The sequence below is a fragment of the Providencia sp. genome, from assembly GCF_040396775.1.
Classification (GTDB): domain Bacteria; phylum Pseudomonadota; class Gammaproteobacteria; order Enterobacterales; family Enterobacteriaceae; genus Providencia.
In genome coordinates, this window is sequence record NZ_JBEBNT010000017.1 from 1 (window position 1) to 57,671 (window position 57,671).

59 protein-coding genes and 2 tRNA genes (1 of these 61 running past the window's edge) are annotated in these 57,671 nt (G+C 44.5%); 25 read left to right on the forward strand and 36 right to left on the reverse strand.

What is annotated here, in order from left to right:
• The first annotated feature begins 202 nt into the window (after positions 1-202).
• The 3 genes from ABWP91_RS15640 (at position 203) to ABWP91_RS15650 (ending at position 4,223) form a co-directional block, all read left to right on the forward strand.
• Positions 203-652, forward strand: a complete 450-nt coding sequence (locus tag ABWP91_RS15640; RefSeq protein ID WP_353244032.1) for a DNA polymerase III subunit chi — start codon at positions 203-205, stop codon at positions 650-652.
• 35 nt (positions 653-687) lie between these two features.
• Positions 688-3,558, forward strand: a complete 2,871-nt coding sequence (locus ABWP91_RS15645) for a valine--tRNA ligase (RefSeq protein ID WP_353244094.1) — start codon at positions 688-690, stop codon at positions 3,556-3,558.
• A gap of 170 nt (positions 3,559-3,728) precedes the next feature.
• Positions 3,729-4,223: a GNAT family N-acetyltransferase gene (locus tag ABWP91_RS15650; protein ID WP_353244033.1), complete on the forward strand. Its 495-nt coding sequence runs from the start codon at positions 3,729-3,731 to the stop codon at positions 4,221-4,223.
• 68 nt (positions 4,224-4,291) lie between these two features.
• Here the strand turns inward: ABWP91_RS15650 and rraB are convergent, their stop codons facing one another.
• Positions 4,292-4,705: a ribonuclease E inhibitor RraB gene (rraB, locus tag ABWP91_RS15655; protein WP_353244034.1), complete on the reverse strand. Its 414-nt coding sequence runs from the start codon at positions 4,703-4,705 to the stop codon at positions 4,292-4,294.
• A 162-nt stretch (positions 4,706-4,867) separates the two neighbouring features.
• Here rraB and argF point away from each other — a divergent pair, with 162 nt between their 5' ends.
• Positions 4,868-5,893 (forward strand): ornithine carbamoyltransferase, encoded by a 1,026-nt coding sequence (gene argF / locus ABWP91_RS15660; RefSeq protein WP_353244035.1) that lies wholly within the window; start codon positions 4,868-4,870, stop codon positions 5,891-5,893.
• A gap of 48 nt (positions 5,894-5,941) precedes the next feature.
• Here argF and phnX read toward each other — a convergent pair whose 3' ends face one another.
• Both phnX and phnW read right to left on the reverse strand, forming a co-directional pair.
• Entirely contained in the window at positions 5,942-6,751 is an 810-nt protein-coding gene (gene phnX, locus ABWP91_RS15665; protein ID WP_353244036.1) for a phosphonoacetaldehyde hydrolase, read from the reverse strand.
• A gap of 9 nt (positions 6,752-6,760) precedes the next feature.
• On the reverse strand, positions 6,761-7,864 hold the full coding sequence (gene phnW / locus ABWP91_RS15670; protein ID WP_353244037.1) for a 2-aminoethylphosphonate--pyruvate transaminase: 1,104 nt from the start codon (positions 7,862-7,864) through the stop codon (positions 6,761-6,763).
• A 138-nt stretch (positions 7,865-8,002) separates the two neighbouring features.
• Here phnW and phnR point away from each other — a divergent pair, with 138 nt between their 5' ends.
• The 5 genes from phnR (at position 8,003) to phnV (ending at position 12,630) form a co-directional block, all read left to right on the forward strand.
• Positions 8,003-8,722 (forward strand): phosphonate utilization transcriptional regulator PhnR, encoded by a 720-nt coding sequence (gene phnR / locus ABWP91_RS15675; RefSeq protein ID WP_353244038.1) that lies wholly within the window; start codon positions 8,003-8,005, stop codon positions 8,720-8,722.
• A 122-nt stretch (positions 8,723-8,844) separates the two neighbouring features.
• On the forward strand, positions 8,845-9,858 hold the full coding sequence (gene phnS, locus ABWP91_RS15680) for a 2-aminoethylphosphonate ABC transporter substrate-binding protein (RefSeq protein WP_353244039.1): 1,014 nt from the start codon (positions 8,845-8,847) through the stop codon (positions 9,856-9,858).
• Positions 9,859-9,864: 6 nt separating this feature from the next.
• A complete protein-coding gene (gene phnT, locus ABWP91_RS15685) occupies positions 9,865-10,974 on the forward strand; it encodes a 2-aminoethylphosphonate ABC transport system ATP-binding subunit PhnT (protein ID WP_353244040.1) in 1,110 nt (369 codons plus the stop codon).
• Between the two features lies 1 nt (position 10,975).
• The gene (phnU, locus tag ABWP91_RS15690; RefSeq protein WP_353244041.1) at positions 10,976-11,836 is read left to right on the forward strand and encodes a 2-aminoethylphosphonate ABC transporter permease subunit; all 861 of its coding nucleotides are present in this window, start codon (positions 10,976-10,978) and stop codon (positions 11,834-11,836) included.
• 2 nt (positions 11,837-11,838) lie between these two features.
• Positions 11,839-12,630, forward strand: a complete 792-nt coding sequence (gene phnV, locus ABWP91_RS15695; protein WP_353244042.1) for a 2-aminoethylphosphonate ABC transport system, membrane component PhnV — start codon at positions 11,839-11,841, stop codon at positions 12,628-12,630.
• A 61-nt stretch (positions 12,631-12,691) separates the two neighbouring features.
• Here phnV and ABWP91_RS15700 read toward each other — a convergent pair whose 3' ends face one another.
• Complete coding sequence (locus tag ABWP91_RS15700) at positions 12,692-13,048, reverse strand: hypothetical protein (protein ID WP_353244043.1); 357 nt, start codon at positions 13,046-13,048, stop codon at positions 12,692-12,694.
• A gap of 112 nt (positions 13,049-13,160) precedes the next feature.
• Positions 13,161-13,355: a hypothetical protein gene (locus tag ABWP91_RS15705; RefSeq protein WP_353244044.1), complete on the reverse strand. Its 195-nt coding sequence runs from the start codon at positions 13,353-13,355 to the stop codon at positions 13,161-13,163.
• 74 nt (positions 13,356-13,429) lie between these two features.
• On the opposite strand from ABWP91_RS15705, the gene pyrB reads away from it, so the two are divergent.
• The 4 genes from pyrB (at position 13,430) to ABWP91_RS15725 (ending at position 16,745) form a co-directional block, all read left to right on the forward strand.
• Positions 13,430-14,365, forward strand: coding sequence for an aspartate carbamoyltransferase (gene pyrB / locus ABWP91_RS15710; protein ID WP_206083264.1), 936 nt, complete (start codon positions 13,430-13,432; stop codon positions 14,363-14,365).
• Between the two features lie 13 nt (positions 14,366-14,378).
• Positions 14,379-14,843, forward strand: coding sequence for an aspartate carbamoyltransferase regulatory subunit (gene pyrI / locus ABWP91_RS15715; RefSeq protein ID WP_206083263.1), 465 nt, complete (start codon positions 14,379-14,381; stop codon positions 14,841-14,843).
• Positions 14,844-14,977: 134 nt separating this feature from the next.
• Entirely contained in the window at positions 14,978-15,364 is a 387-nt protein-coding gene (gene ridA, locus ABWP91_RS15720; RefSeq protein ID WP_206083262.1) for a RidA family protein, read from the forward strand.
• Between the two features lie 199 nt (positions 15,365-15,563).
• Positions 15,564-16,745, forward strand: coding sequence for an MFS transporter (locus ABWP91_RS15725; protein ID WP_353244045.1), 1,182 nt, complete (start codon positions 15,564-15,566; stop codon positions 16,743-16,745).
• Here the strand turns inward: ABWP91_RS15725 and ABWP91_RS15730 are convergent.
• Positions 16,742-17,650, reverse strand: coding sequence for a LysR family transcriptional regulator (locus tag ABWP91_RS15730; protein WP_353244046.1), 909 nt, complete (start codon positions 17,648-17,650; stop codon positions 16,742-16,744). The two genes, ABWP91_RS15725 and ABWP91_RS15730, sit on opposite strands and share 4 nt — an antisense overlap.
• Positions 17,651-18,035: 385 nt before the next feature.
• Between ABWP91_RS15730 and nrdD the strand changes: the two genes are divergently transcribed.
• Together nrdD and nrdG are read left to right on the forward strand one after the other, a co-directional pair.
• Positions 18,036-20,174: an anaerobic ribonucleoside-triphosphate reductase gene (nrdD, locus tag ABWP91_RS15735; protein WP_353244047.1), complete on the forward strand. Its 2,139-nt coding sequence runs from the start codon at positions 18,036-18,038 to the stop codon at positions 20,172-20,174.
• Positions 20,175-20,178: 4 nt separating this feature from the next.
• On the forward strand, positions 20,179-20,643 hold the full coding sequence (nrdG, locus tag ABWP91_RS15740) for an anaerobic ribonucleoside-triphosphate reductase-activating protein (protein ID WP_353244048.1): 465 nt from the start codon (positions 20,179-20,181) through the stop codon (positions 20,641-20,643).
• Here nrdG and ABWP91_RS15745 read toward each other — a convergent pair.
• Together ABWP91_RS15745 and bhsA are read right to left on the reverse strand one after the other, a co-directional pair.
• Entirely contained in the window at positions 20,640-21,089 is a 450-nt protein-coding gene (locus ABWP91_RS15745) for a YhbP family protein (RefSeq protein ID WP_353244049.1), read from the reverse strand. The two genes, nrdG and ABWP91_RS15745, sit on opposite strands and share 4 nt — an antisense overlap.
• Positions 21,090-21,557: 468 nt before the next feature.
• Entirely contained in the window at positions 21,558-21,809 is a 252-nt protein-coding gene (bhsA, locus tag ABWP91_RS15750) for a multiple stress resistance protein BhsA (RefSeq protein ID WP_353244050.1), read from the reverse strand.
• 281 nt (positions 21,810-22,090) lie between these two features.
• On the opposite strand from bhsA, the gene ABWP91_RS15755 reads away from it, so the two are divergent.
• The gene (locus tag ABWP91_RS15755) at positions 22,091-22,429 is read left to right on the forward strand and encodes a GIY-YIG nuclease family protein (RefSeq protein WP_353244051.1); all 339 of its coding nucleotides are present in this window, start codon (positions 22,091-22,093) and stop codon (positions 22,427-22,429) included.
• Here ABWP91_RS15755 and ABWP91_RS15760 read toward each other — a convergent pair.
• Positions 22,399-22,905 (reverse strand): GNAT family N-acetyltransferase, encoded by a 507-nt coding sequence (locus ABWP91_RS15760; protein ID WP_353244052.1) that lies wholly within the window; start codon positions 22,903-22,905, stop codon positions 22,399-22,401. The genes ABWP91_RS15755 and ABWP91_RS15760 overlap by 31 nt on opposite strands.
• The gene (ubiT, locus tag ABWP91_RS15765) at positions 22,899-23,423 is read right to left on the reverse strand and encodes a ubiquinone anaerobic biosynthesis accessory factor UbiT (protein ID WP_353244053.1); all 525 of its coding nucleotides are present in this window, start codon (positions 23,421-23,423) and stop codon (positions 22,899-22,901) included. Before ubiT ends, ABWP91_RS15760 begins: the two co-directional genes overlap by 7 nt.
• Positions 23,424-23,797: 374 nt before the next feature.
• Here ubiT and ubiU point away from each other — a divergent pair, with 374 nt between their 5' ends.
• Together ubiU and ABWP91_RS15775 are read left to right on the forward strand one after the other, a co-directional pair.
• The gene (gene ubiU / locus ABWP91_RS15770; RefSeq protein ID WP_353244054.1) at positions 23,798-24,793 is read left to right on the forward strand and encodes a ubiquinone anaerobic biosynthesis protein UbiU; all 996 of its coding nucleotides are present in this window, start codon (positions 23,798-23,800) and stop codon (positions 24,791-24,793) included.
• An 18-nt stretch (positions 24,794-24,811) separates the two neighbouring features.
• Positions 24,812-25,687: a U32 family peptidase gene (locus ABWP91_RS15775; RefSeq protein ID WP_353244055.1), complete on the forward strand. Its 876-nt coding sequence runs from the start codon at positions 24,812-24,814 to the stop codon at positions 25,685-25,687.
• Between the two features lie 41 nt (positions 25,688-25,728).
• On the opposite strand, the gene ABWP91_RS15780 is transcribed toward ABWP91_RS15775, so the two are convergent.
• The 5 genes from ABWP91_RS15780 to ABWP91_RS15800 all read right to left on the reverse strand — a co-directional run bounded on the left by ABWP91_RS15780 (position 25,729) and on the right by ABWP91_RS15800 (position 29,727).
• Positions 25,729-26,046 carry a type II toxin-antitoxin system YafQ family toxin gene (locus ABWP91_RS15780; protein WP_353244056.1) on the reverse strand — a complete coding sequence of 106 codons (318 nt, stop codon included), beginning with the start codon at positions 26,044-26,046 and terminating at the stop codon, positions 25,729-25,731.
• Positions 26,027-26,314 carry a type II toxin-antitoxin system RelB/DinJ family antitoxin gene (locus ABWP91_RS15785; RefSeq protein ID WP_353244057.1) on the reverse strand — a complete coding sequence of 96 codons (288 nt, stop codon included), beginning with the start codon at positions 26,312-26,314 and terminating at the stop codon, positions 26,027-26,029. The genes ABWP91_RS15780 and ABWP91_RS15785 overlap by 20 nt, the downstream gene beginning before the upstream one ends.
• A 131-nt stretch (positions 26,315-26,445) precedes the next feature.
• Complete coding sequence (locus ABWP91_RS15790; protein ID WP_353244095.1) at positions 26,446-27,600, reverse strand: ABC transporter permease; 1,155 nt, start codon at positions 27,598-27,600, stop codon at positions 26,446-26,448.
• Positions 27,600-28,745 carry an ABC transporter permease gene (locus ABWP91_RS15795; protein ID WP_225820555.1) on the reverse strand — a complete coding sequence of 382 codons (1,146 nt, stop codon included), beginning with the start codon at positions 28,743-28,745 and terminating at the stop codon, positions 27,600-27,602. Before ABWP91_RS15795 ends, ABWP91_RS15790 begins: the two co-directional genes overlap by 1 nt.
• A 10-nt stretch (positions 28,746-28,755) precedes the next feature.
• Complete coding sequence (locus tag ABWP91_RS15800; RefSeq protein ID WP_353244058.1) at positions 28,756-29,727, reverse strand: HlyD family secretion protein; 972 nt, start codon at positions 29,725-29,727, stop codon at positions 28,756-28,758.
• A 714-nt stretch (positions 29,728-30,441) separates the two neighbouring features.
• Here ABWP91_RS15800 and ABWP91_RS15805 point away from each other — a divergent pair.
• From ABWP91_RS15805 to ABWP91_RS15820, 4 genes are all read left to right on the forward strand, one after another.
• Positions 30,442-32,127 carry a LytS/YhcK type 5TM receptor domain-containing protein gene (locus ABWP91_RS15805; RefSeq protein WP_353244096.1) on the forward strand — a complete coding sequence of 562 codons (1,686 nt, stop codon included), beginning with the start codon at positions 30,442-30,444 and terminating at the stop codon, positions 32,125-32,127.
• 18 nt (positions 32,128-32,145) lie between these two features.
• The gene (gene btsR / locus ABWP91_RS15810; RefSeq protein ID WP_353244059.1) at positions 32,146-32,862 is read left to right on the forward strand and encodes a two-component system response regulator BtsR; all 717 of its coding nucleotides are present in this window, start codon (positions 32,146-32,148) and stop codon (positions 32,860-32,862) included.
• Between the two features lie 160 nt (positions 32,863-33,022).
• A complete protein-coding gene (locus ABWP91_RS15815) occupies positions 33,023-33,292 on the forward strand; it encodes a hypothetical protein (protein ID WP_353244060.1) in 270 nt (89 codons plus the stop codon).
• A 15-nt stretch (positions 33,293-33,307) separates the two neighbouring features.
• On the forward strand, positions 33,308-33,652 hold the full coding sequence (locus tag ABWP91_RS15820; RefSeq protein ID WP_353244061.1) for a type II toxin-antitoxin system RelE/ParE family toxin: 345 nt from the start codon (positions 33,308-33,310) through the stop codon (positions 33,650-33,652).
• A gap of 71 nt (positions 33,653-33,723) precedes the next feature.
• Here ABWP91_RS15820 and ABWP91_RS15825 read toward each other — a convergent pair whose 3' ends face one another.
• From ABWP91_RS15825 to rlmE, 17 genes are all read right to left on the reverse strand, one after another.
• The gene (locus ABWP91_RS15825) at positions 33,724-35,655 is read right to left on the reverse strand and encodes a DEAD/DEAH family ATP-dependent RNA helicase (RefSeq protein ID WP_353244062.1); all 1,932 of its coding nucleotides are present in this window, start codon (positions 35,653-35,655) and stop codon (positions 33,724-33,726) included.
• Positions 35,645-35,725, reverse strand: coding sequence for a hypothetical protein (locus ABWP91_RS19845; RefSeq protein WP_490751709.1), 81 nt, complete (start codon positions 35,723-35,725; stop codon positions 35,645-35,647). The genes ABWP91_RS15825 and ABWP91_RS19845 overlap by 11 nt, the downstream gene beginning before the upstream one ends.
• 101 nt (positions 35,726-35,826) lie before the next feature.
• Positions 35,827-36,744 (reverse strand): lipoprotein NlpI, encoded by a 918-nt coding sequence (nlpI, locus tag ABWP91_RS15830; protein WP_353244063.1) that lies wholly within the window; start codon positions 36,742-36,744, stop codon positions 35,827-35,829.
• 94 nt (positions 36,745-36,838) lie between these two features.
• Positions 36,839-38,965, reverse strand: coding sequence for a polyribonucleotide nucleotidyltransferase (pnp, locus tag ABWP91_RS15835; RefSeq protein WP_353244064.1), 2,127 nt, complete (start codon positions 38,963-38,965; stop codon positions 36,839-36,841).
• A gap of 353 nt (positions 38,966-39,318) precedes the next feature.
• Complete coding sequence (gene rpsO, locus ABWP91_RS15840; protein WP_219244874.1) at positions 39,319-39,588, reverse strand: 30S ribosomal protein S15; 270 nt, start codon at positions 39,586-39,588, stop codon at positions 39,319-39,321.
• A 112-nt stretch (positions 39,589-39,700) separates the two neighbouring features.
• Positions 39,701-40,654 carry a tRNA pseudouridine(55) synthase TruB gene (truB, locus tag ABWP91_RS15845; protein WP_353244065.1) on the reverse strand — a complete coding sequence of 318 codons (954 nt, stop codon included), beginning with the start codon at positions 40,652-40,654 and terminating at the stop codon, positions 39,701-39,703.
• On the reverse strand, positions 40,654-41,064 hold the full coding sequence (gene rbfA, locus ABWP91_RS15850) for a 30S ribosome-binding factor RbfA (protein ID WP_219244876.1): 411 nt from the start codon (positions 41,062-41,064) through the stop codon (positions 40,654-40,656). The genes truB and rbfA overlap by 1 nt, the downstream gene beginning before the upstream one ends.
• Before the next feature lie 86 nt (positions 41,065-41,150).
• Positions 41,151-43,889, reverse strand: coding sequence for a translation initiation factor IF-2 (gene infB, locus ABWP91_RS15855; RefSeq protein WP_353244066.1), 2,739 nt, complete (start codon positions 43,887-43,889; stop codon positions 41,151-41,153).
• 23 nt (positions 43,890-43,912) lie between these two features.
• Positions 43,913-45,421: a transcription termination factor NusA gene (nusA, locus tag ABWP91_RS15860; protein WP_273803440.1), complete on the reverse strand. Its 1,509-nt coding sequence runs from the start codon at positions 45,419-45,421 to the stop codon at positions 43,913-43,915.
• A gap of 23 nt (positions 45,422-45,444) precedes the next feature.
• On the reverse strand, positions 45,445-45,897 hold the full coding sequence (gene rimP / locus ABWP91_RS15865; protein WP_353244067.1) for a ribosome maturation factor RimP: 453 nt from the start codon (positions 45,895-45,897) through the stop codon (positions 45,445-45,447).
• Positions 45,898-46,160: 263 nt separating this feature from the next.
• Positions 46,161-46,237: transfer RNA gene (locus ABWP91_RS15870), tRNA-Met, on the reverse strand.
• Positions 46,238-46,296: 59 nt separating this feature from the next.
• A tRNA-Leu gene (locus ABWP91_RS15875) sits at positions 46,297-46,386 on the reverse strand.
• 115 nt (positions 46,387-46,501) lie between these two features.
• The gene (gene secG, locus ABWP91_RS15880; RefSeq protein ID WP_353244068.1) at positions 46,502-46,846 is read right to left on the reverse strand and encodes a preprotein translocase subunit SecG; all 345 of its coding nucleotides are present in this window, start codon (positions 46,844-46,846) and stop codon (positions 46,502-46,504) included.
• Positions 46,847-47,068: 222 nt separating this feature from the next.
• Positions 47,069-48,406, reverse strand: a complete 1,338-nt coding sequence (gene glmM, locus ABWP91_RS15885) for a phosphoglucosamine mutase (RefSeq protein WP_353244069.1) — start codon at positions 48,404-48,406, stop codon at positions 47,069-47,071.
• A 4-nt stretch (positions 48,407-48,410) separates the two neighbouring features.
• Entirely contained in the window at positions 48,411-49,247 is an 837-nt protein-coding gene (folP, locus tag ABWP91_RS15890; RefSeq protein WP_353244070.1) for a dihydropteroate synthase, read from the reverse strand.
• Between the two features lie 66 nt (positions 49,248-49,313).
• On the reverse strand, positions 49,314-51,314 hold the full coding sequence (gene ftsH / locus ABWP91_RS15895) for an ATP-dependent zinc metalloprotease FtsH (protein WP_353244097.1): 2,001 nt from the start codon (positions 51,312-51,314) through the stop codon (positions 49,314-49,316).
• Between the two features lie 57 nt (positions 51,315-51,371).
• Complete coding sequence (rlmE, locus tag ABWP91_RS15900; RefSeq protein WP_004905912.1) at positions 51,372-52,001, reverse strand: 23S rRNA (uridine(2552)-2'-O)-methyltransferase RlmE; 630 nt, start codon at positions 51,999-52,001, stop codon at positions 51,372-51,374.
• A gap of 135 nt (positions 52,002-52,136) precedes the next feature.
• Between rlmE and yhbY the strand changes: the two genes are divergently transcribed.
• Positions 52,137-52,430, forward strand: coding sequence for a ribosome assembly RNA-binding protein YhbY (gene yhbY / locus ABWP91_RS15905; protein ID WP_004905914.1), 294 nt, complete (start codon positions 52,137-52,139; stop codon positions 52,428-52,430).
• 118 nt (positions 52,431-52,548) lie between these two features.
• Here yhbY and greA read toward each other — a convergent pair whose 3' ends face one another.
• On the reverse strand, positions 52,549-53,025 hold the full coding sequence (gene greA, locus ABWP91_RS15910) for a transcription elongation factor GreA (RefSeq protein WP_219244883.1): 477 nt from the start codon (positions 53,023-53,025) through the stop codon (positions 52,549-52,551).
• Positions 53,026-53,270: 245 nt separating this feature from the next.
• Here greA and dacB point away from each other — a divergent pair, with 245 nt between their 5' ends.
• Complete coding sequence (gene dacB, locus ABWP91_RS15915; RefSeq protein ID WP_353244071.1) at positions 53,271-54,719, forward strand: serine-type D-Ala-D-Ala carboxypeptidase; 1,449 nt, start codon at positions 53,271-53,273, stop codon at positions 54,717-54,719.
• 60 nt (positions 54,720-54,779) lie between these two features.
• On the opposite strand, the gene cgtA is transcribed toward dacB, so the two are convergent.
• The 3 genes from cgtA to rplU all read right to left on the reverse strand — a co-directional run bounded on the left by cgtA (position 54,780) and on the right by rplU (position 56,705).
• Positions 54,780-55,955: an Obg family GTPase CgtA gene (cgtA, locus tag ABWP91_RS15920; RefSeq protein ID WP_219244885.1), complete on the reverse strand. Its 1,176-nt coding sequence runs from the start codon at positions 55,953-55,955 to the stop codon at positions 54,780-54,782.
• A 164-nt stretch (positions 55,956-56,119) separates the two neighbouring features.
• Positions 56,120-56,377, reverse strand: coding sequence for a 50S ribosomal protein L27 (gene rpmA, locus ABWP91_RS15925; protein ID WP_004246250.1), 258 nt, complete (start codon positions 56,375-56,377; stop codon positions 56,120-56,122).
• Between the two features lie 19 nt (positions 56,378-56,396).
• A complete protein-coding gene (gene rplU, locus ABWP91_RS15930) occupies positions 56,397-56,705 on the reverse strand; it encodes a 50S ribosomal protein L21 (RefSeq protein WP_004905925.1) in 309 nt (102 codons plus the stop codon).
• A gap of 335 nt (positions 56,706-57,040) precedes the next feature.
• On the opposite strand from rplU, the gene ispB reads away from it, so the two are divergent.
• Positions 57,041-57,671: the 5' portion of an octaprenyl diphosphate synthase gene (gene ispB, locus ABWP91_RS15935; protein ID WP_353244072.1), read on the forward strand. 341 nt of this gene lie beyond the right edge of the window; 631 of the gene's 972 nt are visible here — the first part of the coding sequence; the start codon lies at positions 57,041-57,043; its stop codon lies beyond the right edge, outside the window.

Sequence of the window (57,671 nt, forward strand, 5' to 3'; positions counted from 1 at the left end):
AAGTATGTGACTAAGGTGAAAGCGCGAAGCCAACACCCCTACAAATTTAAGTATGGCATTTTAAGCTATACCCTAAATAATTGAATTTGTAGGTAGGCGGCAAGCGCTTGAGGCCTTAGGAGCATACAAAAGTATGTGACTAAGGTGAAAGCGCGAAGCCAACACCCCTACAAATTTAAGTATGACGGGTATAATGGGTATTATGAAAAAAGGTACATTTTATCAACTTGAACACCCTTCACCATCATCTGAACTTGAAGCCCACGAATGGTTAGCTTGTGAGCTTGCTGCGCAAATGTGGCGTCATGGGAAGCGGGTTTTGATTGCTTGTGAAACACAGCTGCAAGCCGAGAAAATGGATGAAGCCTTGTGGCAACGTGACCCTCATCAGTTTGTACCTCATAATTTAGCGGGAGAAGGCCCACGTTATGGTGCGCCTATTGAAATTTGTTGGCCTGCAAAAAGGGGCAATACGCCGCGCGATATTTTGATTAATTTGCAATCGCAGTTCGCAGATTTTGCAACTGCTTTCCATGAAGTGATAGACTTTGTACCTATTGATGAAACTTTAAAACAGTTGGCGCGTGAACGGTATAAAACATACCGTAGCGTCGGCTTCAATTTGACTATGGCGACGCCGCCAACTTACTGAATATAAAGACGATGGAAAAGAAATCAGATAGCCCAATGAACGAGCCTTCGCTCGATAAAACCTATAACCCCGCAGAGATTGAGCAGAACCTGTATGCTCATTGGGAGAAAAGCGGTTATTTTAAACCTAATGGGGATACCACCCAAGACAGTTTCTGTGTCGTCATTCCACCACCGAACGTCACTGGTAGCCTGCACATGGGGCACGCTTTCCAACAAACTATCATGGACACCATGATCCGTTACCAACGTATGCAAGGTAAAAATACCTTATGGCAAACGGGTACAGACCACGCGGGTATCGCAACTCAAATGGTCGTTGAGCGTAAAATCGCTGCGGAAGAAGGTAAAACTCGTTACGATTACGGTCGTGAGCCGTTCATCGACAAAATTTGGCAGTGGAAAGCAGAATCAGGTGGCACCATTTCCCAACAAATGCGCCGTTTAGGTGACTCTGTTGATTGGGATCGTGAACGCTTCACGATGGATGAAGGCCTGTCCAAAGCAGTTAAAGAAGCTTTCGTACGCATGTACAAAGAAAACCTGATTTACCGTGGCAAACGCCTCGTTAACTGGGATCCAAAACTGCATACCGCGATTTCTGACCTTGAAGTTGAAAACCGCGAAATCAAAGGCTCTATGTGGCACCTGCGCTACCCGCTGGCTGATGGCGCTAAAACGGCTGAAGGCAAAGATTATTTAGTCGTTGCAACCACTCGCCCTGAAACCATGTTAGGGGATACGGGTGTTGCTGTTAACCCAGAAGATCCACGTTATAAAGATTTGATTGGTAAAGAAATCATTCTGCCAATTATCAATCGCCGTATTCCAATCGTCGGTGACGAACACGCGGATATGGAAAAAGGCACGGGCTGTGTGAAAATCACCCCGGCTCATGACTTTAACGACTATGAAGTGGGTAAACGCCATCAGTTAACCATGATTAACATGATGGACTTAGACGGAAATGTCCGTAACGAAGCGGAAGTTTTCGATACTAACGGCCACCCATCTACCGCGTATAGCTGTGAAATCCCTGAAAACTACCGTGGAATGGAGCGCTTTGCTGCACGTAAAGCGATTGTCGCTGAATTCGATTCACTGGGTTTATTGGTTGAAGTCAAACCTCACGATTTAACCGTACCTTACGGTGACCGTGGTGGCGTAGTTATCGAGCCAATGCTGACTGACCAATGGTACGTGCGTACAGCACCTTTAGCGAAAGACGCTATCAAAGCGGTAGAAGACGGCCGTATCCAGTTTGTTCCACGCCAATATGAAAATATGTATTTCTCTTGGATGCGCGACATTCAAGACTGGTGTATTTCTCGCCAATTGTGGTGGGGTCACCGCATTCCTGCGTGGTATGATGAAAAAGGCAACGTCTACGTCGGTCGTGATGAAGACGAAGTTCGTCGCGAAAACAATTTAGCTGCGGATGTTGCACTGCGCCAAGATGACGACGTACTGGACACTTGGTTCTCATCCGGCCTTTGGACATTCTCGACCCTTGGTTGGCCAGAAAATACCGATGCGCTGAAAACATTCCATCCAACAGATGTATTAGTCAGTGGCTTCGATATTATTTTCTTCTGGATTGCCCGTATGATCATGATGACCATGCATTTCATCAAAGATGAAAACGGCGAGCCACAAGTGCCATTTAAAACTGTCTACATGACAGGTCTTATTCGTGATGAAGAAGGCCAGAAAATGTCTAAATCCAAAGGGAACGTTATCGACCCACTGGATATGATTGACGGTATTTCGCTGGAAGACCTGCTGGAAAAACGCACAGGCAATATGATGCAGCCACAACTGGCTGAAAAAATTGCTAAACGCACTCAAAAAGAGTATCCAGAAGGTATTGAAGCTCACGGTACTGACGCCCTGCGTTTCACCTTAGCAGCACTCGCTTCAACTGGTCGTGACATCAACTGGGATATGAAGCGTTTATCTGGCTACCGCAACTTCTGTAATAAGCTCTGGAACGCAAGCCGTTTTGTGCTGATGAATACAGAAAACCAAGATTGCGGCCAAAACGGGGGCGAAATGAGTTTCTCATTAGCCGATCGTTGGATCATGGCTGAGTTTAACCAAACGGTTAAAGCCTACCGTGAAGCGCTAGATACCTATCGTTATGATATCGCAGCGAATATTCTTTACGATTTCACATGGAATGAATTCTGTGACTGGTACTTAGAGCTGTCTAAACCTGCGGTTCATAAAGGTAATGAAGCTCAAGTTCGTGCGGCGCGTTTCACCCTGATTGAAGTGCTTGAAGGCTTACTGCGCCTTGCGCACCCTATCATTCCGTTTATCACTGAAACTATCTGGCAGCGCGTGAAAGTGGTTAAAGGCATCGAAGCCGATACCATTATGCTACAAGCGTTCCCAGAATTTGATGCAGCGAAAGTGGATGAGCTGGCACTCAATGACCTTGAGTGGATCAAAGAAGCGATTATTGCAGTGCGTAATATTCGTGCTGAAATGAATATCTCTCCAGGTAAACCACTGGATGTGATGCTGCGTGGCGCGTCAGCGGATGCACAGCGTCGCGTTGAAGAGAACCAAAACTTTATCAAATCCATGGCTCGTCTTGCGACTATCCGTGTTTTAGCGGATGGCGAAGAAGCGCCAGTGTCTGTGACCAAACTGGTTAACGGTGCTGAGCTGCTGATCCCAATGGCAGGTTTAGTCGATAAAGACGCAGAATTAGCGCGTTTAGATAAAGAACTGGAAAAAGTGACGAAAGAAATCGACACCATCGAAAGCAAGTTGGCCAATGACGGTTTCGTCAGCCGTGCCCCTGCTGCGGTCGTTGAGAAAGAGCGTGAGCGTCTCACTGCTAATATTGAAGCGAAAGCGAAAATTGAAGCACAGAAAGTGACTATCGCCTCTTTATAATAATTGATTAATCAATCAATTTGACAGCCCTTATTCGTACGCGGATAAGGGCTTTTTCTTGCCTGTTAATTCGCGTATTATCAAATGACTGCGCTCGCAGTTCTCAGATTGAAGTGCCCTTCAGGTTCTCTCTACACTGAGTTGTACACAATAATAATCAAGAGTTTCACATGACAACACAAAACTACAATATTCGTCTTATCGAGCAACAAGACAATGCAGGGATTGCCGCGGTGATCCGTGAAGTTTCCGCAGAACACGGCTTAACGGCAGACAAAGGCTTCGCGGTGGCTGACCCTATTTTAGACACCTTATTTGAAGTTTATAGCCAACCACGCAGCGCGTATTGGGTGGTGGAAATGGATGGGGAGATTGTCGGGGGCGGTGGTGTATCACAACTGGCTGGGGGTGATGACAAAACGGCTGAGCTGCAAAAAATGTACTTGTCTTCTGTCTTACGTGGCAAAGGTTTAGCGAAGCAAATCATTCTGATGTCGTTAGAGTTTGCAAAAGCACAAGGCTATACCCGTTGCTATTTAGAAACCACAAAAGAGCTACAAGCCGCCATTAAGCTGTATGAAAAATTAGGCTTTGAATTTATTGATGAAGCCCTTGGCAGTACTGGCCATAGTGACTGCGAAATTCGCATGTTGAAGGCATTGTAGTTCTGTCATAAACAAAAAAGGATAGTGTTTAACTATCCTTTTAAGTATTTGAATGATGCGACTAATAATTAATGAACGCGATCTTCTGGTTCGATATCGTCACCATCTTCATCATCATATTCTGCATCTGGATCTTCGAAATACGTGCCCCAACCATCGTAGTTGACGCCCATTTTTTCAGCCAGTTTCATTAATTGGTCAACTTGTGCATCAATTAATTCTGCATTTAATGCGCTTTCGCTGATCACATCACAGCACATTAATGTTTCACCCGTTTCGATTTCGAGTTCTTCCGCATCCGTCACTTCATAACCTAATTTGAACGCTTCAACTGCGGCTTTTTCTAATAACGCAAAGTTATCCGCAGAAAAGTGATGCTCAATGGCATACAGTGCATCAGGATCGCTGCCATCTTCTAGTAATTCTTCGATAATTAGACGAGTTTCTTCGTACTGCGCGTCGAGTTCCGCTTTATCAACCATTTCCACACCCCTTATTCCATTATCGCTATTCTCTGCGCCATTCTCCCATAGGGTTAACAGTGAAACCATACTTTTCAGAATAATTCTTTTTCATTGGGGGTTGATTTTGAATTTTTATGAATATAAATTGAATATTAATTCAACCAAAAAAGGCTGCATTTTATGAATCCCCTCTATAGTAAGCATTTTCTTAGATTATTGGATTTCACTTCTAGCGAAATTCATTCACTGTTAAAGCTCTCTGCATGGTTAAAATCAGAAAAAAAAGCAGGTACAGAGCACCCCCTTCTTGCAGGGAAAAATTTTGCGCTGATCTTTGAAAAAGACTCAACTCGGACCCGTTGTGCTTTCGAAGTTGGTGCCTTTGACCAAGGCGCAAGAGTCACCTATTTAGGGCCTTCTGGCAGCCAAATTGGCCACAAAGAAACCATGAAAGATACCGCAAGAGTCCTCGGTAGAATGTATGACGGTATCCAATACCGTGGTTTCGCGCAAAGCACCGTTGATGTATTAGCCGCGCACTCGGGAGTGCCTGTATGGAATGGACTAACTAACGAATTCCATCCCACACAGTTATTAGCCGACCTGCTGACCGTTCAAGAGCACCGACCAAATACCCCATTTTCTGAAATCAAATTTGCATATTTAGGCGATGCACGTAATAACATGGGTAACTCTATGTTAGAAGCTGCTGCGCTGACAGGGTTAGACCTGCGTTTAGTGGCACCTAAAAGCTGCTGGCCTGAACAGGAACTAATTGATACCTGCCAAGAAATTGCCAAAACGACAGGGGCAAAAATCACGCTCACGGAAGATGTTGCCGAAGGGGTTAAAGGTGCAGACTTTATTTATACGGATGTGTGGGTATCGATGGGTGAAGCTAAAGAGGTTTGGGCACAAAGAATTAACCTGTTAAAGCCGTATCAAGTCAATATGGATGTGATCAAGTTAACAGGTAACCCGAATGTGAAGTTCCTGCATTGCTTACCAGCATTTCACAATGAAGACACCACGCTCGGCGCGCAATTGGCGAAGGAATTCAATATGTACGGCGGCTTAGAAGTCACCGAAGAGGTATTTGAATCCCCTTATAGCATTGTTTTCGACCAAGCAGAAAACCGTTTACACACGATTAAAGCCGTGATGGTCGCGACATTAGCGCCTGAGCTACCTGTCAATATTTTCTAAGATTAGCCCCTCAACGCCAGCGATGGGGTTGAGGGGGTGTTGTATCCGCTAAGGTCGTTCGCCTTTTGCTAAACGAGCATTGATGCTTTCGATTACTATAGGTAAATCCGCTAAGGTATCAATCACATAATGAGCTCCTGCCGCGTATAGCTTATCCGCCGCGCGCTGTTTAAGAGTCTCAATCTCATGTTTTGGCATCTCTTGGTATTCTTCCCATGTTTTACCGAATTCATTCCCTGACAGCGCTAGCCCAACACTCCACATCCCTGCATTTCGCCCTTCTTCAATTCCTGGTACTGCATCATCCACTTTCACGCAAGCAAACACGGAGCCAATACCCAACTCAATGACATTTTTCAGTGCCATCCACGGGCCTGGGCGTGCTCCCGCGGAAATATCATCGCTCGCTACCCAATTATCTGGCTGGTAGCCCTGTGCAGCGGCTGCGGGAACGAGTTTTTCCATAACTGCTCGAGGGTATCCTGAACAAGATCCAATTTTAATCTTTTGCTGGCGTAATGCCGCAATTGTGTCGACAACACCGTCAATTGGTACGGCAAAGTCGACGACTTTGGCAATTTGTAGTGGCATAAATGCAGCATAGATAGCGTCAATATCATCACTGTTCATTGAACGGCCAAATTTTGCTTTCCAAAGGGTATCAACTTCAGGTAATTTCCCTAGAGCTTCAATATGTTGCCACTTTCCTAACCCCATCGGAACTCTTGCTTGTGCTAAGGTAATTTCAATATCAAATACACCTTTAAAGGCCTCAATAAAAATTTGAGTCGGGGCGAAAGAACCAAAATCGACCGTTGTACCTGCCCAATCGAGAATAACAGCGTGAATGCGATTCATATTTTTCCCTTATTCTTTCCAGTAAATGGCTTTTTCTATTGCCACCAGCAATGTATCAATGTCTCTTTCATACACTTCGCCAATATTACCGATGCGAAAACAATCGCTTTGCGAAACTTTCCCTGGGTAGATAACAAAACCCTCGGCCTTCAAATGCTGATAAAATATATTGAATTGGTAGTCTGGTACACTTGGTGAATAAAATGCAGTGATAATCGGTGAATGCACGCCATCTTCGAGCAACGTGGTAAACCCTAGTGCTCTCATTCCTGCGACCAGCTTTTGCTGGTTTTGCTGATAACGTTGAAACCTTGCTGCAATGCCACCTTCTTCACTGAGCTCTTTAAGTGCTTGAGCAAAGGCCAATACCGTATGCGTGGGTGAAGTAAAGCGCCATTTGCCGTGATAATCCTCCATGCAACGCCACTGCGCGTATAAATCAAGTGATAATGAACGGGAGTGCCCTTTGCATTGTTCAAGCGCGTCAGTTCGTGCGATCACAAATGCAAAGCCGGGTACACCCTGAATACATTTATTGGCTGAACTAATTAAAAAATCGATGTTTAGCTCAGCAATATCCATGGGGATACCACCAAAACTACTCATCGCATCCACGATATAGCGCTTTTGGTACTGCTTCGCTAGTTTCGCCACGTTTTCAATCGGGTTGAGGATCCCTGTCGTGGTTTCGCAATGCACCATAGCAATGTGGGTAATTGCGCTATCTTGCTGTAATAATTGCGCTATCCAGTGCACATCTGGTAAAGAAACTTCCCCACAGTCATAAACACAGTGGTTAATTTCAAGCCGTTGTGCCATTTCTACCATACGTGAGCCATAAGCCCCATTACTGATAATTAGCACTTTGTCCGTGACGCCCACCGCACTACCTAAAACCGACTCCACAGCATAACTCCCACTGCCTTGTAACAAAACAGCCGAGTACCCTGACTTAGCACTTGCTAACTCAACCAGCTGCTGGCGAATAGACTGCACAACATCCAGATTGTAGTCATCATCCCATGTACAGCTATCAAACAGCATCGCCTCTTTCACCGTTTTCGACGTTGTTAGTGGGCCCGGTGTTAATAGCAAATAATTTTTCGTTCTCATTCAACTCACCTTTGGTCTATACCAGATTGCCATTATAATGGTCGTAGGCAAGCGAAAAGGTCAAAGGAAAAGTCGCCGTGAAACAAAAAATTCATATAACTATGTATAATGTGAAAGAAACAATAACAGGAAATTGCGATGAAACGACCAACGGATGAAACCCCTCAATACCTGATGATTAAGGCGCAGTTGCAGGCGCGTATTCAAAATGGTGCATTAAAAAGTGGTGATAAACTACCTTCTGAACGGGAGCTTTGCACTATTTTTAATACGACAAGAGTGACTATTCGTGAAAGTTTGGCGCAGCTAGAATCCAGTGGTGCGATTTACCGCTCTGAGCGCCGAGGCTGGTTTGTCACACCGGAGCGCCTTTGGTTAGACCCTACGCAAAATACCAATTTTCATAAGCTGTGCATTGAACAAGGGCGCCAACCGAAAACGACATTACTGGATGGGCGGGTTGTTACCGTACCCCTTGATGCGATAGCTTCGCTACAACTTCAGCCTTTTGAGAAAATCTATCTGCTGACCCGCTTACGTTTCGCGGATGATAGACCCGTTTGTTATTGTGAAAATCACTGCCTACCGGCTCGCGTCCCCGAGCTATTACGCCATGATCTTAACGGCAGTTTAACCGAAGTGTATGAAACGCATTTTGGGCTGATATATACCAGTATGCATTTATCCTTCTACCCCACTGCAATGCCACCAGAAGCGGCTCGAGCACTAGGTGTAGCAGTCGGCCGCCCAGCCTTGCTCTTGCAGCGATTAAACTATGATCAACACGGTCGAATTTTGGATTACGATGTGGAATATTGGCGCCACGATAGCCTGCGTATTGAGGTCGATACCTTGTAAATATCGCTAGCAGTAAAATATTTTTCGCTATTTAGTCATCTTTCATCTGTTTGTCATATAAACCCGTTAGCGTAAAAAGCATCTGGTATATACCAAGAAACCTACTCTAACTGGAGATGACCATGAAACATACTTATCTAGCTGGATTATTAATCGCCACCTTTTGTTCTACCTCAGCGCTTGCTGCTGATATTGTGACAGTTTATTCCGCTGACGGCCTGCACGATGGCAACAATAGTTGGTATAAGAACCAATTTGATGCATTCACTCAACAAACAGGCATTAAGGTCCAGTATGTGGAAAGTGGTTCAGGTGCCATTGTAGAAAGACTGGCCAAAGAGCGTACGAACCCACAAGCTGACGTATTGATCACCGTTCCCCCTTTTATTCAACGCGCCGCTAAAACTCAGTTACTGGCTAAATTTACCCCTGACGCCGCTGAAAGTATTCCAAACTCAAATGCTTACTACACCCCTATCGTCAATAATTACCTGACGTTTATCTATAACGCCAACTTATTAAAATCCCCACCCGAAAGCTGGGCTGCTCTACTCGATTCACGTTTTAAAAATAAATTGCAATATTCCACACCGGGGCAAGCTGGTGATGGCACAGCTGTGATGTTGCAAGTCTTTCATAGCTTCAAGAGCAAAGACGCAGGGTTCGATTATTTAGGGAAGTTGCAAGCCAATAACGTGGGGCCATCCGCTTCTACAGGCAAGCTCACCGCCCTTGTTAACAAAGGGGAATTGTATGTCGCTAATGGTGACTTGCAAATGAACTTATCCCAAATATCACGAAATCCAAATGTGCAGATCTTCTGGCCAAAAGATGAAAATGGCGAGCGTAGTGCATTGGTGCTGCCATACGTCGTTGGCTTAGTGAACAATGGCCCAGAAACAGAAAACGGTAAAAAACTGATTAATTTCTTATTAGATAAACAATCTCAAAGCCGTGTCAGTGAGCTTTCTTGGGGCATGCCTGTTCGTTCAGATATTACGCCATCGGATGCGCAATATCGCACCGCGGTGAAAACGCTAGAAGGCGTAAAAACTTGGCAACCCAATTGGGATGATGTCGAAGTCTCTCTTTCTAATGATATTTCCCGCTGGCAGCAAGTCACAGATAGCGAGTAATTTGGTATGTTAATGAAGCGACAATCCGTTGCCACTGTGCAGCAAACAACTCACTCAGGCATCACTTTGGCGTCTTTGCGAGTCTCCTATCACAATAATGTGGTACTCAAACCGTTAGATTTGACCATTGACCCTGGTGAAATATTGGTGTTGATTGGCCCATCAGGCTCAGGTAAAACAACGGTATTGCGCGCAATTGCAGGTTTTGCACAACCGGATAGTGGGCAGATCTTACTGGGCGATACGGACATCACCCACCTTCCCCCTTATCAACGCGGACTTGGGATGGTCGTACAAAACTATGCACTTTTCCCACACATGAAAGTGGAAGACAACGTGGCATTTGGCCTGCGAGCGCAAAAACAGCCTAAGTCATTGATTAACGAGCGAGTCGTTGAAGCGTTAAACATTGTTGGCATGGCTGATTACGCCACTCGTTATCCTCATCAGCTCTCTGGTGGGCAACAACAGCGTGTCGCCATTGCGAGAGCCATTGCGGTGAGGCCTCGCGTCTTGCTGCTTGATGAACCGCTTTCTGCATTAGATGCCCAGATTCGCCACAATATGGTGGAAGAAATTGCACGCTTACACCGTGAACTCCCTGAATTAACCATTTTGTATGTCACTCATGATCAAACCGAAGCCCTCGCATTAGGGGATAAAATTGGCATTATGAAAGATGGCTATCTGGTTGCTCACGATGAAAAAAATGCCTTGTACCACCGACCACCCAACCGCTTTGCCGCCGAATTTTTGGGGCGAGCGAATATTTTATCTGCAACGCCTCTCACCTTTTCCACCACACCAGCTCAAGTGAGTGTCAGTTGTGGAGGCACATTATTAGACGCGCAGACATTAGGGATGCGAACAGGCACCCATAAATTTGTGTGCATTCGCCCACAACACATCACATTAGTGCCACATTCTGATGCGACTAATCAACTCCATGGCACATTGCAATCCATTCGCTGGCAGGGGGATCTCACTCATTTGGTTTGTGATGTCGCAGGAGAAACGGTGAGTGTTGCCGTCACACACTTAGCCTTACCCCCTAAAGTTGGTGATAAGCTCACGCTCTGGTTTTCCCCCACTGATACCATTTTGATTGAGGAATGACATGTCACACATCAGCTTGCCAAGAGACACATCATTGACTATCAAATCGCTGTATTGGATCTTACCGCCCCTACTGGTGCTCACCACACTCTTTTTCTACCCCTTATTGCTTATCGCAGGGCAAGCATTACAAAGCGAAACTGGGGAGTGGGGGCTAGACGCCTTTTGGCAGCTTATTGAATCTAAACGTTTTATTAATGGGTTATGGAACACACTGCAAATTGCTTTTTTTGCCACATTGGGGTGCCTGATTGTTGGTAGTGTGCTCTCCCTGATATTGGTTTTTGTGCCATTTCCAGGTAGCCGATTTATCACTCAAGTGATTGACACTTTTATTGCTTTACCCACATTTTTAATTACCCTCGCATTCACTTTTATTTATGGCTCCGCAGGGTTGCTCAATGGAACGTTAATGGCGATGTTTGATTTCGAGCTGCCCCCTGTTGATTTTCTGTATTCAATCAATGGTGTGATTTTAGCTGAAATCACCGTTTTCACCCCGCTGATCATGCGCCCATTAATGGCAGCACTACGCCAAATAGACAAAAGCCAACTCGAAGCAGCCAGTATTTTAGGTGCTCACCCTGCGCGTGTTATTGCCCAAGTTATTTTCCCTGCCGCTATCCCTGCACTGCTTGCCGGTGGTAGCCTCTGCTTACTTCTAACCACCAATGAATTTGGTATCGTTTTATTTATTGGCGCAAAAGGCGTTAATACCTTACCAATGATGGTCTACAGCAAAGCCATACTAGAATCTGATTACGCCGTTGCTTGCATGATTGCCTTGGTCAATATTGTGCTTTCACTTGGGTTATTTTCCCTCTACCGATTGGCGACAACCCGTCTTAGTTCAAGGAGCTAACCATGTTGATTTGGTCTAAAAAAGGGCGCGCAGTAGCAGCAACTATCGCCATTATTTTATTCAGTGGCTTATTTTTACTGCCATTAGTGATGATTTTGTTGTCGAGCTTTAGCCGACAATGGAATGGCATTTTACCCACGGGGTTTACATTTGAACACTTTGTGAATGCGTTTAGAGGCCCAGCATGGGATGCTATCTTATCAAGCTTGATTGTTGGGTTTTGCGCCAGTTTGTTCGCTTTATTTTGCGGGCTTTGGGCGGCATTAGCCCTTCGAAGACAAAGCGCCAAATGGCAGAAATTTTTAGGTATCGCATTTTATTTGCCTAGCGCCATCCCTTCAGTCTCGATTGGTCTTGGGATCCTCGTGGCATTCAGCCAAGGCTATTTACAAATGAACGGTACATTTTGGATAGTATTTAGCGCCCATTTTGTCCTGATCTCTGCGTTTACGTTTAGTAATGTTTCCACTGGGTTAACGCGTATTTCCCCCGATATTGAAAATATTGCGTTCAGTTTAGGCGCCTCTCCTTGGTATCGCTTGTGCCATGTGACATTACCATTATTGATGCCATGGATGATTTCAGCATTAGCACTGAGCCTCTCACTGTCTTTGGGGGAATTAGGTGCAACAATGATGCTATACCCACCTGGGTGGGCCACATTACCTGTCTCGATTTTTAGCCTAACAGATCGCGGGAATATCGCCGATGGCTCCGCACTTACCATTGTACTTGTAGCAATGACATTGTTATTGATGATGAAGTTAGAAAAAATAGCAAAAAGATTGGGGTAAAAATAATATTTGAATGGCTAAATCAAGTAGGGAATACCCTACTTGATTGTTGTATAAAAAATCATTCCCACATGTATTTATCTTTTTTCGTCCAGCCTTTAGATACCATACATTCTAAATAATGATTATTACGCGTAGCTTCGTTCACATCAATCACATAACTTTCCGTTACAGGCGTTTGTTCTTTATACGTTTTCTCTTTGCCACAATCATCGTCTTTTTTACATTTTTTTTCGACGTAAGACATCACCGAGCGCTGAGCGACTTCGTTTTTGACAGGATAAAGGTGCAGAGCTTCCGGCTTACAGACTGCATTTGCCTCCGCTTGCGTAAACTTCGAACCACCCGAAACGGGTACCCAGACTGATGAGCAGCCAGAAAGAAAAACAACCCCTAAAACAAAAAGACGTAATTTCATAGTATGTATTTTGTATTTTAAAGTAAAAAGAGAAAATATCTTACTGAGCGACTAAGAGCATGTAAATGAATTCACTGTATATTAAATCATATGATTTAATTATGGTTTAAAATTAAACAAAAAGCAGAATGAAAAAAATTTCATTTTTCTTTATGCAAACGCTTGCGTCAGCGAGAGACATGCGTATAATGCGCCACAATTTGTCGGGAGAAACCATGAACGCTGCTGCTGTATTTTTTACACAGAACACCTCCAACGCACTGCCTTCGAGCGGTCTGGACAGCCTGTTTTTCCCCTCCGTATTCATCAGAAAGCCCCTCATTGAGGGGCTTTTTTTTGGCCTATAGACCTAACATGTCTTGCTGACAAAGGAGAACAACCATGCCGAATCCTTTATATCTTCGCGATATCATTTCGATTAACGATTTAGACCGCTCAGACCTTGAGCTTGTGCTCAACGTGGCTGCATCATTAAAAAAACAGCCACAACCTGAATTTCTAAAACATAAAGTCGTTGCGAGTTGTTTCTTTGAAGCCTCAACCAGAACGCGTTTATCATTCGAAACCGCAATCCATCGCTTAGGTGCTTCAGTTGTGGGGTTCTCGGATAGCACCAACACATCGTTAGGTAAAAAAGGCGAAACCTTAGCAGATACCATTTCTGTTATCAGCCAATATGTCGATGCCATTGTGATGCGCCACCCACAAGAAGGTGCAGCGCGTTTAGCTAGCCAGTTTGCAGGTAAAATCCCTGTCATCAATGCAGGTGATGGTTCTAACCAACACCCAACACAAACGCTGCTGGATTTATTCACCATCCAAGAAACACAAGGCCGTTTGGAAAACCTGCAAGTCGCCATGGTCGGTGACCTCAAATATGGCAGAACCGTACACTCGCTAACACAGGCTTTATCTAAGTTTGAAGGTAATCACTTCTACTTTATCGCACCTGAAGCACTGTCTATGCCAAACCATATCTTGCATATTTTGGAAGAAAAAGGCGCCACTTACAGCCTGCACAATAACATTGATGAAGTGATGCCAGAGTTGGATATCCTGTATATGACTCGCGTCCAAAAAGAGCGTCTCGACCCATCTGAATATGCCAATGTGAAAGCGCAGTTTATCTTACGTGCTGAAGACCTGCACTCGGCAAAATCGAATCTAAAAGTCTTGCACCCGCTGCCACGTATCGATGAAATCACAGTCGATGTTGATAGCACCCCTTATGCGTATTACTTCCAGCAAGCAGGTAACGGCATCTACGCACGCCAAGCGTTGCTATCACTGGTTTTAAATAAAGAATTGGCTATCTGAGGAGGACACCATCATGACACACGACCATAAACTACAAGTTGAAGCCATCAGCCACGGTACGGTTATTGACCATATTCCTGCTCAAATCGGCTTTAAGTTACTAAAATTATTTAAATTAACTAAAACAGATGAGCGCATCACCATTGGGCTAAATTTACCGTCTAGTAACCTGGGTAAAAAAGACATTATCAAAATTGAAAATACGTTTTTAACCCCTGAGCAAGCTAACCAATTAGCGATGTACGCACCAGAAGCGACCGTGAACCGTATTGAAGATTACCAAGTCGTTGAAAAGTTGGAATTAACATTGCCAGAGCATATCGATAACGTACTGGTATGCCCAAACAGTAACTGCATTAGCCACAATGAGCCCGTTTCAAGCAGTTTCCGCGTGAAGAAAGTGGGCAAAGAAGTCGCTCTGACTTGCCGTTTCTGCGAAAAAGAGTTCGATAGAGACGCCGTGATCAATAATCAATAGGTTATTTCAGCGTAGACTGCGGTGTTGTCTGGGCGCAATCCGTGTTTTAATAGCGCCTAATAGCCATAAAAATGTGGCTCCGCCGAGAGAATATCAGGCGAGTCGCTTCTCTTACGTGATGAAACGGAGTAATTATGTCATACGAAATCAATACAGAAAACGCACCCGCTGCCATTGGTCCATACGTTCAAGGCGTTGATTTGGGTAGCATGGTTATCACTTCAGGCCAAATCCCTGTCGATCCAAAAACCGGGGAAGTGCCAGAAGATATCGCTGCACAGACTCGCCAATCACTGGCTAACGTCAAAGCAATCTTAGAAAAAGCAGGCTTAACCGCAGCTGATATCGTTAAAACCACTGTATTCGTTAAAGACTTAAATGACTTTGCGACAGTCAATGCGACCTATGAAGAATTCTTCAAACAACACAACGCACCATTCCCAGCGCGTTCTTGTGTTGAAGTTGCTCGTCTGCCAAAAGACGTAAAAATTGAAATTGAAGCTATTGCCGTACGCAAATAACGCTTAATTCAATCTAGACACCCCATGATATCAATGGGGTGTTAATCACCTTGTATTGTCAACTTTTACGCTACTCTCTTGCGCCTGAAACACCCTTCTCTTTTACCGCCAGATTTGTCACCATACGCCTCAGGATATATCCGCTAACCTATTAATCTTATTAACAAACAGGGTAAACTTACGCCCTGCGGATATCGCTATGCAAAACCAAACGCGTTTACTATTACTCTCTCTCACATTGGCTGTATTTGCAGTCATTACCACCGAGGTTGCCGTTATTGGCTTATTGCCCCAACTGATTAACCAACTACATATCACAGCAACGCAAGTGGGTTTTCTTGTCAGTATTTACGCCCTTGTTGTTGCGCTTTCAGGGCCCTTTATTACGTTGATTTTTGGTCGATTTAATCGAAAAATCATTTTGTTGTCGATCATGCTGTTATTTTTATTATCCAACAGCCTCTATGCCCTCACTGAGCGCTACGAGGTTATTTTGCTATTTCGTATTTTACCTGCGTTAACTCACGCCTTATTTTTTGCGGTTGCATTACACCTTGCGGCTAACACAGTTCCCCCTGAAAAATCGACACAAGGCGTCGCGATAGTCTTTTCAGGTGTCGCTATCGGCATGGTTTTTGGTGTACCGCTAAGTGCTTTTATTGCCGAAACATTTTCACTCCGCATTGCCTTTTGGTTTGCTGCAATCGCCAGCGGATTAGCATTAGTTGGTATTGCGTTCCATGTCCCTTCCACCCAAATCACCGCCCCACTAAAGGTCAGTGAGCAAGTCCAAATACTTAAAAAAGGAATTGTTTGGCTCAGTATGCTGACAGTAACGCTGATTTTTAGTGCTATGTTTTCAGGCTTTAGTTTTATTGCTGATTACCTTATCAACATTAGTCATTTTTCCAACAATGCCACCAGCACGCTACTGATTGTATTTGGCGTGAGCGGCTATATTGGGAATTTTATTTTTAGCCATTACTTACAGCGCAATGCCATACAAACCACATTGATTTACCCTCTCATATTCGCACTGATTTATTTCGCATTATGGTTATGGGGCAGCCATTCGTTGGTTGTGATCCCATTAGTCATCATTTGGGGTATTTTTCACACTTCAGGGCTAATCGTGAGCCAAAGCTGGCTAATGAGCAAAGCCAACACGGCACCTGAGTTTGCAAATAGCTTGTATATTTCATTTTCCAATTTAGGGATCACCATTGGCACAATGGTTGGAGGATGGATATTACAATTCGCTGGTATTGCCGCCATTACATGGGCGGGGCTGATTTTTGCCTTGCTGGCTTTTATCAGTATTTGGTTAAGGTTATACCTTGTTAGAAAAACCGATATTATCGTTTATCAATCAACAAATTAGTCAAGCCAGCCTTTCTCTGCTGCTTGAAGTAGCTTATCAATTAAGTAGCGTGTTTTCGGCGGCACACTGCGCCCTTTTGGCCAAATCAAATTAATCGGGGAGCCATACCCCTCCGTTTGCGCCATAATACGCTGTAAATGGCCTTCTTTTAACTTGTCTGCAATTAGCCATAAAGGGAACTGTGCAATCCCTTTATGGCTTAAAACAGCTTGTAGCATCGCTTCGCCATCCGCTAACTCATAAAATGGCACTGGTGTGTAATGGCGAAAACTGTCCCCTTCCCGTAATATCCATGAGAATGGCGACTCTTGGCGAACCCCAACAATACAACGGTGGTTATCCAGCGAATCAATATTGTCAGGCTCACCATATTGTTGTAAATATGCAGGTGTCGCACACAAAATTTGTTGCTGTACCGATAATTGGCGAGCTACCAAATAACTGCTATCAGGCACTTTACCAATACGAATGACAAGGTCAACACCTTCTTCGATGAGGTCGATATAGCGCTCACTAAAGGTAATATTGAGCTTTAATTCAGGATAGTTATTCATCCACTCCATCAATAAAGGCATCACACATTTTCGACCAAAAGCAGCAGGAAGGTCTAAACGTAGTTTTCCCGTTAACCGTTCTTGCCCCGCTTGTATCTGGTGGCTAGCTCTCTCGATTTGTTCAAGTGCTTGTACACACTCACGATAATAACGCTCGCCTTCTGTCGTCAATGTTACGCGTCGAGTGGTTCGTATTAATAAGCTCACGCCAAGGTGTTCTTCGAGTTTCCCGACACTTTTTCCAACGGCGGATTTGGTAATCCCTAAACGAACCGCAGCTTCAGTAAAGCTCCCCGTTTGTACGGTGACAACAAAAGCCGTAATGCCAGAAAGGGAATAAAGCGATTTCATAATGTGATCACCTGCTATTAATGCGACGGATCATTGATTGTACATGATGATTGAGGTTTCTTAATTTATGATTAAATTATTTTCCCCCTAAACACCACGTAATCTCCATTAACCGAATCGAAACTTAAGGCAAACTTTTTTCTAGCTCTCTAAATTATTTATTTCCAGCTCCCCCTTTGGATATTCAGACACTTAATTATTTTCTTTGTTTTGGATCAAACTAATGTCAGCTAAAAAAAAGCAATAACCTATATATTGTGCTTTAATTACCTACATAGGCACAATATGTAGTATTTATTCACATTTTATCCACAGAAAGACGCTGAGCAGAAAGATAACGGATAACGCCGTTAGTACTGTGGATAACTTAAAAAGGAGAGAGACAGTGGGAACGGTTGTCATTAAAAGAGATGGTTGTCAGGTCAGCTTTGACCTCCCGAGAATTCAAGAAGCCGTAAAGCGCGCAGCCGCAGCGGTGGATGTTAAGGATGACGATTATTGTCTTCAAGTTGCCTCTATCGTCACAGAGCAGCTTTGCAACCGTACCCAAGTGGATATTGGTGAAATTCAAGACGCTGTCGAAAACCAGCTGATGGCAGGGCCATACAAAGATTTAGCCCGCGCATACATCGAATACCGTCATGATAGGGACAGTGAGCGTGAAAAACGCAGCCAGCTTACCCATGATATTCGCGGATTAATCGAGCAAAGTAATGTTTCTCTGTTAAATGAAAATGCCAATAAAGACAGTAAAGTGATCCCAACCCAACGAGATTTACTCGCTGGGATTGTAGCAAAACATTATGCCAAGCAGCATATTTTACCTCGTGATGTCGTTTCGGCTCACGAAAGAGGCGAAATTCACTATCACGACCTCGACTATGCGCCATTCTTCCCAATGTTTAACTGCATGCTGATTGACCTAAAAGGCATGTTAACTAACGGGTTTAAGATGGGGAATGCGGAAATTGAGCCCCCTAAATCTATTTCAACAGCAACGGCGGTAACAGCGCAAATTATTGCTCAAGTGGCTAGCCATATTTATGGTGGCACAACCATCAACCGCATTGATGAGATTTTAGCCCCTTATGTGGCGATCAGTTACCAAAAACACTTAGAAGTGGCCCAAGAATGGGGAATTGCTGACGCAGAAGGTTACGCGCAAAGCCGTACCGATAAAGAGTGTTACGATGCGTTCCAATCTTTAGAGTATGAAGTGAATACACTGCATACCGCCAATGGCCAAACACCGTTTGTCACATTTGGTTTTGGGCTAGGTACGTCAAAAGAAGCGCGTTTAATTCAGCAATCAATCCTGAAAAACCGTATTGCGGGCCTTGGTAAAAACCGTAAAACCGCCGTATTCCCTAAACTGGTTTTCGCTATCAAAGATGGGCTAAACCACAAACTTAGCGATCCAAATTACGATATCAAGCAATTAGCCTTAGAGTGTGCCAGCAAGCGCATGTACCCCGATATCCTCAATTATGACCGTGTAGTTGATGTTACTGGCTCGTTTAAAACCCCAATGGGATGCCGCAGCTTCTTAGGGATTTATGAAGAAAATGGCGAACAAATTCATGATGGTCGCAACAATTTAGGCGTTATCAGCCTGAACTTACCGCGTATCGCGATTGAAGCGCAAGGCAGCGAAGACGCATTCTGGGCATTATTAGACGAGCGCCTCGCTATCGCGAAAAAAGCCTTAATGACACGAATTGCCCGCCTAGAAACGGTGAAAGCCCGCGTGGCGCCTATCCTGTATATGGAAGGTGCGTGTGGAGTAAGATTAAAAGCGGACGATAATGTCGCTGAGATTTTCAAAAATGGCCGCGCCTCTATTTCCTTAGGCTACATTGGGTTACATGAAACCATCAATGCACTATTTGGCTCCGAAACCCACGTGTATGACAGTGAAAAGTTACGTGAAAAAGCAGTAGCCATTGTCGATCGCTTACGCCAAGCTACGGACGAATGGAAAGCACAAACAGGTTATGGTTTCAGCTTATATAGTACGCCGAGCGAAAACCTGTGTGACCGCTTTTGCCGCATCGACACCGCTGAATTCGGCGTTATTAATGGCGTCACAGATAAAGGCTACTACACCAACAGTTTCCATTTAGATGTTGAAAAACAAGTTAATCCATACGACAAAATTGACTTTGAAGCGCCGTATCCTGCCATCGCCAATGGCGGTTTTATCTGTTACGGCGAATACCCGAACTTGCAACATAACGTCAGGGCGCTGGAAGACGTGTGGGACTATAGCTATCAGCATGTTCCTTATTATGGCACCAACACACCGATAGATGAATGTTATGAATGTGGTTTTTCTGGCGAGTTTTCCTGTACCAGCAAGGGGTTTACCTGCCCAGCTTGCGGTAACCATGACACTAACCGTGTTTCGGTGATCCGCCGCGTATGTGGCTATTTAGGCAGCCCAGATGCCCGCCCATTTAACGCAGGTAAACAAGAAGAAGTGAAGCGCCGCATCAAACACCTAGGTAATGGTCAAATAGGTTAATGGTATGAATTATCACCAGTATTACCCTGTTGATGTAGTTAATGGCCCCGGAACTCGCTGCACTCTGTTTGTCGCGGGGTGTGTCCATCAGTGTCGCGGTTGCTACAATCAAAGCACATGGAGAGTAGATTCCGGCGTGCCATTCACTCAAGAAATGGAAGACCAAATCATTCAAGATTTGCAAGATACGCGTATCCGCCGACAAGGGCTCTCCCTCTCTGGCGGAGACCCTCTACACCCAGCCAATTTGCCAGCGGTGCTCAAGTTAGTGAAGCGAGTGAAAGCGGTCTGCCCAGATAAGGACATCTGGATGTGGACTGGTTATAAGCTAGCTGAATTGACGCTCGAACAACAAAAGGTTGTCAGCTTGGTCAATACCTTAATTGACGGCAAGTTTGAGCAAGATTTACATGACCCGCGCTTAATTTGGCGCGGCAGTTCAAATCAAGTGATCCACCATTTGCGCTAAGCTTCTCGAGTCCAATGCAATTTGGTGCCAAATCCCAATTTATTATCCACCATTTTGACCTTTGCTAAATGAAGCTGCCACACAGGCAGCTTCGCCGCGAGGGCAACGGGGAATCGTCGGCAATAGGCATTTCGCGCTTGCTGCTCTACTTCCCCTTCAAGCTTTTCAATTTCACCAATAAATTGAATCCCTTGTATCGCATTTACCGCTTTGGTTTGCGCTGAGATAGTACCCGCGACTTGGGCATTAGCCACCATCAGTTGACCATGTGTAGAATTGGGATCTGTCATAAGGATCAACGACATACTTTTCGCATCAAATGCATAATAACAACTGGCAGGCCAGATATCATTGAGATGGTGAGTGAATAGAGAAAAAACGTGTTGGCGAGAAATATAGCGCTGGATGTGTTTTAAGGTTTGTTCAGGCGTCATAGCGGTTTCCATATAAACCCGTTCAGAACAAGCTCTTGGAGATGACTCCGTGAGCTCGTTAAAACAGTTCTGAACGTAGGCGTAAATTCGCTATTACTATACTCTAACTAGCTGAAATATTAAGCTAAATATTTTTAGGCTTATATGCCAACTAAATTCGAGTATTTACTCTAAATAATTCGAGTTGTAACTAGGCGGCAAGTGAACGAGGCGCTAGGAGCATACATAAGTATGTGACTAGTGCGAATGAACGCGGCCAACAACGCTACGGCTCGAAGTATTAGTTTTATCACTCTAAATAACTTGGGTTTTTACACTATCTACCCAAGTTTTTACACTATCTACCCAAGCCTTTACTCTAAATAATTTGAGTTGTAGCTAGGCGGCAAGTGAACGAGGCGCTAGGAGCATACATAAGTATGTGACTAGTGCGAATGAACGCGGCCAACAACGCTACGGCTCGAAGTATGACGAGTAAATTTATTTATAGATAGCCGCAGTACCATTCATACTATTCTCACCACTTGCAGAAATCACGCGGAAAGAAGTTGCGCCAGCTTCATCAGCTTTTTTGGCTAATTGTGCGGTCAGGTCATTTACGCTAACTGCGCCAGTCACTGAGACATAACCCGCAGCTGGTTGGCTAGAATGTTGAACTTCGTCAGCAGCCATTGAACCAAATGATACAGCACCTAAAGCTAAAGCAGCAGCAAATAATGTTGATTTTTTCATCGTATATTCCTTTTTGTAAACTTGTTGTAAACTGGATTTTTAATCGGGGTTTTTACTGTCCCCCTGTGATATGGATCATATTATGCGCTTTAACTTGGAATGAAAATTAGCATATTTTGCTATAGTTATTCAAATAAATTGAATGATAACCTATGTTGAGGTTACAGCCTTGTGACAACTTTATTGCATTTTTTATTTATATATTAATGTGTTATAAATAACCTCCTTAACGAATATATTCGTCTTTAACTCATTGTTTTTAACTGGTAAAGCAGCACAAAATGACAAATATCACCTCAAAAAAAAGCGAGTTAAAGCAAAATAGTTGGTATATCTACCTAGTGAGAGAGAAAAATAACGCACTTTATTGTGGGATCACGACAGATGTGCAGCGCCGGTTTGAGCAACACAAAGCGGGAACGGGGGCAAAAGCATTGAAAGGGAAAATGCCACTAACATTAGCATTTTCATGTTTGATTGGTTCACGTTCAGCCGCATCCCAAATGGAATATAAAGTTAAGCAACTGAATAAAAAAACAAAAGAAAGGCTGGTCACCGACCAGCCTAGCGATTTAACGACTTATTTAGTTCAAGCTAAATTGTCAAAATGTGATGAATAAACCACATCACCTTGTTGCTCGCCTATCCCACCATTTTCTAATCCGCAAATTAAAAAGTGAGCTTGTAGTTCTGGCCACTGGCAATGAATGTTATGTTTAGACGCCGGTGCAAACCCAAAGCGCGAGTAATATTGCTCATCACCCAGCACAACCACTGCACCATAACCAAATTCATTCAGGCTATCTAACCCCTCATAAACCAGTTTCTCAGCAATACCTTGCCCTTGGTGGGCCTTATTAACAGCTAAAGGTGCTAACCCCACCCACTGCACATCTTCACCATTTAGGTCAACGGGTGTGAAGCCAACATAACCTATCACTTCGCCATTATCATTGGTGGCAACAACCCCCAATGTCAGCAAACCGTCTTCGCGTAAATGCTGAACAAGGTTAGCTTCTGCTTCCGTTGGGAAGGTTTCACGCAGTAGTCTATCAATGCCCATGGCATCAACAGGGATCTCTACCCGAATTAGCATGAGGTCAACGCAGGGGCTTTATGCTCTGCGTCCTCGCTATCGTGTACCGTTTTAATCACTTCAGCTAATTGCAATAATGCGAAACGTAAGGGTGCTGGCATATTTTCGAGCTCAAAAGCATCCATTAAGTTTTTCACATATAACCCTAACTCAGTATCCCCTTCGATCACTAAACGACGTTGGAAGAACAACGTATCGGGGTCTTCTTTACGGGCCGCAATCAACACCAAATCATTGGCATTACCGCTAACGCTGACATCCGCTTCTGCCTGTTGCTTAACCGCAAGTTGGCCGTTTTGTAGACTGATAAACCACACCAGTGCTAAATCACGGACTTCCACCTTGAGCCATTTATCTTCGAGAAAATCAAGCTCCCCTTCTTTTACTGACTCACGAAACTGCCAACTTAACAGTTGTTCAAGCACCTGACGCTGCACAGCAAATGGGGTCACTTTTAAAGGCAATTTCAAAAGTGAAGGGCCTTTTGTGATGAGTTGAGAACGAATTTTACCTAACACAATACTGACTCCCGTATCATTGTCTGCCCATTTTCGTGTAACTACTTAATCAGAGTAGCAGCTCGAAGTAATTAGGGTAACATGTTGTCTATACACATAATTTAAAAAAATTCTAACAATCAATAATGACATGCGTTAATATTATTGATGCGTTATTTGGGTTATGATAAGTATCTTGCCAAAAAATCGGGTCACTGGTCTGATCCTATATCAATTTTTACCCATCTCGCCAATATTTATTTTTTATCTGCTCGTTTTGCCATTTGCGTAACGAATACAAACATCCATTAACAATTTCTCTGCTCTAAATCAAAATCTATAACAGTTCCCTTGACTAAAATAGCGGCTGTCAAAATTTATACAGGGATAGGTCAATGGAATTACTCTGCCCAGCAGGAAACTTACCTGCTTTAAAAGCCGCTGTGGATAATGGCGCTGATGCGGTGTATATCGGGCTAAAAAATGATACTAACGCACGCCACTTTGCAGGTTTAAATTTTACGCAAAAAAAACTGCATGAAGCAGAGCGTTATATTCACAGCCGCAATCGTAAATTGCATATCGCCATCAATACATTTGCTCACCCGGATGGCTACCAACGATGGCAAGACTCGGTAGATCTTGCCGCTGACCTTGGTGCCGATGCCCTGATTATCGCCGATATCGCGATGTTAGAGTACGCTGCCACTAAATACCCGCATATTGAAAGACATGTTTCCGTGCAAGCCTCTGCCACCAATACCGAGGCAATCCGCTTTTATCAGCGTAACTTTGATGTCCACCGTGTCGTACTGCCTCGCGTACTTTCGATTCATCAAGTTAAGCAATTGGCGAAAAATAGCCCTGTCCCCCTCGAGGTATTTGCCTTTGGTAGCCTGTGTATTATGGCTGAAGGGCGCTGTTATTTATCCTCTTACCTGACGGGAGAGTCCCCAAATACCGTAGGCGCCTGTTCCCCTGCCCGCTTTGTGCGTTGGCAACAAACAGCTGATGGTATGGAATCACGCCTAAATGACGTGCTTATCGACCGCTATAAAGCGGATGAAAACGCAGGTTACCCAACATTGTGTAAAGGGCGCTATTTGGTGGATGAGCAGAAATACCATGTTCTTGAAGAGCCCACCAGCCTCAATACGATTGAATTATTGCCTGAGCTAATGGCGGCGAATATTGCCTCCGTGAAAATTGAAGGCCGCCAACGTAGCCCCGCTTATGTTTCTGAAGTGGCGCGTATTTGGCGCCAAGCCATTGACCGTTATAAGGCCAACCCGGATAACTTTGTCACCGACCCTAAATGGATGAAAGCGCTTGGAAAGCTTTCAGAGGGAAGCCAAACCACATTGGGTGCTTATCATCGCAAATGGCAATAATTAAAAGGTAAAACTATCATGCAGTACTCTTTAGGATCAGTGCTTTATTACTGGCCAAAACAGACGTTAAACGACTTTTATCAACTCGCGATGCAAAGTGAAGCCGATATTATCTATCTTGGGGAAACGGTATGCAGCAAGCGCCGTGAAATGAAGCCCAATGATTGGATAGAGCTTGCCCAGCAATTAGCCAAAAGTGGCAAGCAAATCGTCTTGAGCTCCCTTGCACTGTTGCAAGCGCCTTCAGAGCTAAAAGAAATCACAAAATTGGTGGATAACGGCGAGTTTCTACTTGAAGCACACGATTTTGGCGTCATCAACATGTTGGTGGATAAAAAACTGCCATTTGTGGCTGGACACGGCCTAAATTGCTACAACGCCCAAGCGCTGAATATTTTACTGCGCCAAGGCATGACACGTTGGTGCATGCCTGTTGAGCTCTCCCGTGATTGGTTGGTTAACTTACTCAATCAATGTGAAGAAATCGGGATTCGCCATAAATTCGAAGTGGAAGTCATGAGTTACGGTCATCTTCCCCTTGCCTATTCTGCGCGCTGCTTTACTGCACGTTCAGAAAATAAGCAAAAAGATGATTGCGAAACCTGCTGCATTAATTACCCTCAAGGACGCAAGGTGCTTTCCCAAGAGCAACAACAAGTGTTTACCTTAAATGGTATCCAAACGCTCAGTGGTGACTGCTATAACCTCGGGAATGAGTTGGCATCGATGAAAGGTTTAGTGGATATTGTGCGCATTTCCCCTGAAAGCGTTGAGTCCTTAGATGTGCTTGCTCAGTTTAAAGCTAATGAAGATGGCATGATGCCATTGCGTATTGAAAACCAAAGCTGTAACGGCTATTGGCGGCAGATAGCGGGCTTGTCGATGGTGTCTTAAAAAATTAATAAGGTAATGAATCCAAACATAGATTCATTACCTTAACCAAAGAGCTCACTGTGAGAACCAATATCAACAAATGTAATTAAATTACCCTTATCTGATAGTCGATAGATCAATAGAAAATCACCACCTATATGAAGTTCTCTCGCCCCCTGCCATTCACTGCCTTCAAGTTCATGATCTAAGTATTCTTTAGGAATCGCTTTTTGAGAAAAAAGAATCTCCATGATAATAACCGCACTATTCATATCCCTACGGCCAGCTTTATTATAACGTTCCCAAGACTTTTTAAACGTTGGTGTGTAAGCAACCCGCCTTGGTTGCTTTGCTCTCTTATTATTTAACTTTTGAGTCAACTTTACTTAACTCCGACATCATTTCGTCAACAGAAGCATATTGCTGTTCAATAACGTTAGCTTCTTCTAATGCTAGCCCTGTTTTTCTCGAGGGTTGTTTACGCTTAATTTCGAAAGGAACTTTTTGTTCCTGCACTACTTGCTCTAAAAATAAACGTATTGCAGCACTGATAGTTAAACCACAATCTTGTAATACACTCGTTGCTTCTGTTTTTAATTGTTCATCGATACGGCTACGAACATCTGCCGTTTTTAATAAAGTAGACATGTTATCTCTCCTAACATCAAAATGTAGCTACATTGTGACTACATTCTTAATGAGTATAGCATTAGACGATAACTTAGTCATTACTTGGTTAAGTTATCGTCGATTATATAATAGGAAAGGAGTTTAAAAACCTAGCGGTGGTGCCGACGCCAACGGTTAAACATATGAGTTAAATGGCGCAACTCTCCATCGCGCAACATGCCAATAAAAACCCCAATGACGGTATAAATCACGCCTAGCGTCAACATCATCACGATATCCATTAATACATCGCTAAATGGTAGACCCATTTGGTTAAGACCCGCCATGGCATTCGTTGCCCACGTAGAAGGCAGCGCAGAAGCAATCATTCGCACCCAATCTGGCATCGCTTGTAACGGCCAAATCGTACCCGACATATAAAACACCGGCGTGGTAATAAACGCTAACGTTAAATAAATCATTTCCACGCTGCGTAAGCATTCCGTGACCAATTTGCCAAGGCCAAGTACGGCTAACAGGAATGGGAAAGTGAACAGCCAAATCACATACAGTGGCGCTTCTTGTCGGTACCCCAAGACCCACGGCCAAAGGGCAAAAAATACCGTCGATAAAAACAGCCAGATCGGGATCAACGCCGATAATGCACCTAAATAAACAGCTAACGGTGGTTTTCCTTTAGGCGTAGAGCGGACAGCGATACTCACCCGTACACAAGCAATTAACAGGGAGTGCTGTAATAACATGACCAACAAGCCTGGGAAAACAATTGCCGCAAAGCTAACACCAGGGTTATATAAGGGCTCTGTCTCACTACGCACAGGGGTGATAATCACCTTCGCTTGCTCTTGGCTATAACCCGCTTTGGTTAATAACTGCGTGTTATACGCATTGAGCAATGTTTGGTATGCCTTAGAAAGTTCCTGTTGAATTTGCCCACTCGCCAAGCGGTTTGTCGCATCCCCGTACACAGGTACGGTAATGTTTTTACCGCTTAATAAATGCTGTTGAAAATCCGTTGGAATGATAATTATCGCAAAGAGTTTTCGTGCAATCATATCTTGGCGAGCTTGCGCAAGGTTATCATAACCGTGCAACTGCACTTTAGGTGTTGCGTCTAAATCACGGATCAGTTCGCGGCTCGCCGTGCTGTGGTCCATATCAATCACTGCAACAGGTAAGTCCCATAACACAGGCCTCGCATACACCAAACTCATCACACACAGCGATACCAGCAGCAACAACCACATGGGTTTTTCTAACATCCCAAGTAACACTTTACGGAAGGTCGCAAAATACACAGTCATCACGCGGCGCCTCCTTGAGTTTCCAATCGTTTCACTAAGCGCTTACGCACTAAAAAAGCGGTAACAACAGGATAAATCAGTAAAAATAAACAGACCTCGACTATCCGCCCAAACGATATTTCCCGTAAGAAGATATCAAACATCGCATTAAGCGTATGGGTTAGTGGCTCGATATTCGAAATAATCTGCGCAGGCAAAATCATCGCTAATTCAGGCACCGCCATCCCAGAGAATGCTAATGCGATACTGACAAGCATCCCGATTAAGCTGTAGGCCATGATGGCGCTCGAGGTAAAACTAAAGAGCAATAGCCCAACACTTTGCGCCGCTATCACATAAAAGAAACCAACCACAATCATATACAGCGGGTTCCCTATCACTTTGGCATCAAAAATCGTGACTAACGCGGCTAGTTCAATGGCTAATAACGTACTGAAAAATAACGTATAAGGTGCCATTTTGCCTAACAAAGCGGTAGCAAAAGGCTTAACGCTCTGTAAAGTCGTACCGCGCGACATGGTGTAGATTGTCGCCGTGACCACAAACAACTGAAGCATATGAATTGTGGCAGCAAACTGTTGATAATAAATATAACTTCCGCTTGGGTTGAACAAGCTATCATAGGAAAGTGTCACTTGCGCTAACGGCGGCAAGGCTTTTCCCATCGACTTTGCCATTTCTTGGCGGTATTTCGCATTTAGCTCTGCCACCAGCCCACTAAAATCTTGAATAGCATAGCTACCGGATGCGTAAAATAACGCATTGTAATACATCCGTAATTCAGGCTGACGGCCACGTAGCACATCCTCTTCAAAATTATGAGGAATGTACAATAATGCGTAGTCTTTTGAACTTCCTAACCTTTTCAGTGAGGTACTGAGGTTATCGTCCACCGTTTTTACGTCAGCATGAGGTCCCGCATTCAGGTCACGAATAATTTGCCGAGACACTGGGCTGTGATTATCATCCACCACCGAAACGGGCAGATCCATCAAGGTTCCCTCAGAAAAGTTAGCGCTAACTAACGTAAACAACATCAACGGGAACAACCAGCTCAACCAGTGAAAAACAGGGCTACGGATAGCCATTTGGGTTTCGCGGCTAAAGGCATGTTCAAAGCCGTGCCAAGCGAACTTTAATTTCATGGCAACACCTTTACTTATCCCAGTGCCATAACACACTCATACCAGGTCTTAACCCATCGATTGGCTCAACAGGATACAAACGAATTTCAAAGGTTTTTAAGTCAAAATCCCCTGTTGCACGTGTCGCTCGCTTCGTTGCATAGTCACCTTTTGGCGCGATATAGCGAATTTCTGCTTCAACCATTTTGTTCCCTAAAGCAGGAATATCGAGCTGAACTTTATCGCCTTTTTTCACCCCGACTAAAATATCTTCGCGCAGGTTATAAATAAAATACGCTTGCGGCAGGCGGATCAGTGATACCAGCGGGCTACCCGCGTTGAATAACTCACCAATTTCTGCAGGAATTGGACCAACTTCACCATCGACAGGGGCTTTGACCTGTAAATCATCAATTTGCACTTGGATCTCAGCCAATTTTTGCTCTGCTTGCTGTAAAGCCGCCTCATATTGATGACGCTGCTCAATACGATCCCCGTGTTGTCCTTCATCTAACCGAGCTTTTGCCCCTTGTACTTGTGAGGAAGCCACCTCTTTGGCTTTACGTGCATTATCCAGCTCATTCGCTGAAACATAGCCTTTGCTTTTTAAATTGCTTAAACGCGCATATTCACGGGATGCATTTTGGTATTGTGAATTAGCTTGAGCTAATGATGCTTGTAAGTCACGAATGGTTTCTGCACGTGTACCATTTAGGGATTGGTCGAGTTGAGCTTTGGCTTGGTCTCTTGCTGCTTTAGAGGCTTCGTACTGCGCTTGCAGTTCCGGACTTTCAAGGGTTAGCAATAATTGCCCCTGTTTAACATCATCCCCACGCTCCACATGCCGCTCCATCACACGGCCTTTGGCTTTTGAAGTGACAATAACTTCAGGCGCATCCACTTCTCCCTGCAACAATAAATATTGATTATGGGAATGAAACAACGCCGCTGCTGCAATTAAGATAAGCATCAGCAAAATCAGTACTATTGTTCTTTTTTTCATTATTTATGCGAACCTTAAATAATAACGGGGGAAACTATTATCCCTAGAGTATGACAAGAAAATTAGGTGTAGCGTTAATAAATTCGTGCGCAAGATCACGAAAAGGCAGGTCTTTGTCTAATATTGAATCGATTTTTTTCTTATGTCAAATAATGATGAATTGCCCTAATTCAAATGTCGATTACTTAACCGATGACTTACGGTATAATTACGAAGCAAATAAATACTAAAAATAGATAGCCAAAGTGAAGAATTTTCCACCTCCCGCAATGCAAAATTTAACGAGCCATGCTCTAAATAGTTCGCATTGTGGGTAGGCGACTAGAGAGGGCATCTTGGGGAGCATACATAAGTATGTGACCCAAGTAACCGAACGCAGTCAACACCCCCACAATGTGCAATACGACGAGCCATGCTCTATATCATAACGAGCCATGCTCTAAATAGTTCGCATTGTGGGTAGGCGACTAGAGAGAGTATCTTGGGGAGCATACATAAGTATGTGACCCAAGTAACCGAACGCAGTCAACACCCCCACAATGTGCAATACGACGAGCCATGCTCTATATCATAACGAGCCATGCTCTAAATAGTTCGCATTGTGGGTAGGCGACTAGAGAGAGTATCTTGGGGAGCATACATAAGTATGTGACCCAAGTAACCGAACGCAGTCAACACCCCCACAATGTGAAATATGACGAGCATATGACGAGCATGTACGAATTCGACCTAATACTACTCCTACTCCAACAAATGTGCGTCTACCTGGTTATCGCTTGGGCACTCAGCCGCACCCCGCTCGTCATTCCATTATTGAAGGTCACTATCCGCTTACCCCATAAGGTGATGTGTTACCTAATTTTTTCTGTGTTTTGTATTATCGGGACATATTTTGGTCTGCATATCAATGACTCTATTGCCAATACTCGTGCTATTGGCGCGGTATTAGGTGGCTTACTGGGTGGCCCTGCTGTGGGAGTAGCCGTGGGTTTTACTGGGGGTCTTCACCGTTATTCATTAGGGGGAATGAGCGCATTTGCGTGTATGGTTTCAACCATTGTGGAAGGGCTGATTGGTGGGTTGGTTCATCGTTACTATATGAAACGCGGTGAAATTAATAAAATTTTTAACCCTATTACCGCCAGTTGTGCAACTTTTGTGGCTGAAGTCCTTCAGATGCTCATTATTCTATTATTGGCTCGCCCCTTCGATGAGGCGGTTGAGCTAGTAAGAAGCATTGTCGCGCCAATGTTAGTCGCGAATACTATTGGTGCTGCGATGTTTATTCGTATTCTGCTCGACCGACGTGCGATTGTGGAAAAATACACCACTGCATTTTCTGCGCAAGCCCTTAAAATCGCCTTAACTACTGAAGGTATTTTACGCAAAGGCTTTAATGCGGATAACAGTATGAAAGTCGCCAAAATTATTTACCAAGAACTCGAAATTGGTGCCGTTGCGATTACAGATCGGGAAAAAATACTCGCTTTTATTGGTATCGGGGCAGACCATCACCGACCTGGTACGCAAATCTCATCAACTCAATCTAGACAAGCCATTGATAACAACGAGGTTGTCTATGCCGATGGCAATGAAACACCGTATAAATGTTCTCTTTGTTCAACCTGTAAACTCGGCTCTGCCCTCGTCATTCCCTTACGGGGCGAAAATGACCGCGTGATTGGCACCATCAAGCTCTACGAGGCCAAAAATAGTCTATTCAGTTCAATAAACCGTACGTTGGGTGAAGGTATCGCCAGCTTATTTTCTGCGCAAATCTTAGCTGGACAATACGAGCGCAATAAACAGTCACTGCTGCAATCGGAAGTGAAACTACTCCATGCCCAAGTCAATCCTCACTTTTTATTTAATGTACTCAATACATTGCAAGCGGTGATCCGCAAAGACAGCCAACAAGCAGGGCAATTGGTTCAATACATTTCGACCTTTTTCCGTAATAACCTCAAGCGCCCAGAGCAAAGTGCCACCTTGGGCGAGGAAATCGAGCATATCAATGCCTATTTGCAGATAGAAAAAGCGCGTTTTCAAGATAGCTTACAAATCCATATTGAAATTCCTGAAGAAGCCAAACACGTCGAGCTGCCCGCATTTACCTTGCAACCCCTTGTTGAGAATGCAATTAAACATGGCACCTCACAGTTATTAGAGACGGGATATATTACAATACGCAGCTATATCGGTAGTAAACATGTATATATCGAGATAGAAGATAACGCCGGCTTATATAAACCAGCCAAACAAAGTGACGGCCTTGGAATGGGCTTGGTCGATAAACGCTTGCGCTTAAAATATGGCGAACAATATGGCATTAGCGTAGAACATGAGCCAGAAAAATTTACTCGAATGAAAATCCGCCTGCCGTATTTGGCGGCACCCTAATAATGATAATGTAACCCTATGAATGTATTAATTGTTGATGATGAACCTCTTGCGCGGGAAAACGTCCGTTGCTTACTCGAAGAACATGATGATATTGAAATTATTGGTGAATGTGCGAACGCAATTGAGGCAATAGGCATCATTCATAAAAAAAAGCCTGATGTGGTCTTTCTTGATATCCAAATGCCACGTCTTACGGGCTTAGAAATGGTACGCATGCTAGATCCTGAAGACCGCCCTTATATTGTGTTTCTAACCGCCTTCAATGAATTCGCCATCCAAGCGTTTGAAGAACATGCGTTTGATTACCTGTTAAAACCCCTTGAACCTGAACGGCTCGAAAAAACCTTAAGCCGCTTACGTCAAGGTAAGCAAAAGCAGAACCTTGAACTCCTGGGTAACAATGAACCACTGAAATTTATCCCGTGTACTGGCCATAGCCGTATTTACTTGATGAAGCTTGATGAAGTTTTGTATGTCACATCGCGTATGAGCGGTGTCTATGTGATGAGTACACAAGGGCAAGAAGGTTTTACTGAACTGACACTGCGCACATTAGAGCTGCGTACCCCGCTGGTGCGCTGCCACCGACAATATTTGGTGAATATGACCCAACTGAATGAAATTTTGTTCGGTGATAGCGGCCAAGCCGAGTTGGTGCTCAGCTCTGGTGAGCATATTCCCGTTAGCCGCCGCTACCTAAAGCCGCTAAAAGAGGCACTGGGGTTGGTTTAAATTTATCAAACGACTGCAATTCATTAGCGAGGTGTATAAATTAATGATAAATTTGTATCCAAAACTCATTTTCTCTATAATGACATCATGGGTTCTGTAAATAAGCGCTAAACTCTTAATGTTTATTTCCAAATACCCACAATAAATACAGGAGTAAAACATGTCTAATACTATGTCTCAAAAATCAGCTCGTGAAGGGCTTGGTAACCCAGAACTCTTTCGTGGGGGTGTTTTTGTTACAAAAAATGGGCAATCCGAACTGTTCATCCAAACCAGTGCTGAACGTGAAATCGAGCTGCAAGAAAGAGAAAGAGAGCGTCAATCAAACGCGCTGTTGAAATTAGTCATGGCTGCAAAAGATGATGTTAAGTATCAAAGGACACTAACACCAGAAGAAGCACTTGAAAAGCTACGAGCAGCAAGAAAGTAATGAAAGGAATCTTTAATGGATCACCGTTATACCATCACCCTTGCAGAAACTGCATTATGGTCACTCCAGGACATAGAATCATTTAAAATCCATTACATGAACAGTGAACAAGCTGCAGAGTTCATTGATAATCTACTTTTATCATCCCTAAAAGCAATATCAGAAGATCCTGAGCGCTATCGTCCAAATCAAATGTTAGCAGATAAAGGTGTACTCATTCGAGAGCGTATTGATATAGATAGCCAATATCGATGCTTGTACGAATTGGATGAGCAAACAAACAACGTCATTATTTTACTTTTTATGAGCACACAACAGGATTTAGAAAAAACGCTATACCGTTATTACGTACTTAAATAAAAAAACCCGCACTTCAGTGAAATGCGGGTTTTGTGTTTTAGTGGGGAATTAATCCCTATAAAACCAAGTAATTACGCGTTATGGCTGCTGCTACGACGACGTGGAGCCGCTGTATTGCCTTCTTGACGTGGAGCAGAGTTACCGCGGTCACGGTTTCCGCCGCCACGGCGTTCACCACCACCACGACGCTCGCCACCGCGCTCATTACGACGACCAGCACCGAAACCGCCTTCGCTACCGCCTTCACGACGTGGGCCACCACGACGCTCACCGCCACCACGGCGTTCGAATGGCTGTGCATCACCGACCAGTTGCATTTGCGTTGGTTTATTCAAAATGCGTGCGCGACTTAAGTGCGTTAACACGTCAGTTGGCATACCTTTTGGTAATTCAATTGTTGAGTGAGTTCCGTACAATTTGATATTACCGATATAGCGGCTGCTGATATCAGCTTCGTTAGCAATCGCACCAACAATGTGACGAACTTCCACACCATCATCGCGGCCAACTTCGATACGGTACATTTCCATATCGCCAACATCACGACGCTCACGACGGCCACCACGCTCACCACGTTCTGCACGGTCGAAACCGTTGCCGTTACTATTGCGATCACGGCGGTCACCATCACGACGACGGTCATCACGGTCGTTGAATTCACGACGTGGACGACGCGGTGCATCTGGTGGCAGGATCAGCGCGCGCTCACCTTGTGCCATTTTTAACAATGCCGCTGCTAAGGTTTCCATGTCGACATCTTCAGATGGGGACATTTTCGCTAACAGTGAACGGTATTGATCTAAATCGCTGCTTTCTAATTGCTGTTGAATTTTCTCAGCAAATTTCGCCTGACGACGTTGGCTCAGCAGATCTGCATCTGGCAGCTCAACTTCAGGAATAGTCAGCTTCATAGTGCGCTCAACGTTACGCAGCAGGCGACGTTCACGGTTCTCAACGAACAGTAATGCACGACCTGCACGGCCTGCACGGCCAGTACGACCGATACGGTGAACGTAAGACTCTGCATCCATTGGGATGTCATAGTTAACGACTAAGCTGATACGCTCAACGTCCAAACCACGCGCTGCAACGTCAGTCGCGATCAAGATATCCAAACGGCCATCTTTTAAGCGCTCTAAAGTTTGCTCACGCAGTGCTTGGTTCATGTCACCGTTCAGTGCCGCACTGTTGTAACCATTGCGTTCTAACGCTTCAGCCACTTCTAATGTTGCATTTTTGGTACGCACAAAAATAATTGCTGCGTCAAAGTCTTCTGCTTCTAAGAAACGAACTAACGCTTCATTTTTACGCATGCCAGACACAGTCCAATAGCTTTGAGCAATATCTGGACGAGTTGTAATGCTAGCCTGAATACGAATTTCTTTCGGATCTTTCATAAAACGACGTGTAATACGACGAATTGGTTCAGGCATTGTTGCAGAGAACAGCGCAGTTTGGTGTTCTGCCGGAATTTGGCTCATGATGTTTTCAACATCTTCAATGAAGCCCATACGCAGCATTTCATCAGCTTCGTCTAAGACTAAGCCTTTTAATTTAGATAAATCTAACGTGCCACGTTTCAGGTGGTCAAGCAGACGACCCGGTGTACCCACAACAATTTGTGGACCTTGGCGTAATGCACGTAATTGCACGTCATAACGTTGACCACCATACAGGGCAACAACGTTTACGCGGTTCATATGTTTAGAGAAATCGCTCATTGCTTCCGCAACTTGCACAGCTAACTCACGCGTTGGTGCAAGCACTAAAATTTGCGGTGCTTTTAAATCTGCATCAATGTTTTGCAGTAATGGCAAACTAAACGCAGCAGTTTTACCGCTACCCGTTTGTGCCATACCTAATACATCGTTGCCATCCATTAACAATGGAATACATTGTTGCTGGATTGGAGAAGGTTTTTCGTATCCCAGGTCGTTCAGTGCAGTCAAAATAGGTGCTGATAAACCTAACTCAGCAAAAGAAATATCGGTCTCAGTAGTCATGTAAAGGTGCCTCATACTTAGTGGCAGCCAGTTTACATAACCATCGGAAAATCATTTCGGTCATTTTCATTTAAAATGTGAACTGGCTCAAATTGTGTTTATTAAACGAACAAATAGGCCGTCACCCCGAGGGATGATGACTTAAAATTTTTTCAATGAAATGTTCGTCAGCTATTGCTGGCCCGATTCTAAAAGGTCGTCTTGTTCTTGGCCTAACAGCGCCAATTCCAACAATGCATAGCGGTGTTCAACAAAGCTGTGAGCGTTGTTAGCTACCGTCAGTTTGAATAACGCAACTGCGCTATCCTTATCCCCCAGACTTAGGTAATGTTTACCTAAATAGAAGTTAGTTTCACTGAGATGCTCAGCGAGCGAAGTGTTATCCGTAGATGTTTCTTTCAATCGCGCCATCAATGTATCTTCATTGATATTGCCAAGATAGAATTCTACGATATTCCAGCCCCATTGCCCTTTCTCCGCTTGGTTGTAGCGGGCGGCAAGATTATCTTGCGCCATACGCGGGTCTATGTCTTTCTCGACGAGATAAAGCCACAGAGTACGAAAAGGATCATTTGGATCTATCTGATAATACGCCAGCAGATCATCCTGCGCTAGTTTGTACCGTTCACCGTAATATAATGCGATGCCACGATTCATCCGCGCGAAATTGTAAGTTGGATCAAGCTCTAAAACAGAATCAAACGCTTCATAGGCAGCATCATAATTGCCTGCCTGCGTAAAATATATCCCTAAAAAATTAAAAACTTCAGGAATATCAGGACGTATGGCTAACGCAGTCGAAAAATCGTTACGTGCCAGCGCCCTTAAACCGAGACTATCATACAACACACCGCGCTCATATAAAAGCTGTGCGTACTCATCATCGGTTAAAGATCGGCTCGCAAGGATTTGTTCCATACGAGCCAATATCACTTCTTGTTGTAATGAAGGTTGAAGTGGAACGGCAAACACCTCGTTCTTTCGCCAATCTTTGCTACTACATCCGATAATAACAAAAAAGATAAGCGCCAAGAGCACACGCGGGAGCGTGCGATAATCTCTCACCCGAAGACAGATACTGTTCAGCATACTCCGTCCTTACATTACCACGCTTTACAAATTATGGTTTCAGCCAATTGGCCGATAGCGCCCTACAATGTAGAGCGCTGTTTTTTGGGTCAGCTTACTCTGCTGAGTCCTGTGGCTGCGCACCCTGTTCTTCAGTTGGTGCAACCGCTTCTTTCATGCTCAGGCGAATACGGCCTTGACGGTCGATTTCTAATACCTTAACAGGAACTTCTTGACCCATTTGCAGGTAGTCAGTCACTTTCTCAACACGTTTATCCGCGATTTGAGAAATGTGTACCAGACCTTCTTTACCACCACCGATTGCAACAAATGCACCGAAATCAACGATACGCGTTACTTTACCTGGGTAAATGCGGCCAACTTCAACTTCAGCAGTGATGTCTTCAATACGACGAATCGCTTCTTTCGCTTTCAGGCCATCAGTTGCTGCAATCTTCACAGTACCATCATCTTCGATTTCGATCGTTGTGCCAGTTTCTTCCGTTAACGCACGGATCACTGAACCACCTTTACCGATGACATCTTTGATTTTGTCTGCATTAATTTTGATTGTATAAATGCGTGGTGCAAATTCAGAGATTTCTTCACGTGGACCATTAATCGCTTGTTCCATTGTACCAAGAATGTGCAGACGCGCACCTTTTGCTTGGTTCAGAGCAACTTGCATAATTTTACGTGTGATACCTTCGATTTTGATATCCATTTGCAGTGCACTGATACCTTCACGGCTACCAGCAACTTTAAAGTCCATATCACCTAAGTGGTCTTCGTCACCTAAGATGTCAGACAGAACAACGAAATCATTACCTTCTTTCACCAGACCCATTGCAATACCAGCAACAGCGGCTTTAATTGGCACACCTGCATCCATCAGTGCTAATGACGCACCACAAACAGACGCCATTGATGATGAACCATTAGATTCAGTGATTTCAGATACAACACGGATAGTGTATGGGAAATCAGCGTGATCTGGCATGACTGCTAACACACCACGTTTCGCTAAACGGCCATGACCGATTTCACGACGTTTAGGTGAACCTACCATGCCTGTTTCACCAACAGAGTATGGAGGGAAGTTGTAGTGGAACAGGAAGCGGTCAGTGTATTCGCCCATTAATTGGTCGATAACCTGTGCATCACGCTCTGTACCCAGAGTTGCGGTAACCAATGCTTGAGTTTCGCCACGCGTAAACAGTGCAGAACCGTGGGTACGTGGTAAAACACCCGTACGAACGTCCAGTGCACGCACCATGTCTTTCTCACGGCCATCGATACGCGGCTCACCACGGATAACACGGGTACGGACCACTTGTTTTTCTAAGTTCGCTAAAATATCTGACACTTCAGATACATCGACGTTTTCGTCTTCAGCAACTAAAGCCGCAGTAACTTCGTCTTTGATTAAATTAACTTGTGCGTAGCGCTCTTGTTTCTCAGTGATACGGTAAGCATCACCCATGCGGCTTTCTGCTAATGCAGCAACGCGGTCATGCAGGGCTTGGTTAACTGGCTCTGGCTGCCAATCCCATTTCTCTTTGCCTGCTTCTTTAACTAATTCATTAATGTTCTGAATAACAACTTGTTGTTGGTCGTGGCCAAATACCACCGCACCTAACATTTGTTCTTCACTTAACAGTTCAGCTTCAGACTCAACCATTAATACTGCGTTATCAGTACCCGCAACCACTAAATCTAAGCGGCTTTTTTTCAGTTCATCTGCTGTTGGGTTCAGAACATATTGGTCATCGATAAAACCAACACGCGCAGCACCGATTGGGCCATTGAATGGAACGCCAGACAGTGCTAGTACCGCAGATGCACCGATCATCGCAACGATATCTGGGTTAACTTGTGGGTTAACAGACACAACGGTTGCAATGATTTGGATTTCGTTCAAGAAACCTTCTGGGAACAGAGGACGCAGTGGGCGGTCAATCAAACGAGCGATTAACGTTTCACCTTCACCAGGACGACCTTCACGACGGAAGAAGCTACCTGGGATACGGCCTGCAGCGTAAGTACGCTCTTGATAGTTAACCGTTAAAGGGAAGAAATCTTGGCCTTCTTTAACTTTTTTCTGTGCCACAGCAGTCACAAATACTGCGGTGTCATCCATGTTAACCATAACTGCGGCTGATGCTTGACGAGCAATCATGCCTGTTTCAATCGAGACGGTATGTTGACCGTACTGGAATTTACGAACAATAGGATTTAACACAATAATACCCTTTTTGTAAGGCCACCTGAGCATCTCGGGTAGCATTGGCTTATTCTTCCTACAGCCTCGCGACTAATGAGAAGATTGATATTCCAGTCATCAACGTTCTCATTAGCCGCGCGAATCGGATGTAGCGAAGAGGCATACTAAAACAGTTAATTACGACTTATAGCTTAACATTTAAGTTAAGTACAATTCGAGTATTACTTCAACTTTCAAAATAACTTTTAGCAGAAAAGGGGCCAGAGCCCCTTTTCACTGAAACTGACTATACTCGTCATACTTCAAGTTGCAGCGTTGTTGACTACACTCACTTGTCGCCTCGCTGCACCTCGAATTATTTAGAGCAAAGACTAGCGACGCAGGCCTAAACGCTCGATCAGAGCTGTGTAGCGTGCGATATCTTTACCTTTCAAGTAAGCTTGTAAGCGACGGCGTTGTGCAACCATACGCAACAGACCACGACGGCTGTGGTGATCTTTTTTGTGCTCTGAAAAGTGGCCTTGCAGATGGTTGATTTGAGCAGTCAGCAGAGCGATTTGAACTTCGCTTGAACCAGTGTCATTTTCACCGCGACCGAACTCAGCAACAATCTTAGCTTTCGCTTCATTACTTAGAGACATAATAAACTCCAAAAAAATTAATGTAAGTGGTGAGAGCCAATCTCTAATTTAGCATCTCAAGATTAAGCGCCGCTATTCTACGCTGCTTAACGCAGCAAAGCAATAAGGGCCACTATGCGGATTGTTCATTTTCCACGACCAAACGCTTCGGTGCAAGGCGGCCATCTTCACTGATAAGAGCAATACCAATAAACCGCTGCTCTTCACCACAGGTGACACGAACCATACAACCTTGATCAAGGTCTTGAACAGCCGCTCGCACAGGTTGGCCCTGTTTGAAATAAGCCGCTGTTTCCTCTGTGATATTCACAGCTGGAAAATGAACAACTGCGGTATCCATCGGTAACAATAAGGCATCCAGCAAGGATTCAAATGACCCTTCTTCTGCATCCACTTTTGCTCTCAATGCCGCCAATTGTTCTAATGTCACCATGCACTCGTAAGGGTAGTTAGCCACTTGTAACCGACGCAAATAAGTAACATGCGCGCCACAACCTAACATCTCGCCTAGATCATCAATAATAGTGCGAATGTAGGTCCCTTTCGAACAATGAATTTCCAGCTCTAACTCGTTATTTTCTAAACGAATAAACAGTAATTCATAGACGGTGATTGGGCGCGCTTCACGTTCGACAGTAATGCCTTTACGTGCATATTCATATAATGGACGGCCTTGATGTTTCAGCGCTGAATACATTGAAGGAACTTGTAATGTATCACCACGGAAAAATTCTAAGGCATCATCCAGTTGCTGCTGTGTAAACTCTACGTTACGCTCACTGATAATTTCGCCATGTGAATCCGACGTGTCAGTGCGTTGCCCAAGACGAGCAATCACGCGATAACGCTTATCTGAATCGAGTAAAAATTGGGAAAATTTCGTTGCTTCGCCAAGGCAAACAGGCAACATACCTGTCGCGAGCGGGTCTAGTGCCCCCGTGTGCCCAGCCTTGTTAGCATTAAAAAAGCGCCGCACTTTTTGCAGCGCATCATTTGAAGAAATATCCGTGGGTTTATCCAGCAGCACTACGCCGTCAATATTACGGCCGCTACGACGACGCCCCATTATTTTTCCTCTTTGTCACTAACATCCGCACGACGTTTTTCATCATCACGGATCACGTTTGATACTAAATTAGACATCCGCATACCGTCGACAAGGGAATTGTCATATTCAAACGTTAACTCAGGAATAATACGTAAACGCATTGCTTTCCCAATTAATGAGCGAATAAAACCGGCAGCTTCATTTAAGGCTTTAATGCCATCAGCGACCATTTCTTCTTCGCTTTTATCATTGGCGATATTGAAGAAGGTCACAAAGACTTTACCGTATGCAAGGTCGCGAGATAACTCAACGCCTGAAACGGTCGCCATACCAATACGTGGGTCTTTAATCTCACGTTGTAAGATGATCGCAATTTCTTTTTGCATCTCTTGCCCAACGCGCTGAGAACGACTAAATTCTTTTGCCATCGTTATGTCTCCTGACAATAAAGGGGGCAATCGCCCCCTTATTAACACTATTTTGTAGTCACGATACTTCGTGGGCTCTCACAAAATTAACCGTCGATAGAACGTTTAACTTCAATGATTTCGAAGACTTCGATCATATCACCGACGCGAACGTCGTTGTAGTTCTTAACGCCGATACCACATTCCATACCGTTACGAACTTCACTGACGTCATCTTTAAAGCGACGCAGTGATTCTAACTCACCTTCGTAGATAACGACGTTATCACGCAGGACACGGATTGGGTTGTTACGCTTAATGGTACCTTCGGTAACCATACAACCAGCAACTGCACCAAATTTCGGTGATTTAAACACATCACGAACTTCTGCAAGCCCAATGATTTGCTGTTTGTACTCTGGCGCTAACATACCACTCATCGCTTGTTTGATTTCATCAATCAGGCTATAGATGACGGAGTAGTAACGTAAATCAACGCTTTCACTTTCAATGACACGACGAGCCGATGCATCTGCACGGACGTTAAAGCCAAGGATAATTGCGTTAGATGCCGCAGCCAGTGTTGCATCTGTTTCGGTGATACCACCAACGCCAGAACCGATGATTTTCACTTTAACTTCATCTGTTGACAGTTTCATCAGAGAGTCAGTGATCGCTTCACAGGTACCTTGAACGTCAGTTTTCAGCACGATGTTCAATTCAGAAACTTTACCTTCTTCCATGTTCGCAAACATGTTTTCCAGTTTAGATTTCTGCTGACGCGCTAATTTAACATCACGGAATTTACCTTGACGATACAGGGCAACTTCACGGGCTTTTTTCTCGTCACGAACAACGGTCGCTTCGTCACCTGCTGAAGGGACGCTAGACAGACCTAAAATCTCAACAGGCATTGATGGACCTGCAGATTGAACGTCTTTACCGAGTTCATTGCGCATTGCACGAATACGACCATATTCAAATCCACACAGTACGATATCGCCTTTGTTCAGCGTACCTTCTTGAACAAGGATAGTTGCCACTGGGCCACGACCTTTGTCTAAGTAAGACTCAACAACTACGCCGCTTGCCATGCCTGTATAAACTGCTTTCAGTTCTAAAACTTCAGCTTGCAGTAACAGTGCATCAAGTAAATCGTCAATACCGGTACCCACTTTTGCAGATACACCGATAAATTGCGTATCGCCGCCCCACTCTTCAGAAATAACACCGTACTGAGACAGTTCATTTCTAACACGGTCAATATCCGCTTCTGGTTTATCAATTTTGTTCACAGCAACAACAATCGGCACACCCGCAGCTTTCGCATGCTGGATAGCTTCGATAGTTTGTGGCATTACACCATCGTCCGCTGCAACAACCAGAACAACGATATCCGTTGCCTGAGCACCACGAGCACGCATCGATGTAAACGCGGCGTGACCTGGGGTGTCTAGGAAGGTAATCATACCTTTGTCAGTTTGAACGTGGTAAGCACCGATGTGCTGAGTAATACCACCCGCTTCGCCTGATGCCACTTTCGTTGAACGAATGTAGTCAAGTAAAGAGGTTTTACCGTGGTCAACGTGACCCATGATGGTAACAACAGGTGCACGTGGCTCTTGCGCCGCAGAGCCAGTATCACGGTCATTCATTACCGATTCTTCTAGCTCGTTCTCACGACGCAGAATAACTTTATGACCCATTTCTTCTGCCACTAATTGTGCAGTTTCTTGGTCAATAACTTGGTTGATGGTTGCCATTGCGCCCATCTTCATCATCGTTTTGATGACTTGAGAACCTTTAACCGCCATTTTGTTAGCCAGTTCGCCAACAGTAATGGTTTCACCGATAACCACATCGCGGTTTACGGCAGCGGCTGGTTTAGTAAAGCTTTGCTGTAAAGAACTTCCTTTACGCTGTTTACCTTTTGTACGGCCTGAACGACCTGCTGCACGCTCTTCTTCGCGGTCAGCTTTTTCAGACAGTTTATTGCCTTTTTTCTGACGAGGTGCTTTTGCTGTACGGTTACGTGAGCGACGGCCTTCTTCCTTCTCATCACTTTCATCTTCAGCGGCACGAGCGTGCGTAGAAGTGGTTGTGTGATAATCGCTGTCTTCTTCAGTTTTCGTTTCAGCCGTCCATTTTTCGCCGTTTTCTTCAGCCATTTTACGAGCTTCTTCAGCAACGCGGCGCGCTTCTGCTTCAACTTTACGCTGAGTTTCTTCTTCCGCTTTGCGTTTTAATTCCGCAGCTTCGGCGTCACGGCGTTGTTTGTCGGCATTGCTTTCTGGCGCTTTGCCTGCTTTTTGTGGATTTTCGCTTGGTTTCACTTTTTCTCTTTCCGCTACTTCGCGCGTCGCTTTATCTGCTGCTTCACGTTTTGCTTTCTCTTGGGCGTCACGTTTTGCCAATTCATCCGCTTCACGTTTCGCAGTATCTTCTGCTAAACGCTTAGCTTGTGCTTCACGTTGTGCCAGTTCTTCAGCTTCGCGCTGTGCCTGCTCTTCCGCTTCACGCTGCGCCTGTTCTTCCGCTTTAGCTTCTTCAGCATCGCGGTTCACATAAGTGCGTTTTTTGCGGACTTCAACATTTACCGATTTGCTTTTGCCACCGGTGACGGGGACGCTCAGCGTACTACGAGTTTTACGCTGTAGTGTCAATTTGCTTGGCTGACCCGCTGCTCCGCCTTGTTCGCGATTTAAGTGGTTCAGTAAAGCTTCTTTTTCTGACTGACTAACAGAGTCATTCTCACCTTTAGTGATCCCTGCTTCAGCAAATTGCTGTACCAGGCGATCAGTGGTGGTTTGAATTTCCGTTGCCAATGATTTTACAGTTTCTGTCATGCCGTTCCTTCCTGCTACAGTGTTTACGCATCGTTACCGAACCAGCAAATATTACGTGCGGCCATAATGAGCGTACCTGCTTTCTCATTATCCAGACCTTCAATATCAATCAGGTCGTCGATGCCCTGCTCAGCAAGATCTTCTAGTGTACAGATACCACGAGTTGCCAAATTATAGGCCAGAGTACGATCCATACCTTCAAGATTCAACAACTCTTCTGCTGGCTGATTATCACCGAGGCTCTCTTTTTGAGCCAATTCAATGGTGGTGAGGGCCGCTTTCGCTCTTTCACGTAGAACTTCAACGGTATCTTCATCAAGACCGTCAATTTCCAGAAGTTCATTAATAGGCACGTAAGCCAGTTCTTCTAACGTCGAGAAGCCTTCTTCAACAAGTGTAGTGGCGAACTCTTCATCAATATCAAGATGCTTGGTGAATGTTTCAATAGAAGCATGTGCTTCTGCCTGATGTTTTGCATGCAGCTCTTCTGCGGTCATGACATTCAGTTCCCATTTGTCATCACCACGGTGTATTTTCAGCAACTGAGCGGCTAAACGTACGTTTTGTCCGTTACGTCCGATTGCTTGAGCTAAGTTACTGCTTTCAACGGCAACATCCATCGTGCAGTTGTCTTCATCGACCACGATAGATGCAACATCAGCCGGAGCCATTGCATTAATAACGAATTGAGCTGGGTTATCATCCCATAACACAATATCAATTCTCTCGCCGCCTAATTCGCTCGAAACGGCTTGAACTCGCGCACCACGCATACCAACACAAGCACCCACTGGGTCAATACGCTTATCGTTGGTTTTTACTGCGATTTTGGCACGGGAACCAGGGTCACGCGCAGCAGCTTTGATTTCAATAATTTCTTCGCCAATTTCTGGCACTTCAATGCGGAATAATTCAACCAGCATTTCAGGGCGAGAACGCGTAACGAAAAGTTGTGCGCCGCGAGCTTCAGGACGTACATCATACAGGACTCCACGAATGCGGTCACCTGGACGGAAGTTTTCGCGTGGCAACATATCTTCACGCAGAATAACCGCTTCCGCATTGTTACCTAAGTCTAACGTGATGTTTTCACGGTTAACTTTCTTCACTTGAGCAGTGATAATTTCACCTTGGTGCTCGCGGAATTGGTCAACAACCATCGCACGTTCTGCTTCACGCACTTTTTGTACGATAACTTGTTTTGCTGTTTGCGTCGTAATACGGTCAAACACAACAGACTCAATTTGATCTTCAACATAACCGCCTAATTGCAGTTCTGGATCTTCAAATTGTGCTGCTTCTAATGTGATTTCACGCGTTGGCATTGTGACTTCATCCACAATTAACCAACGGCGAAACGTATCAAAATCACCTGATTTGCGGTCGATTTCAACACGGACATCAATTTCTTGCTCGTATTTCTTTTTGGTCGCCGTCGCTAATGCAGTTTCCAGAGCCTCGAAGATTTTTTCACGAGGGAGGGATTTTTCGTTAGAAACCGCTTCTACAACAGCCAGAATTTCTTTATTCATCCTAGTTGCCTCATTGAACTTTATTAAAAGTGGGGTACCAAGTTAGCTTTCTGGATGTTGCCGAGGGCGAACACCTCATCCTTACCATCTACAGTAACCGTAATCATTTCACCGTCTACGGACTTGATAATACCTTGCCATCTACGGCGGTTCTGCATCGCTATACGTAAAGTCAGAGCCACCTCTTCACCTATAAAATGCTCATAGTGAGCAACGGTGAATAAAGGACGTTCAAGCCCTGGTGACGATATTTCCAGGTTATAAATCACGGAGATTGGATCTTCGACGTCCAATACTGCGCTCACCTGATGGCTGACATCAGCACAATCATCAACAGTGATGCCTTCTTCACTATCGATGAAGACACGCAGTGTCGATGTGCGACCACGGATAAACTCTAAGCCAACGAATTCAAAGCCTAGCGCCTCCACCGGTGCTGAAATCATCTCTGTTAATTTCTGTTCTAATGTGGACAAGCCCACCCCCAGACATAAAAAAAGGGCATATAGCCCAGTTAATTCGATTGTCAAATAACAAAAAACCCCGAAATTCGGGGCTTTTGTAACTGGACCCTGTAGTGCACGGGTTCACCATGTTCTTATTATACCTGTAAAGTCTAGAGAAATCGATGAGAAATTTTGAGAGCTAGGTTTGATAATAAACCTGATTACTATATGACAACTGCATCATCGGATAGCTACTATTGACTTCGATACTGACAAGGTATGTAAATAAGAAATGGTTGCGGGAGCTGGATTTGAACCAACGACCTTCGGGTTATGAGCCCGACGAGCTACCAAGCTGCTCCATCCCGCGTTCGAAAACGTGACATATTCTACACAGATAACCTGTAAATCACAAGCCATCTAAAATAATGGTGCCGAGGACGGGACTTGAACCCGTACGCCCGTTTTGTAGGCACTACCACCTCAAGGTAGCGTGTATACCAATTTCACCACCTCGGCACTGAGGCGAGGTTATCAATGTAATATCAATAACCTCAAATTTTTAACTTCTCACTCATTTCTGAGCTTACTGCTTAATGATGGCATAACTGCCTTCATTCGGAATCTCTAACACTTAACGAGGAATGTCACTCGTTGGTGTAGCTGGTGCTGCCGGAACGTCTGTTGGTTGCTCGACTTTTGCAGGTTCACTAATGTTTTCCCACTTGCTACCACTAGCAGTTCCATACTTATTCGCAGTCATATTGCCAAGTATTAAACTGATGATGAAAAACACCGCAGCCAAGATTCCAGTCATACGGGTCATGAAGTTACCTGAACCCGATGAACCAAACAGTGTTGCAGAAGCGCCCGCACCGAATGATGCACCCATGTCAGCACCTTTTCCTTGCTGTAACATGATCAGGCTAATAAGCCCAATAGCTGCTACCAAGAGAATGATTAAGAGAGCTACGTACATTTGAGTTACCTATTCAGTTGCGGTGCATAGCCTTTGCTATGACCTCTATTACTGCACACCCACCCATTCACTGCGATAAAGGAAAGCCCTTACAGGATTGAGCAGGTGCGAATACTAACCAAAGCTGAGCTGACAAGCAAGTCTATTTTGAGCCTCACTTGTCTATTTGCAGAAAAAAACAACAAATGTTCGAAATATTGCCCAGCTTTTACTTAACAGCAATTAACCCGCTGCTTTTACCGCATCAGCAATGCGATTTGCCATCGCCGTTACGTCAGCTTCATTTTCGCCTTCAACCATGACACGAATTAACGGCTCAGTTCCTGATTTTCTCAGTAATACGCGGCCTTTACCTGCCAATTGTTTTTCAACTTCTTCATTAGCTGCAACCACCGCATCACTTTGCAGAGGGTCATGCTTACCTTTAAAGCGTACATTGACCAACACCTGTGGCAGTAATTTCATGCCGCTGCATAAGTCGTGAAGGCTCATATGGTTGCGAACCATTGCGCTCAGCACTTGTAAGCCTGCAACAATCCCGTCACCTGTGGTCGTTTTATCCAGCAAAATCACGTGGCCTGAGTTTTCAGCCCCCATGCGCCAGCTTTTTTCCTGTAATTTTTCCAGTACATAGCGGTCACCCACTTTTGCACGTTCAAATGGGATCCCAAGCTGTTTCAGGGCAATTTCTAACCCCATATTGCTCATCAGCGTACCAACAACGCCGCCTTTTAATTGGCCTTGGCGTAGCGCTTCACGGGCAATAATATACAGAATTTGGTCGCCATCGACTTTTTCGCCAAGATGGTCAACCATGATGATACGGTCACCGTCACCATCAAACGCTAAGCCAACATGGGCTTTTTCTTCTAACACTTTTTGTTGTAACTGACGAACGTCTGTTGCACCACATTCTTCGTTGATGTTGATACCGTTAGGATCGCAACCAATTGTGATAACTTCAGCACCTAATTCACGAAATACGTTCGGGGCAATGTGGTAAGTTGCACCATTGGCGCAGTCGATAACAATTTTCAAGCTAGAGAGGCTTTGCTCGTTCGGAAATGTGCCTTTACAGAATTCGATATAACGACCTGCTGCATCCACGATACGGTTTGCGCGGCCTAGCTCTGCGGATTCAACGCAGGTAATTGGCTTTTCCATTTCGGCTTCGATAGCTTCTTCTACTTCATCTGGCAGCTTTGTGCCATCAATAGAGAAAAATTTGATGCCGTTATCGTAGTAAGGGTTATGGGAAGCCGAAATAACAATACCCGCTTCAGCGCGGAAGGTACGAGTCAAATAAGCAACCGCAGGGGTTGGCATTGGGCCCGTAAAAGAGGCTGATAAACCTGCCGCAGCTAAGCCTGCTTCCAAGGAAGATTCCAACATATAGCCAGAAATACGCGTATCTTTACCGATGATAATCTTACGTGAACCGTGGCGAGCCAGCACTTTCCCTGCCGCCCAACCTAATTTTAAAACAAAATCAGGGGTAATTGGGCTATCGCCCACTTTGCCACGAATACCATCAGTACCAAAATATTTACGAGAGCTCATACGCTTATTTTTCCTTTTCTGACAGAGTCATCTGCACCACTTGCATCGCTTGTACGGTTTCTTTCACATCATGGACGCGAATGATATGAGCGCCTTGCATTGCTGCAATCACTGCACAAGAGAGGCTACCCGCGAGGCGTTCTTGCGGTGGAACATTCAATAATTGTCCAATCATAGATTTACGTGACATCCCTGCCAATAGCGGTAGTCCGAAATTATGAAATTGTTCTAAGTTTGCCAATAATTGGTAATTATGCGACAAGTTCTTCCCAAATCCAAAGCCTGGATCAAGGATTATTTGCTGCCGCTCAATACCCGCAGCCACACAACGGGTAATTTCGCCGTCAAGATAGGCTTGAACTTCGCGCACCACATTTTCATAATCTGGCGCTTCTTGCATGGTTCTTGGCTGGCCTTGCATGTGCATAATGCACACAGGCAAGCCCGTTTGCGCGGCCACGCTTAACGCATCGGGTTCATGGAGTGAACGAATATCATTAATGATATGCATACCGGCTTTCGCCGCTTCGGCCATCACCTGCGCTTTTGAAGTATCAACAGAAATCCACACATCAAACCGCTTAGCAATGGCTTCCACGACAGGCACGACACGATCTAGCTCTTCACTCACTGAAACCTCAGCTGCACCGGGACGCGTTGATTCACCACCGATATCAATAATCGTCGCGCCTTCTTGCACCATCTTAGCGACATGCTCTAACGCATCATGATAACGATTATGAGTGCCACCATCTGAAAATGAATCTGGAGTGACATTCAAAATCCCCATCACTTGTGGGGTAGATAAGTCAAGGAGGCGGCCTCTGGCTTTAATATGCATATTTATTTTTCCTTAACGAAAAAAACCCCAGCGAACTGGGGCTTTATGATTTATTTTAACGACAGCTTATTGTGGCTTGTTATCGTTATTATCCGATGGATTAGATTCATCAGAATTATTGCTTGGCTCTTCAGCACTGTTCTGAGGTTCTTCAGATTGAGGTTCTTCAGATTGAGGTTTTTCAGCTGTTTTCTCAACATTTGATGGACCTTTACCAAATGTTCCTGTCACATTGCTGACTTTTTTGTCCTCATCCCAACCCGCAGGTTCACGCACTGGACGACGATTCATTAAATCATCAATCATTGGCATATCGATAGTTTCATATTTCAGCAATGCATCTTTCGTTGCATGCAGAATATCGATATTGTCTTCCAGTGTTTTGTAAGCCAGTTGGTAACAGTGGTCTAAGATTTTCTTGATTTCTTCATCAACAATGCGTGCTGTTTCATCCGAAATTCCAGAACCATTACCAGAAGAACGACCTAAGAATGCAGGACCTTCTTCTTTTGAGTATTGCATTGGGCCTAAGCGGTCTGAGAAGCCCCACTGCGTCACCATGTTGCGTGCTGTATTGGTTGCAAACTGAATATCGGAAGAAGCACCTGTAGTGATTTTATCACGACCATAAATCAGTTCTTCGGCAATACGACCTGCATACGCAGTTGCAATCATACCTTCGAGCTTCAAGCGGCTACGGCTCACTTCATCACCTTCTGGTAAGAAGAACGCCACACCCAATGCTTGACCACGAGGAACGATGGTAACTTTATGAACAGGGTCATGCTCTGGCATTAAGTGACCGATAATCATGTGGCCACCTTCGTGGTAAGCCGTTGATTCTTTTTGCTCTTCGGTCATCATCAGAGAACGACGCTCTGCGCCCATCCAAATTTTGTCACGCGCTTTTTCAAATTCAACCATGGAAACGACACGCATATTTGCGCGAGCGGCAAATAGCGCAGCTTCGTTAACCAAGTTTGCTAATTCAGCACCTGAGAAACCGGGTGTTGCACGAGCAAGAATGAATGTGTCTACGCTTGGGTCGATAGGCACACGACGCATATGCACTTTCAGGATTTGCTCACGGCCACGTACGTCTGGTAAACCAACGACGACCTGACGGTCAAAACGACCTGGACGTAATAACGCAGGGTCAAGAACGTCTGCACGGTTAGTTGCCGCGATAACAATAATCCCTTCGTTGCCTTCGAAACCGTCCATCTCAACCAGCATCTGGTTCAGGGTTTGCTCACGTTCATCGTGACCACCACCTAAACCGGCACCACGTTGGCGACCCACGGCATCGATTTCATCGATAAAGATGATACAAGGCGCTGCTTTTTTCGCTTGTTCGAACATATCACGAACACGCGAAGCACCCACACCCACAAACATTTCGACGAAGTCGGAACCCGAAATGGTGAAGAATGGCACTTTAGCTTCGCCTGCGATAGCTTTCGCAAGTAAGGTTTTACCCGTACCTGGAGGACCTACCATCAGGACGCCTTTAGGAATTTTACCGCCAAGTTTTTGGAAGCGAGCCGGTTCACGCAGGAACTCAACAATCTCGCCGACTTCTTCTTTGGCTTCGTCACACCCAGCAACGTCTGCAAATGTTGTTTTGATCTGATCTTCTGTCAGCATGCGGGCTTTACTTTTGCCGAATGACATTGCCCCTTTGCCGCCGCCACCTTGCATTTGGCGCATAAAGAAAATCCAGACACCAATCAACAGAAGCATTGGGAACCAGGAAATGAAAATAGATGTCAGTAAGCTAGGTTCTTCTGGTGGTTCACCAACGACAGTTACATGCTTGTTCAGCATGGTGTCTAACAGCTTCTCGTCCTGCATAGGAAGATAAGTTGTATAGCGGCTATTATCAGCCTTTCTGACGTTCAATTCACGACCTGTGATACGAACTTCACGTACCTGATCCTGGGCTAACTCATTGATAAACGTTGAATAATCAACTCTGCGACTATTCGAATCGCTTGGGCCAAAACTCTGGAACAAGGACATCAGAACAACTGCGATGACTAACCAGAGAATTAGGTTTTTCGCCATGTCACTCAAGGGATTAACCTCATATTACAACTGTGTTAACAAATAACGCTCAGGGTACTATAGTTTTAGTCCTGTCGCTACAATGTATACTTCACGCGATCGAGCCCGCGAAGATTCAGGTTTACGAACTTTTACTTTCGTAAACAGGGAACGGATATCCCTAAGGTAGTCGTCAAAGCCTTCTCCCTGAAACACTTTAACAATAAAACTTCCCCCAGGTGCCAATACTGCACGGCACATATCCAATGCTAATTCAACCAGATACATAGAGCGAGGTATATCAACCGCCGGTGTCCCACTCATATTTGGCGCCATGTCAGACATGACCACCTGTACTTTTTTGTCGCCAACTCGTTCTAGCAAAGCGGCGAGCACTGCTTCGTCACGAAAATCCCCTTGCAGGAAATCCACGCCAACGATTGGGTCCATCGGTAATAAGTCACATGCAATCACTCGACCATTATGACCTATTTGACTAACAACGTATTGTGACCAGCCCCCCGGGGCAGCACCTAAATCAACAACGGTCATACCTGGTTTAAAAATTTTATCACCTTGCTGGATTTCCTCCAGTTTAAACCATGCACGTGAGCGTAACCCTTTCTTTTGTGCTTGCTGAACATATTTATCACTAAAATGTTCTTGCAACCAGCGACTTGAGCTTGCCGAACGTTTTTTATTGGCCATTGTGCTTTCCAACTATACTAAAAGATCTACAACGATATTGCTGCTTCTTTACCATCGAACAGATATAATTGATGGTGATAGATATCAGATGGCGGTAGAATAAGCCATTTTCAATACTAACCAAGCAAAAAATCGATGAATCTTAATAAAAAACAAATTCAGCACCTAAAAAGTCTCGCTCACCACTTAAACCCTGTTGTTATGATTGGCAACAACGGCTTAACCGAAGGTGTCTTAGCTGAGATTGAACTCTCTCTAGCACATCATGAGCTTATCAAAGTCAAAATCGCAGGCGAAGATCGTGATACCAAAAATTTGATCGCTGATGCGATTGTTCGCGAAACTGGTGCAGTAAATGTACAAATTATCGGTAAAATTCTTGTCATCTATCGCCCGTCGGCAGATCGCAAAATCATTTTACCTAAATAATAACCCATCATTTATATAAAAATGCCATTGAAAGCACGTTTTATATGAAGAAAAAGGCCGCCTGCGGCCTTTTTCTTTAAATCAGGGAAATAATATAGCTAATTCAGGGAAATAGGAATCAGATATACTCAACTTTAAGAATTTCGAACTCGACATCTCCGCCTGGAGTTTTGATTGAGACCGCATCATCGACCTCTTTCCCTATCAAACCACGCGCTATAGGTGAGTTAACAGAAATTAAATTCACTTTGATATCCGCTTCGTCATCACCCACAATACGATACGTCAGCTCTTCATCAGTATCAACATTCAATACCGTCACTGTTGCACCGAAAATCACGCGACCATTGTTGACCATTTTGGTCACATCAATGACTTGTGCGTGTGAAAGTTTCCCTTCGATTTCTTGAATACGGCCTTCACAAAAACCTTGCTGCTCTCGAGCTGCATGATATTCCGCATTTTCTTTTAAATCACCGTGTTCACGCGCTTCGGCGATTGATGCAATGATTTCTGGGCGGCGGACAGATTTCAGGAACTCAAGCTCCTCTCTTAGTTTGTCCGCACCAAATACCGTCATCGGGATCTGTTTCATTAATAAATACCTCGGTTTCAATCCTATCTAAAAACAAGTATCTTCCTGATTTTGTAACAACAGTACACCGAACACCTCTGAAAATCAGGGGGGCTCTAAGTAAATAACTCAATCAGACTCATGTACTCATTTATCTTATCATAATGTACGTTATTTTAACTGAGACTTAATAACGGGTCATCGTTTACTTTATAAGGCATTACACTTTAGTATGTGCAGTATGTCCACTTTAATGCGTGAAATCTATGTCATTACTTAACTTAACCAGAAAATGGATACTCTCTTTCGGAATTGCCTTAGCTAGTAGCCAAGTTTTTGCTATTCCCATTGATGAGTACAAGCAACACCTGCCAGACGGCACTAACCTCGCTCTGGTCGCGCAGAAAGTGGGAAGTAATACCCCATTGATTGACTATAATGCACAACAAATGGCGCTCCCCGCAAGTACACAAAAAGTCGTTACCGCCCTTGCCGCATTACTGCAACTGGGGCCAGACTACCGTTTTGTCACTAATTTCGAAACAAGCGCCAAACTGAATAATAATACGTTATCGGGGGATTTAGTGATTCGCTTTAGTGGCGACCCAACGCTTACCCGCCAACAAATTCGTAATATGGCAAATGCGTTGAAGCAAATTGGTATCCACAAAGTCGAGGGTGACTTGATTGTCGATATTTCTGCATTCGCCAGCCATGATAAAGCGCCGGGTTGGGTGTGGAATGATATGACCCAGTGTTTTAGTGCCCCGCCAGCCGCTGCAATCATTGACCGAAATTGTTTTTCAGTTTCGCTTTACCCTGCCGAACGCGCAGGGGATATGGCATTTATCAAAACCGCCAATTTTTACCCTGTAAATATGTTCAGCGAAGTCAAAACACTCGCTAAGGGCTCACCAGAAGCGCGCTACTGTGAATTAGATGTCGTGCCCGGGGAATTAAACCGCTATACCTTAACAGGCTGTTTAACCCAACGCAGTGAGCCGCTTCCACTCGCTTTTGCAGTACAAAATGGGGCGAGCTACTCAGGAGCGATTGTCAAAAATGAATTAAAAACCGCGGGCATTGAGCTCACTGGCAATGTCAAAAAACGCACACAACCAACCGCGCAATCACAAGTATTGGTTAAAACGGAATCTAAGCCACTCCATGACTTACTTAAAGTGATGCTGAAAAAATCCGACAATATGATCGCCGATACCGTTTTTCGGACAATTGGCCGTGAATATTATGGTGTACCGGGAACTTGGCGATCTGGATCCGATGCTGTCAGGCAAGTGCTGAAACAAAAGGCGGGGATCGATCTTGGCAATACCGTAATGGTGGATGGATCCGGACTTTCTCGCCACAACTTGATCACACCATCAACGATGATGGAAATCCTCCAGTTTATTGCTAAAAATGATCAACAGCTTGATTTTATTTCCATGCTCCCCCTTGCAGGTCACGATGGCACATTGCGCTACCGAGGAGGCTTCGATGAAGCGGGTGTAAATGGTAAAGTTTCGGCAAAAACAGGGGCATTGCAAGGGGTATATAACCTCGCAGGCTTTATTACCACCGCGAGCGGGCAACGCGTTGCATTTGTACAGTTTATCTCTGCTTATGCGGTTCCACAAAGCCAACAACGTAGCCGCCGAGTCCCCTTAGTTCGTTTCGAAAGTCGGTTATATAAAGACCTGTATAAAAACAACTAATTGCTAAGTTTCATCCATTAAAAAAGGCGCTTTTGCGCCTTTTTGTATTTCTAAGATGAATTATTTTTGGTAAATGATTTCGACGCCTTCATCGTCATCTTCATCCCAATCATCATCCCAGTCATCGTCAACGTCTTCAGCACCAGAAAGTTGCTCTTTGTGGTAATCATCCCACATAAATTCTACTTTCTCTGGTTGCTGCACATCTTCAGTCGTTGCCATATCACGTGGTTGAGTATTCATAAACTCCATGATATCCCAGCACAGTGCTTTCACACCTTCATGGTTAACCGCTGAAATCATGTAGAATTTATCTTCCCAGCCCATTGCTTTGGCAATTTCAGCTGCGCGAGCCGCAGATTCTTCTTCGCCTAAGATATCAATCTTGTTGAAGACTAACCAACGTGGTTTTGCAGCCAATTTTTCACTGTATTTTTCTAATTCGCTGATTATGATCTTCGCATTTTCAACAGGATCAGATTCATCGATCGGACAAATGTCGATCAGATGCAGCAAGACACGGCAACGCTCTAAGTGTTTCAGGAATTGGATCCCAAGACCCGCACCTTCCGCAGCCCCTTCGATCAACCCTGGGATATCCGCCACAACGAAGCTTTGCTCGTTATCCATACGTACCACACCTAAGCTTGGCACTAATGTGGTAAACGGATAGTCTGCCACTTTTGGTTTTGCCGCAGAGACAGAACGAATGAATGTGGATTTACCCGCATTAGGCATTCCCAACATCCCAACATCTGCTAACAGCATTAATTCTAACAGTATTTCGCGTGTCTCACCTTTCGTACCCATGGTACGTTGGCGTGGGGCACGGTTGACTGATGATTTAAAACGGGTATTTCCAAGGCCATGGAAACCGCCCTTAGCGACCATGTGGCGCTGTTCATGACGCGTCATGTCACAAAGTACTTCATTAGTGCCAAGATCGCGTACACGCGTTCCTATCGGCACTTTAACCGTGATATCTTGACCACGTTTACCTGTACATTCACGGCTTTGGCCATTTTGACCACGTTCTGCACGGAATGATTTTTCAAAGCGGTAATCGATTAACGTGTTGAGGTTTTCGTCTGCTTGTAAGTAAACATCCCCACCATCGCCACCGTCACCACCGTCAGGTCCCCCTTTCGGGATGTACTTTTCACGGCGGAAGCTGACACAACCATTGCCACCATCTCCTGCCACGACCAATATTTTGGCTTCATCTACAAATTTCATAACTCTTTCTCCGCTTCTGAGCCGCATAACGCTGGATGGCTGTTCTACTCAGAGATGGTGCATCTTTAATACGTGTGTAGTTCATTAAAGATCAAATATCTGAATATAAAAAGCCCCGCAAAAAGTTTTGCAGGGCTTTAAGTCTGAATTAAAGATCAGAAAACTTATTCAGCTTCGATGCTGATAAATTTACGATTGTTTGGACCTTTAACTTCAAATTTCACTTTACCATCCGCTAATGCGAATAGAGTGTGGTCACGGCCACAACCTACGTTGGTGCCTGCGTGGAACTTAGTACCACGTTGACGAACGATGATGCTACCTGCTAATACAGCTTCACCACCAAAACGTTTAACACCTAAACGTTTTGCTTCTGAGTCACGACCGTTACGAGTCGAACCACCAGCCTTTTTATGTGCCATTAATCTGCTCTCCTAAATCTTAAGCGATGACAGTGATCTTAACATCAGTGAACCACTGACGATGACCCTGTTGTTTACGGCTATGTTTACGACGACGGAATTTGACGATTTTGACTTTCTCGCCACGACCGTGTGCAACCACTTCCGCTTTCACTTTAACGCCTTCAACGACAGGAGCGCCGATTTGGATCTCATCGCCATTAGCAACCATTAAAACTTGATCAAATTCAACAGTTTCACCTGTTGCGATGTCCAGCTTTTCTAGGCGGACAGTTTGACCTTCGCTAACTCGGTGTTGTTTACCACCACTTTGGAAAACCGCGTACATATTAACTCCGCTTTCCGCGTACTCGCTAAATATTTCAATTCCAGAGCACGCTATAAAATATTCACAATAGGGCGCGAATTCTACGCAAAAAAGCATCAGAACACAAGCCAATAATGCGGTTAGATGACAAAAAATACGACTTTTTTCTCAACAACCTCTTTTTAGTACTGATTTAGTGCCAATAACTCAAATTGTTACTTATTTAAACATTTTTTGCATCACACCTGATAATCTTATTATTAATAATGTTATGCTAATGGTATAAGTGTTCTATTCGGTCTCCCATTTTGCTATTCAGGGAATGAACCAAAAACTAATAATATGAATAAATTACGATGAATTTAGAATCTATTATTGAACTGACAACTGAGGATATGTCAGCGGTAAACGAAGCCATCCTCAGTCAATTGAATTCAGATGTTGCGCTAATTAACCAGCTTGGTTATTACATTGTCAGTGGTGGAGGTAAAAGGATCCGCCCGATGATCGCCATACTGGCAGGAAGATCCTTAGGCTACTCTGGGCATAAACATACCCAAGTCGCTGCATTGATCGAGTTCATCCATACCGCAACATTATTGCATGATGATGTTGTTGATGAATCTGATATGCGCCGCGGAAAACAAACTGCGAATGCAGTGTTTGGTAACGCTGCAAGTGTATTAGTGGGTGACTTTATTTATACGCGATCCTTCCAGATGATGACGGATCTTGATTCGATGCGCGTTCTTAAACTTATGTCTGAAGCGACTAACGTGATCGCGGAAGGTGAAGTTTTACAGCTCATGAACTGTAATGATCCAAATATTACTGAAGAAAACTACATGCAAGTGATCTACAGTAAAACGGCACGTTTATTTGAAGCTGCGGCTCATGCATCGGCTATTTTAGCGAATGCAACGCCTGAGCAAGAAAAAGCATTACAGGATTATGGTCGTTATATTGGCACCGCTTTCCAGCTAATTG

Coding starts and splice junctions, on each gene's coding strand:
- ABWP91_RS15725 (WP_353244045.1), top strand. CDS start 15,564: ATGCAAAACCAAACGCGTTTACTATTACTCTCTCTCACATTGGCTGTA.
- rlmE (WP_004905912.1), bottom strand. CDS start 52,001: ATGGCCAATAAAAAACGTTCGGCAAGCTCAAGTCGCTGGTTGCAAGAA.
- cgtA (WP_219244885.1), bottom strand. CDS start 55,955: ATGAAATTTGTAGATGAAGCCAAAATATTGGTCGTGGCAGGAGATGGT.
- greA (WP_219244883.1), bottom strand. CDS start 53,025: ATGAAACAGATCCCGATGACGGTATTTGGTGCGGACAAACTAAGAGAG.
- phnR (WP_353244038.1), top strand. CDS start 8,003: ATGAAACGACCAACGGATGAAACCCCTCAATACCTGATGATTAAGGCG.
- nusA (WP_273803440.1), bottom strand. CDS start 45,421: ATGAATAAAGAAATTCTGGCTGTTGTAGAAGCGGTTTCTAACGAAAAA.
- ABWP91_RS15745 (WP_353244049.1), bottom strand. CDS start 21,089: ATGGAAACCGCTATGACGCCTGAACAAACCTTAAAACACATCCAGCGC.
- rbfA (WP_219244876.1), bottom strand. CDS start 41,064: ATGGCAAAAGAATTTAGTCGTTCTCAGCGCGTTGGGCAAGAGATGCAA.
- ABWP91_RS15700 (WP_353244043.1), bottom strand. CDS start 13,048: ATGAAATTACGTCTTTTTGTTTTAGGGGTTGTTTTTCTTTCTGGCTGC.
- ABWP91_RS15640 (WP_353244032.1), top strand. CDS start 203: ATGAAAAAAGGTACATTTTATCAACTTGAACACCCTTCACCATCATCT.
- yhbY (WP_004905914.1), top strand. CDS start 52,137: ATGAATCTTAATAAAAAACAAATTCAGCACCTAAAAAGTCTCGCTCAC.
- phnX (WP_353244036.1), bottom strand. CDS start 6,751: ATGAATCGCATTCACGCTGTTATTCTCGATTGGGCAGGTACAACGGTC.
- rraB (WP_353244034.1), bottom strand. CDS start 4,705: ATGGTTGATAAAGCGGAACTCGACGCGCAGTACGAAGAAACTCGTCTA.
- ABWP91_RS15755 (WP_353244051.1), top strand. CDS start 22,091: ATGACAAATATCACCTCAAAAAAAAGCGAGTTAAAGCAAAATAGTTGG.
- phnS (WP_353244039.1), top strand. CDS start 8,845: ATGAAACATACTTATCTAGCTGGATTATTAATCGCCACCTTTTGTTCT.
- rplU (WP_004905925.1), bottom strand. CDS start 56,705: ATGTACGCGGTTTTCCAAAGTGGTGGTAAACAACACCGAGTTAGCGAA.
- pyrB (WP_206083264.1), top strand. CDS start 13,430: ATGCCGAATCCTTTATATCTTCGCGATATCATTTCGATTAACGATTTA.
- truB (WP_353244065.1), bottom strand. CDS start 40,654: ATGGGGCGTCGTCGTAGCGGCCGTAATATTGACGGCGTAGTGCTGCTG.
- ftsH (WP_353244097.1), bottom strand. CDS start 51,314: ATGGCGAAAAACCTAATTCTCTGGTTAGTCATCGCAGTTGTTCTGATG.
- bhsA (WP_353244050.1), bottom strand. CDS start 21,809: ATGAAAAAATCAACATTATTTGCTGCTGCTTTAGCTTTAGGTGCTGTA.
- secG (WP_353244068.1), bottom strand. CDS start 46,846: ATGTACGTAGCTCTCTTAATCATTCTCTTGGTAGCAGCTATTGGGCTT.
- phnW (WP_353244037.1), bottom strand. CDS start 7,864: ATGAGAACGAAAAATTATTTGCTATTAACACCGGGCCCACTAACAACG.
- ABWP91_RS15805 (WP_353244096.1), top strand. CDS start 30,442: ATGTACGAATTCGACCTAATACTACTCCTACTCCAACAAATGTGCGTC.
- ABWP91_RS15795 (WP_225820555.1), bottom strand. CDS start 28,745: ATGAAATTAAAGTTCGCTTGGCACGGCTTTGAACATGCCTTTAGCCGC.
- ABWP91_RS15730 (WP_353244046.1), bottom strand. CDS start 17,650: ATGAAATCGCTTTATTCCCTTTCTGGCATTACGGCTTTTGTTGTCACC.
- nlpI (WP_353244063.1), bottom strand. CDS start 36,744: ATGCTGAACAGTATCTGTCTTCGGGTGAGAGATTATCGCACGCTCCCG.
- dacB (WP_353244071.1), top strand. CDS start 53,271: ATGTCATTACTTAACTTAACCAGAAAATGGATACTCTCTTTCGGAATT.
- pyrI (WP_206083263.1), top strand. CDS start 14,379: ATGACACACGACCATAAACTACAAGTTGAAGCCATCAGCCACGGTACG.
- ABWP91_RS15820 (WP_353244061.1), top strand. CDS start 33,308: ATGGATCACCGTTATACCATCACCCTTGCAGAAACTGCATTATGGTCA.
- ABWP91_RS15775 (WP_353244055.1), top strand. CDS start 24,812: ATGCAGTACTCTTTAGGATCAGTGCTTTATTACTGGCCAAAACAGACG.
- phnT (WP_353244040.1), top strand. CDS start 9,865: ATGTTAATGAAGCGACAATCCGTTGCCACTGTGCAGCAAACAACTCAC.
- phnV (WP_353244042.1), top strand. CDS start 11,839: ATGTTGATTTGGTCTAAAAAAGGGCGCGCAGTAGCAGCAACTATCGCC.
- ridA (WP_206083262.1), top strand. CDS start 14,978: ATGTCATACGAAATCAATACAGAAAACGCACCCGCTGCCATTGGTCCA.
- ABWP91_RS15645 (WP_353244094.1), top strand. CDS start 688: ATGAACGAGCCTTCGCTCGATAAAACCTATAACCCCGCAGAGATTGAG.
- ABWP91_RS15760 (WP_353244052.1), bottom strand. CDS start 22,905: ATGCTAATTCGGGTAGAGATCCCTGTTGATGCCATGGGCATTGATAGA.
- ABWP91_RS15785 (WP_353244057.1), bottom strand. CDS start 26,314: ATGTCTACTTTATTAAAAACGGCAGATGTTCGTAGCCGTATCGATGAA.
- ABWP91_RS15800 (WP_353244058.1), bottom strand. CDS start 29,727: ATGAAAAAAAGAACAATAGTACTGATTTTGCTGATGCTTATCTTAATT.
- nrdG (WP_353244048.1), top strand. CDS start 20,179: ATGAATTATCACCAGTATTACCCTGTTGATGTAGTTAATGGCCCCGGA.
- ABWP91_RS15705 (WP_353244044.1), bottom strand. CDS start 13,355: ATGAATACGGAGGGGAAAAACAGGCTGTCCAGACCGCTCGAAGGCAGT.
- ubiU (WP_353244054.1), top strand. CDS start 23,798: ATGGAATTACTCTGCCCAGCAGGAAACTTACCTGCTTTAAAAGCCGCT.
- ABWP91_RS15815 (WP_353244060.1), top strand. CDS start 33,023: ATGTCTAATACTATGTCTCAAAAATCAGCTCGTGAAGGGCTTGGTAAC.
- ABWP91_RS15790 (WP_353244095.1), bottom strand. CDS start 27,600: ATGACTGTGTATTTTGCGACCTTCCGTAAAGTGTTACTTGGGATGTTA.
- ABWP91_RS15825 (WP_353244062.1), bottom strand. CDS start 35,655: ATGACTACTGAGACCGATATTTCTTTTGCTGAGTTAGGTTTATCAGCA.
- rpmA (WP_004246250.1), bottom strand. CDS start 56,377: ATGGCACATAAAAAGGCTGGTGGTTCGACTCGTAACGGTCGTGACTCA.
- infB (WP_353244066.1), bottom strand. CDS start 43,889: ATGACAGAAACTGTAAAATCATTGGCAACGGAAATTCAAACCACCACT.
- rpsO (WP_219244874.1), bottom strand. CDS start 39,588: ATGTCTCTAAGTAATGAAGCGAAAGCTAAGATTGTTGCTGAGTTCGGT.
- argF (WP_353244035.1), top strand. CDS start 4,868: ATGAATCCCCTCTATAGTAAGCATTTTCTTAGATTATTGGATTTCACT.
- glmM (WP_353244069.1), bottom strand. CDS start 48,406: ATGAGCTCTCGTAAATATTTTGGTACTGATGGTATTCGTGGCAAAGTG.
- folP (WP_353244070.1), bottom strand. CDS start 49,247: ATGCATATTAAAGCCAGAGGCCGCCTCCTTGACTTATCTACCCCACAA.
- ABWP91_RS19845 (WP_490751709.1), bottom strand. CDS start 35,725: ATGAAAATGACCGAAATGATTTTCCGATGGTTATGTAAACTGGCTGCC.
- btsR (WP_353244059.1), top strand. CDS start 32,146: ATGAATGTATTAATTGTTGATGATGAACCTCTTGCGCGGGAAAACGTC.
- phnU (WP_353244041.1), top strand. CDS start 10,976: ATGTCACACATCAGCTTGCCAAGAGACACATCATTGACTATCAAATCG.
- ABWP91_RS15650 (WP_353244033.1), top strand. CDS start 3,729: ATGACAACACAAAACTACAATATTCGTCTTATCGAGCAACAAGACAAT.